Annotated in this window: 53 protein-coding genes (1 of these 53 running past the window's edge); 29 read left to right on the forward strand and 24 right to left on the reverse strand. The window is 32.1% G+C overall.

Going from position 1 to position 57,671, the window contains the following annotated elements; genetic code table 11:
• Nucleotides 1-664 (reverse strand): nucleotidyltransferase family protein (locus tag QMD61_05010; protein ID MDI6723985.1); only part of this gene is annotated, 664 nt, incomplete at its 3' end.
• A gap of 77 nt (nucleotides 665-741) precedes the next feature.
• Here QMD61_05010 and QMD61_05015 point away from each other — a divergent pair.
• Nucleotides 742-1,152 (forward strand): hypothetical protein, encoded by a 411-nt coding sequence (locus QMD61_05015; protein ID MDI6723986.1) that lies wholly within the window; start codon nucleotides 742-744, stop codon nucleotides 1,150-1,152.
• Nucleotides 1,153-1,186: 34 nt separating this feature from the next.
• Here QMD61_05015 and QMD61_05020 read toward each other — a convergent pair whose 3' ends face one another.
• The 7 genes from QMD61_05020 to QMD61_05050 all read right to left on the reverse strand — a co-directional run bounded on the left by QMD61_05020 (nucleotide 1,187) and on the right by QMD61_05050 (nucleotide 7,917).
• Nucleotides 1,187-2,134 (reverse strand): signal peptidase I, encoded by a 948-nt coding sequence (locus QMD61_05020; protein MDI6723987.1) that lies wholly within the window; start codon nucleotides 2,132-2,134, stop codon nucleotides 1,187-1,189.
• A gap of 131 nt (nucleotides 2,135-2,265) precedes the next feature.
• Nucleotides 2,266-2,403, reverse strand: coding sequence for a hypothetical protein (locus QMD61_05025; GenBank protein MDI6723988.1), 138 nt, complete (start codon nucleotides 2,401-2,403; stop codon nucleotides 2,266-2,268).
• Nucleotides 2,404-2,408: 5 nt separating this feature from the next.
• Nucleotides 2,409-3,440 (reverse strand): radical SAM protein, encoded by a 1,032-nt coding sequence (locus QMD61_05030; protein ID MDI6723989.1) that lies wholly within the window; start codon nucleotides 3,438-3,440, stop codon nucleotides 2,409-2,411.
• Nucleotides 3,437-3,730, reverse strand: coding sequence for a PqqD family protein (locus QMD61_05035; protein MDI6723990.1), 294 nt, complete (start codon nucleotides 3,728-3,730; stop codon nucleotides 3,437-3,439). The genes QMD61_05030 and QMD61_05035 overlap by 4 nt, the downstream gene beginning before the upstream one ends.
• Complete coding sequence (locus QMD61_05040) at nucleotides 3,720-4,520, reverse strand: hypothetical protein (protein MDI6723991.1); 801 nt, start codon at nucleotides 4,518-4,520, stop codon at nucleotides 3,720-3,722. Before QMD61_05040 ends, QMD61_05035 begins: the two co-directional genes overlap by 11 nt.
• 1,118 nt (nucleotides 4,521-5,638) lie before the next feature.
• Nucleotides 5,639-5,989 carry a nucleotidyltransferase domain-containing protein gene (locus tag QMD61_05045; GenBank protein ID MDI6723992.1) on the reverse strand — a complete coding sequence of 117 codons (351 nt, stop codon included), beginning with the start codon at nucleotides 5,987-5,989 and terminating at the stop codon, nucleotides 5,639-5,641.
• 122 nt (nucleotides 5,990-6,111) lie between these two features.
• Nucleotides 6,112-7,917: an ABC transporter ATP-binding protein gene (locus QMD61_05050; GenBank protein ID MDI6723993.1), complete on the reverse strand. Its 1,806-nt coding sequence runs from the start codon at nucleotides 7,915-7,917 to the stop codon at nucleotides 6,112-6,114.
• Between the two features lie 584 nt (nucleotides 7,918-8,501).
• Between QMD61_05050 and QMD61_05055 the strand changes: the two genes are divergently transcribed.
• Together QMD61_05055 and QMD61_05060 are read left to right on the forward strand one after the other, a co-directional pair.
• Nucleotides 8,502-14,183 (forward strand): hypothetical protein, encoded by a 5,682-nt coding sequence (locus tag QMD61_05055; GenBank protein MDI6723994.1) that lies wholly within the window; start codon nucleotides 8,502-8,504, stop codon nucleotides 14,181-14,183.
• 71 nt (nucleotides 14,184-14,254) lie between these two features.
• Nucleotides 14,255-14,377: a hypothetical protein gene (locus QMD61_05060; GenBank protein ID MDI6723995.1), complete on the forward strand. Its 123-nt coding sequence runs from the start codon at nucleotides 14,255-14,257 to the stop codon at nucleotides 14,375-14,377.
• Nucleotides 14,378-14,420: 43 nt separating this feature from the next.
• Here QMD61_05060 and QMD61_05065 read toward each other — a convergent pair whose 3' ends face one another.
• The 4 genes from QMD61_05065 to QMD61_05080 form a co-directional block, all read right to left on the reverse strand.
• Nucleotides 14,421-16,337, reverse strand: coding sequence for a lasso peptide isopeptide bond-forming cyclase (locus tag QMD61_05065; protein MDI6723996.1), 1,917 nt, complete (start codon nucleotides 16,335-16,337; stop codon nucleotides 14,421-14,423).
• A gap of 44 nt (nucleotides 16,338-16,381) precedes the next feature.
• Nucleotides 16,382-16,795, reverse strand: a complete 414-nt coding sequence (locus tag QMD61_05070) for a HEPN domain-containing protein (GenBank protein MDI6723997.1) — start codon at nucleotides 16,793-16,795, stop codon at nucleotides 16,382-16,384.
• On the reverse strand, nucleotides 16,788-17,354 hold the full coding sequence (locus QMD61_05075; protein MDI6723998.1) for a nucleotidyltransferase domain-containing protein: 567 nt from the start codon (nucleotides 17,352-17,354) through the stop codon (nucleotides 16,788-16,790). Before QMD61_05075 ends, QMD61_05070 begins: the two co-directional genes overlap by 8 nt.
• Nucleotides 17,355-17,435: 81 nt before the next feature.
• Entirely contained in the window at nucleotides 17,436-18,347 is a 912-nt protein-coding gene (locus tag QMD61_05080; protein ID MDI6723999.1) for a hypothetical protein, read from the reverse strand.
• A 418-nt stretch (nucleotides 18,348-18,765) separates the two neighbouring features.
• Between QMD61_05080 and QMD61_05085 the strand changes: the two genes are divergently transcribed.
• Both QMD61_05085 and QMD61_05090 read left to right on the forward strand, forming a co-directional pair.
• Entirely contained in the window at nucleotides 18,766-19,023 is a 258-nt protein-coding gene (locus QMD61_05085; protein MDI6724000.1) for a hypothetical protein, read from the forward strand.
• A 47-nt stretch (nucleotides 19,024-19,070) separates the two neighbouring features.
• A complete protein-coding gene (locus QMD61_05090) occupies nucleotides 19,071-19,496 on the forward strand; it encodes a hypothetical protein (GenBank protein MDI6724001.1) in 426 nt (141 codons plus the stop codon).
• Nucleotides 19,497-19,807: 311 nt separating this feature from the next.
• Here QMD61_05090 and QMD61_05095 read toward each other — a convergent pair whose 3' ends face one another.
• Nucleotides 19,808-20,224 carry a lasso peptide biosynthesis B2 protein gene (locus QMD61_05095; GenBank protein MDI6724002.1) on the reverse strand — a complete coding sequence of 139 codons (417 nt, stop codon included), beginning with the start codon at nucleotides 20,222-20,224 and terminating at the stop codon, nucleotides 19,808-19,810.
• Nucleotides 20,217-20,504, reverse strand: coding sequence for a PqqD family protein (locus tag QMD61_05100; GenBank protein MDI6724003.1), 288 nt, complete (start codon nucleotides 20,502-20,504; stop codon nucleotides 20,217-20,219). Before QMD61_05100 ends, QMD61_05095 begins: the two co-directional genes overlap by 8 nt.
• 201 nt (nucleotides 20,505-20,705) lie before the next feature.
• Here QMD61_05100 and QMD61_05105 point away from each other — a divergent pair, with 201 nt between their 5' ends.
• From QMD61_05105 to rfbA, 11 genes are all read left to right on the forward strand, one after another.
• Nucleotides 20,706-22,550 carry a DUF1616 domain-containing protein gene (locus QMD61_05105; GenBank protein ID MDI6724004.1) on the forward strand — a complete coding sequence of 615 codons (1,845 nt, stop codon included), beginning with the start codon at nucleotides 20,706-20,708 and terminating at the stop codon, nucleotides 22,548-22,550.
• A gap of 197 nt (nucleotides 22,551-22,747) precedes the next feature.
• Nucleotides 22,748-22,984, forward strand: a complete 237-nt coding sequence (locus QMD61_05110; protein ID MDI6724005.1) for a hypothetical protein — start codon at nucleotides 22,748-22,750, stop codon at nucleotides 22,982-22,984.
• Nucleotides 22,985-22,998: 14 nt separating this feature from the next.
• Nucleotides 22,999-23,667, forward strand: a complete 669-nt coding sequence (locus QMD61_05115; protein MDI6724006.1) for a hypothetical protein — start codon at nucleotides 22,999-23,001, stop codon at nucleotides 23,665-23,667.
• 42 nt (nucleotides 23,668-23,709) lie between these two features.
• Nucleotides 23,710-24,315 carry a hypothetical protein gene (locus tag QMD61_05120; protein ID MDI6724007.1) on the forward strand — a complete coding sequence of 202 codons (606 nt, stop codon included), beginning with the start codon at nucleotides 23,710-23,712 and terminating at the stop codon, nucleotides 24,313-24,315.
• A gap of 42 nt (nucleotides 24,316-24,357) precedes the next feature.
• A complete protein-coding gene (locus QMD61_05125; GenBank protein MDI6724008.1) occupies nucleotides 24,358-25,866 on the forward strand; it encodes a tetratricopeptide repeat protein in 1,509 nt (502 codons plus the stop codon).
• Nucleotides 25,867-26,141: 275 nt separating this feature from the next.
• Entirely contained in the window at nucleotides 26,142-27,128 is a 987-nt protein-coding gene (locus QMD61_05130; protein ID MDI6724009.1) for a glycosyltransferase family 2 protein, read from the forward strand.
• Nucleotides 27,129-27,693: 565 nt separating this feature from the next.
• Nucleotides 27,694-29,946 carry a hypothetical protein gene (locus QMD61_05135; protein MDI6724010.1) on the forward strand — a complete coding sequence of 751 codons (2,253 nt, stop codon included), beginning with the start codon at nucleotides 27,694-27,696 and terminating at the stop codon, nucleotides 29,944-29,946.
• A 184-nt stretch (nucleotides 29,947-30,130) separates the two neighbouring features.
• A complete protein-coding gene (locus tag QMD61_05140) occupies nucleotides 30,131-31,042 on the forward strand; it encodes a DUF166 family protein (GenBank protein MDI6724011.1) in 912 nt (303 codons plus the stop codon).
• A 25-nt stretch (nucleotides 31,043-31,067) separates the two neighbouring features.
• Nucleotides 31,068-31,829: a precorrin-4 C(11)-methyltransferase gene (cobM, locus tag QMD61_05145; protein ID MDI6724012.1), complete on the forward strand. Its 762-nt coding sequence runs from the start codon at nucleotides 31,068-31,070 to the stop codon at nucleotides 31,827-31,829.
• A 5-nt stretch (nucleotides 31,830-31,834) separates the two neighbouring features.
• A complete protein-coding gene (gene rfbD, locus QMD61_05150) occupies nucleotides 31,835-32,683 on the forward strand; it encodes a dTDP-4-dehydrorhamnose reductase (protein ID MDI6724013.1) in 849 nt (282 codons plus the stop codon).
• A complete protein-coding gene (gene rfbA / locus QMD61_05155; GenBank protein ID MDI6724014.1) occupies nucleotides 32,683-33,558 on the forward strand; it encodes a glucose-1-phosphate thymidylyltransferase RfbA in 876 nt (291 codons plus the stop codon). Before rfbD ends, rfbA begins: the two co-directional genes overlap by 1 nt.
• Nucleotides 33,559-33,592: 34 nt before the next feature.
• Here the strand turns inward: rfbA and QMD61_05160 are convergent, their stop codons facing one another.
• Entirely contained in the window at nucleotides 33,593-34,678 is a 1,086-nt protein-coding gene (locus QMD61_05160) for a class I SAM-dependent methyltransferase (protein MDI6724015.1), read from the reverse strand.
• A 298-nt stretch (nucleotides 34,679-34,976) separates the two neighbouring features.
• On the opposite strand from QMD61_05160, the gene rfbC reads away from it, so the two are divergent.
• Together rfbC and rfbB are read left to right on the forward strand one after the other, a co-directional pair.
• Nucleotides 34,977-35,525, forward strand: coding sequence for a dTDP-4-dehydrorhamnose 3,5-epimerase (gene rfbC, locus QMD61_05165; GenBank protein ID MDI6724016.1), 549 nt, complete (start codon nucleotides 34,977-34,979; stop codon nucleotides 35,523-35,525).
• A 22-nt stretch (nucleotides 35,526-35,547) separates the two neighbouring features.
• Complete coding sequence (gene rfbB, locus QMD61_05170) at nucleotides 35,548-36,555, forward strand: dTDP-glucose 4,6-dehydratase (GenBank protein MDI6724017.1); 1,008 nt, start codon at nucleotides 35,548-35,550, stop codon at nucleotides 36,553-36,555.
• Nucleotides 36,556-37,018: 463 nt separating this feature from the next.
• Here rfbB and QMD61_05175 read toward each other — a convergent pair whose 3' ends face one another.
• Nucleotides 37,019-37,564, reverse strand: coding sequence for a hypothetical protein (locus QMD61_05175; protein ID MDI6724018.1), 546 nt, complete (start codon nucleotides 37,562-37,564; stop codon nucleotides 37,019-37,021).
• Nucleotides 37,565-38,020: 456 nt separating this feature from the next.
• Between QMD61_05175 and QMD61_05180 the strand changes: the two genes are divergently transcribed.
• The 8 genes from QMD61_05180 to QMD61_05215 all read left to right on the forward strand — a co-directional run bounded on the left by QMD61_05180 (nucleotide 38,021) and on the right by QMD61_05215 (nucleotide 46,286).
• Nucleotides 38,021-39,253, forward strand: a complete 1,233-nt coding sequence (locus tag QMD61_05180) for a hypothetical protein (GenBank protein ID MDI6724019.1) — start codon at nucleotides 38,021-38,023, stop codon at nucleotides 39,251-39,253.
• 443 nt (nucleotides 39,254-39,696) lie between these two features.
• Nucleotides 39,697-40,536, forward strand: a complete 840-nt coding sequence (gene rfbF, locus QMD61_05185) for a glucose-1-phosphate cytidylyltransferase (GenBank protein ID MDI6724020.1) — start codon at nucleotides 39,697-39,699, stop codon at nucleotides 40,534-40,536.
• On the forward strand, nucleotides 40,497-41,525 hold the full coding sequence (locus QMD61_05190; protein MDI6724021.1) for a GDP-mannose 4,6-dehydratase: 1,029 nt from the start codon (nucleotides 40,497-40,499) through the stop codon (nucleotides 41,523-41,525). The genes rfbF and QMD61_05190 overlap by 40 nt, the downstream gene beginning before the upstream one ends.
• A 10-nt stretch (nucleotides 41,526-41,535) precedes the next feature.
• Nucleotides 41,536-42,285 (forward strand): ribonuclease Z, encoded by a 750-nt coding sequence (locus tag QMD61_05195; protein ID MDI6724022.1) that lies wholly within the window; start codon nucleotides 41,536-41,538, stop codon nucleotides 42,283-42,285.
• A gap of 13 nt (nucleotides 42,286-42,298) precedes the next feature.
• A complete protein-coding gene (rfbH, locus tag QMD61_05200) occupies nucleotides 42,299-43,654 on the forward strand; it encodes a lipopolysaccharide biosynthesis protein RfbH (GenBank protein ID MDI6724023.1) in 1,356 nt (451 codons plus the stop codon).
• Nucleotides 43,655-43,688: 34 nt separating this feature from the next.
• Nucleotides 43,689-44,165: a dTDP-4-dehydrorhamnose 3,5-epimerase family protein gene (locus QMD61_05205; protein MDI6724024.1), complete on the forward strand. Its 477-nt coding sequence runs from the start codon at nucleotides 43,689-43,691 to the stop codon at nucleotides 44,163-44,165.
• Between the two features lie 42 nt (nucleotides 44,166-44,207).
• On the forward strand, nucleotides 44,208-45,539 hold the full coding sequence (locus QMD61_05210) for a flippase (protein ID MDI6724025.1): 1,332 nt from the start codon (nucleotides 44,208-44,210) through the stop codon (nucleotides 45,537-45,539).
• 216 nt (nucleotides 45,540-45,755) lie between these two features.
• Nucleotides 45,756-46,286 carry a hypothetical protein gene (locus QMD61_05215; GenBank protein ID MDI6724026.1) on the forward strand — a complete coding sequence of 177 codons (531 nt, stop codon included), beginning with the start codon at nucleotides 45,756-45,758 and terminating at the stop codon, nucleotides 46,284-46,286.
• Between the two features lie 172 nt (nucleotides 46,287-46,458).
• Here the strand turns inward: QMD61_05215 and QMD61_05220 are convergent, their stop codons facing one another.
• The 5 genes from QMD61_05220 to QMD61_05240 form a co-directional block, all read right to left on the reverse strand.
• A complete protein-coding gene (locus QMD61_05220) occupies nucleotides 46,459-48,798 on the reverse strand; it encodes a DUF2206 domain-containing protein (GenBank protein MDI6724027.1) in 2,340 nt (779 codons plus the stop codon).
• Nucleotides 48,799-48,822: 24 nt separating this feature from the next.
• Complete coding sequence (locus tag QMD61_05225; GenBank protein ID MDI6724028.1) at nucleotides 48,823-49,860, reverse strand: glycosyltransferase family 4 protein; 1,038 nt, start codon at nucleotides 49,858-49,860, stop codon at nucleotides 48,823-48,825.
• A 51-nt stretch (nucleotides 49,861-49,911) separates the two neighbouring features.
• Nucleotides 49,912-51,150, reverse strand: coding sequence for a glycosyltransferase family 4 protein (locus QMD61_05230; protein ID MDI6724029.1), 1,239 nt, complete (start codon nucleotides 51,148-51,150; stop codon nucleotides 49,912-49,914).
• Between the two features lie 153 nt (nucleotides 51,151-51,303).
• Nucleotides 51,304-51,795, reverse strand: a complete 492-nt coding sequence (locus QMD61_05235) for a metal-dependent hydrolase (GenBank protein MDI6724030.1) — start codon at nucleotides 51,793-51,795, stop codon at nucleotides 51,304-51,306.
• Nucleotides 51,796-52,257, reverse strand: coding sequence for a hypothetical protein (locus tag QMD61_05240; GenBank protein MDI6724031.1), 462 nt, complete (start codon nucleotides 52,255-52,257; stop codon nucleotides 51,796-51,798).
• A 342-nt stretch (nucleotides 52,258-52,599) separates the two neighbouring features.
• On the opposite strand from QMD61_05240, the gene QMD61_05245 reads away from it, so the two are divergent.
• A complete protein-coding gene (locus QMD61_05245; protein MDI6724032.1) occupies nucleotides 52,600-52,830 on the forward strand; it encodes a hypothetical protein in 231 nt (76 codons plus the stop codon).
• Nucleotides 52,831-52,888: 58 nt separating this feature from the next.
• On the opposite strand, the gene QMD61_05250 is transcribed toward QMD61_05245, so the two are convergent.
• Both QMD61_05250 and QMD61_05255 read right to left on the reverse strand, forming a co-directional pair.
• Nucleotides 52,889-54,091 (reverse strand): glycosyltransferase family 4 protein, encoded by a 1,203-nt coding sequence (locus QMD61_05250; GenBank protein MDI6724033.1) that lies wholly within the window; start codon nucleotides 54,089-54,091, stop codon nucleotides 52,889-52,891.
• 127 nt (nucleotides 54,092-54,218) lie between these two features.
• Nucleotides 54,219-55,046: a DUF3473 domain-containing protein gene (locus tag QMD61_05255; protein ID MDI6724034.1), complete on the reverse strand. Its 828-nt coding sequence runs from the start codon at nucleotides 55,044-55,046 to the stop codon at nucleotides 54,219-54,221.
• Nucleotides 55,047-55,658: 612 nt separating this feature from the next.
• Between QMD61_05255 and QMD61_05260 the strand changes: the two genes are divergently transcribed.
• Nucleotides 55,659-56,594 carry a glycosyltransferase family 2 protein gene (locus QMD61_05260; protein MDI6724035.1) on the forward strand — a complete coding sequence of 312 codons (936 nt, stop codon included), beginning with the start codon at nucleotides 55,659-55,661 and terminating at the stop codon, nucleotides 56,592-56,594.
• Nucleotides 56,595-56,656: 62 nt separating this feature from the next.
• On the opposite strand, the gene QMD61_05265 is transcribed toward QMD61_05260, so the two are convergent.
• Nucleotides 56,657-57,040: a CopG family ribbon-helix-helix protein gene (locus QMD61_05265; GenBank protein ID MDI6724036.1), complete on the reverse strand. Its 384-nt coding sequence runs from the start codon at nucleotides 57,038-57,040 to the stop codon at nucleotides 56,657-56,659.
• A gap of 121 nt (nucleotides 57,041-57,161) precedes the next feature.
• Here QMD61_05265 and QMD61_05270 point away from each other — a divergent pair, with 121 nt between their 5' ends.
• A protein-coding gene (locus QMD61_05270) for a zinc ABC transporter substrate-binding protein (GenBank protein MDI6724037.1) crosses the window boundary here: on the forward strand, nucleotides 57,162-57,671 show its 5' portion. It continues 384 nt past the right edge of the window; 510 of the gene's 894 nt are visible here — the first part of the coding sequence; its start codon is at nucleotides 57,162-57,164; its stop codon lies off the right edge, out of view.

A 57,671-nucleotide genomic window follows, 5' to 3' on the forward strand; every position in this document is an offset into this window, starting at 1 on the left:
TGTTTAAATTGTCACACAATACTGATTCAGGGCTAGATTGGAAAGAAAAAAAGTTACTGGAAAATTTCCATTGGAAATCAATGGAATAATCTGAATTTTCGCTTATGAAAATGAATCCTTTTTGTGATCTAAAATAGTTATTCATTGATTTTTCATTAATATGAAAATAGGGGATATATTCTTCACTATTCAAAATTTCAATAATTTTAATAGAATCATCCTTATTAATGAATATATCAAGATCATTAAATTCCCTTAAAGAAATATTTCCATATATTAAATCAGCCAAAACAGGTCCTTTATACGGCACTGCATCAATACCTTCAGCTTTCAACAGTTCAAGTATTTTAATCAATTCACCTGTCAGTAAAAGGTTTTTACGAACATTACCATTAAAATAATCCTTAAGTTCCCCTAAAATATCGTCAGGAACCATTTCAGGGCAAACTGAATTTAGATTATGGTATAAAAGAGGTTTTAACCGGTGCCTTGATGCCATTTTTATTAAATAATCCCAATCTAAATTTTTCCCAGCTAAATCACGAATTTTGTCTTTAATTTCAGGATTCACTTTTGTCCGGGCACAGCAGAGAAGCAGTTCTTCTTCAGGCCTTAATTTGAAATCATCTTTTATCAGTTTGATCTCCTCATTTTTTAATATCAAGTATTTTATATAATATAAGACTACACTAGTTATAATTAAATATTTAGCTGTAATAAAAATCATTCAGATGATTAAAAATGCATAAAAAAATCTTAATTGTACTCATAATTTTGTTCGTAGCAGGGATCTCCGGCTGCACCGTAAAAGAGGCGGGAAATGGTACATTTGGAGAGAAAACCATTTCATTAGAATCCATAAAAGTTTTAAACAACACAACAACAGATTACTATGAATATAACGGAACAAATTACTCTTATATAATAGGTACGGTGCAAAATCATAATAAATATGATGCATTTAAGGTTAAAATGAAGGCAATAGCTTACGATGAGAATGGGGAAATAGTTGCAACCAATAATACTGTTTATCTGGAACCAAAAAGCATTCCTGCAAGCGGACAGTCCTTATTCTATTTTGAATTTGTTGATCAAAATAAAACAATAGTAAAATACGACATAAAAGTGATTGATGCTAAAGCGATGCCTTAAAATAGAATTTTTTAATTTAATTAAACTACAATTCTTATTTGATTTTATAACTTAATATTAGACTCCTTGAAGATTTTGGCGATATTTCTAAATAGTAATCATTTATTTTTTCTTCTATTTCAGGCAATTCTGCATCCTTAAAACCAATTTTTTTAAAGAGATTTAAAGAAGCTTTATTATCTTCAAAAACGTTGACCAAAACTTTATCAATCTCCCTAATTTTTAATTCTGATATTGCACCTAAAACCATTTCTTCACCTATTCCCATACCTTTATACTGATTTAAAACCGTTAAACTCATTATCCACCAGTTATCATCAGATAAATTTTCTCTCCAGGGGCTTCCTACAAATAAAGAGCCGATTAACTTCCCTTTATGCTCTGCAATATAGTAAAATGAACCATCAGTAGTTGGAGATAAATCAGCACCATAAAATTTAGAAAGTAAAGGAAAATCATCAGGAGAAGAAGCATAATATATTGTATCTGGTTTAAAATGTTTTTTTAGCTTTCTAATTCGTTTAAAACTGTTTAAACATGAGTTAATATGTATCAATGCTTTAGGGATAAAATTCAAACAACTATTAAAAAATCTTAAAAGAGGATTTATTATCCAGTGAAATTCAACAATAAAAACTCCAAATTTTTTATTTAGAGATGTATCAAGATTTATGATTTTCCCATTTCTTTCTATACTAGTTAATTTACCTAAAATTTCATTAGAATTAACTGCAGGGTCGCGTATAGGCATATTATCGCCTTTGGTGATGAATTTCCCCTTAAATTTCTCTTCTTTTATTATACGGTGCAGGATTAATGAATCATTTTTTTCAAAAAAAATAATATCTCCAGTCGATAGATCATAAGGATTAACAGGTTTAATAGTTACTAAGTCCCCATTTTTTATTAGAGGAAACATACTGCTACCTAATGCTTTAAAACGGAATTTATTTTTTTTTAAAGATTTTTTTATAAGTTTAATTTCATTAATATTATCTAAAATAAAATCACATTCCCTTATTCCAACTAAAAATTATGAGAATAGCCACTATCATTAACTAAGAGTTAAATTATTTAGTAATTGAAATTTGGGCCAAATTATTACTTATTATATTAAGAAGTGGAACCTCTACCTGCACCACATGTACCTGGACCTGATCCTGGTGGCAGTTTTCCGCATGCTAACACTGTCTTTTCAAACATTTTTTCGGTTTTTATAGCTGGTTTTTGGTATTTTTTTCTATTTTTCATATTTTTTACCTCTTTAAACAACTTAATAATTTAGCTTCTTTACAACACCTACTTGAAGGCTCCATAAGATCATTTTCTTCAAGAATACTGAGTCCGGGGCAATAACGGCAGTAATCAACAATTTCACACTTAGAACAAGCAGGTAAATTAGACATTCTCAAGTTACTGGCCTCTAACATCCCTGATGAATGATACCATATTTCATTTAAAGATTCTTCTTTTAAATTCCCGCAGAATAATGGGAATTGACTACAGGGAAAAACATCAGCATAAGGGGAAATGTAACAGAAATTATGCGCTGCACTGCAAGGTAAATCGTTATAAATACTATTAAAATGATTTCCTACCTCTTCTTCACTTAAATTCTCATTTAATAAAGGATCTACCAAAATTCTGCATAGATCATTATCATTTATTTGGTAATCAAGAGGTTTCATGTTTCCATCAGTTTTCGGAGTAATATGAGGATCAACCTGGAATTCTGCATCTAATTTTTCAGCAAACTTATAAATGTTGAAGTATTCATTGATATTTTGCTTCATGATAATGTTAGTTACTCTAAGATACATATTCCTATTTTTAAGCATTTTAGCAGCTTTAATTGTTTTTTCAAGAGATCCAGGTACTCCTGTTATTTTATCATGGATTTTAGGGTCCATGCTATAGACACTAAAGCTTATTCTATTAGGATTTAGGCGAGATAGTTTATCGGCTATTTCATTATTGATCAATGTTCCATTTGTGGAAATATTCAAAGCAAAATGCAGTTCTCGAGCATATTCTGCAATTTCAAAGAAATCTTCCCTTGTAAATATTTCCCCTCCACTTAAGCCAAGATAGAGAGTTCCTAAATCGGCCAATTGATCAAGAATATCCATTATATCCGATTTTTTCATCTCTTGTCGATTTTCTTTAGATACATAACAATGTATACAATCTAAATTGCAATTATAGGTAAGATCCAGCTGACATGAAAGAAGTATCCTTTTTTCTGCCGTTTTTTGATTCATATAACTTCTTAAATCTTCTTTTATCATTTAAAATCACCGGTATCTGGTGATAAAGTGACAATTTTTTCATCCTTGAGTTTAGAAATGAAATCAATACAGTCTTTTTTAGCAGTTCCATAATCAACATCAAATTCTTCTGATATCATTTCAATTATTTCTTTTACTTGAGTTTGGCCATCAATATGTTCCAGTATAAATGTAGCCACTGGATTTAAAACGTTTAATTTACTTTCTTTAAGATCTACAATTACTGCCTCTCCATCAATGATTCTATAAGCTATTTTATCATTATTTAGGGCTATGTATTCATTTAGCATTTATAACACTCCAAAATGATGGATCGGGCAAAAAATGTAGTTCATATGCAGGAATAACATTTACAAAATCATGGCAAATGTTAAAAAGCTGCATATTAAACTCATTATCACTTAAAAAGAATAAAACATTAGGAATCAGGTGTTCTAGAGTCTTAACAGATTTAGCAGGTGTTATATAGTTTTCTTGATCTTTTTTAGGTAAAAAAACACTTTTTAAAGGAGCTTGAGTATTTTCTCCGGCTATGGCTAATTCTCCCCAAAAAGGAGTTCCAAAAATATTGTATTCACCATCTACCTTTTTGACTAATGATACCTCGTCTGATAAAAGTATAGAATCATTACTTAAACGGGATATAGTGGTTTTACCTGTTCCAGACTTCCCTGGAAAGAGATATCCAATACCATTTCTTATTAAACTCGCAGCATGAACTAAAAATCCTTGTTCCTCTAATAAAACAAGCGAATAAATGATACGTAGATAATTATTGAGATCTAACTGACTTCTACACCTTAATTTACCCTTCATACTATGAATATCAAATTCTCCAGAAAAGCTGTTCCAAAAGATTTTATATAATTCTTCGCTCTCTAATGTTAATTTAGGAACTTCTAATAATATATTATGTCCAGATTCATCTTCTAAGACTTCAATTTCTAAATTTATGGTTGGATCAATATCATCAACAATGAAGTTAGAGTATTTCTCTAAAATTTCATTTAGAAATAACTCATCATCTAATGTAATTTTAACAGGAATTCCACCAATGGATATTGACACTGAATTTTTCATTATAATCTCCTATTTATCATCTAGAAGGTTTATTATAGTTTCAGGCTGTATTAACATTACATAATAATCCAAAAATCTTTTTTTAAGCTGTTTCTGTGCTTCATTTGACTTCATATTCTCATCATTAGGTTATATGTGAAATTAATCACGATATTTTAGAGTAATTGCTATTAAGTTAGTAAATTTTACTATTTAATTCTATTTATTTATTTCTACATGCGCTAAAAGCCCGTGACATTAATCACAGATTTTTTAAAATAATTATTTAGTTAATATCATTTAATAGTATTATAATATATTTTAAGGTCAGGATCCCCTTAATGAGAATATATTAAAAAAATTCGATTCTTCAATTAATTTTAAATTAAAATAAACCAATATTGAGCCTCATAAAGCACCCTAAAAGGCCCGTTTTCATTTATGAGCACATTCCATGCCCCTGTTTCAACAAGATTTCTATTTTCAATTAAATAAATAAGATCAGTATTTCGAATGGTTGACAAACGATGAGATATAATCAATATGGTTAGATTTCCATGGAATCCAGAATATTCTTTTCATTTTTTGAGTCCAGATATCAAAGTATGATAAAAAGGTAATTCTTATTTTTTTTATTTAATCAGCTTAAACGAACTTCTAATCTATTTTTCATTAAGGCTTTTATTATTTTAACTGATTTAAATAAATAGAAATTGGTTATTTCAGTCCTTTTACCTTCAAATACCATTTATTTCGATAACTGCCTTATTTATCCTATTTAAAAACTCTTTTGCGTCTTCAAGAAGTGATTTTGATTCATCTCGTGAAGGAACATAAAATACGTCGTAATCTGCTTTTTCACGCTTTGTTTCAGCTTTTGCTAAACTTTTGGCATAAAAATCCTCAATTAATCCTTCAGTAACAAAATTTAATCCAAATTATGACACAAGACCCGCATTTGTTCTGGTATATACATTTTTTAAAGCTAGTAGTGCCTTTGCTGCATTCAAAAATCTATGATTTTTGAGGCGCAAAAAATAAAGATTTTTTGCAGCATGATACATGGAGTAATAAGACTCACTGATGGAATCTGAGAGCATATTGTTATCAAATAGTATATGGGCTGATTTAACTTCTCTTCAGCTCTTTCCAGATGCTTTTCCCACTCTTTCATATAGAATAACACCGTCATTTAAGACATTATTGATAAAAGAATAACCTTCTTTAGCTTGCTTTTTAAAGCTAGATTTTTTCATATCTTTTGCTGATATAAGTTTACCATATTTAAGTAAAAGTGGAAATGATACATCTACAAGTTCATCCAGATTAACATCTCCCACCACTAAAATATCAATATCAGATTCTTCACCAGCTTCTCCTCTGGCAACAGATCCAAATAAAATTATGGTTTCCACCCTGTTTTTATATCTATGGAGGATTTCTTTTACAAATTCATACACTTCCTCAGGATATTTTTCAGGAGTTTTCATAATTATTATGTATGATACTGTTTTATAAAAATTTTATGATAAAATTCAATTGATGATATACATTATTACAGCATTACACATAATTACTAGAATTTTTCATTTTCAATTGAAGAAATGTTTCATTAGCCATTAATCCCTTGTGTATAAGCAAGAGAATGGAATTTACCTTGTGTTTTAATGAGTTCATCCCAAGCTCCGGACTCAACAATATTCCCTCCCTCAACCAGGTAGATAACATCAGCATTTCGTATTGTAGATAACCTATGGGCAATAATTAATATGGTTAGATTTCCATGGATTCTTTCCATGGAATCAAGTATGTTCCTCTCATTTTTTGAGTCCAGATTGCTTGTGGCCTCATCCAGTATTAAAAGTGATGGTCTGCGCAGTAATGCCCTTGCCAGGGCTAAACGCTGCTTCTCCCCACCGGATAATCTAACTCCACGATCCCCAATCAACGTGTCAAGTCCTTCAGGGAGATTTAATACAAATTCATCTGCCGATGCCAATTTTAATGCTAATAAGATATCTTCATCACTGGCTTCAGGGTCTGCTAAAAGCAAATTGTTTCGTATAGTGTCATTGAACAGAAATGTGTCCTGTGCAACGTATCCTATTTGATTACGCCAGCTAAGGAGATTTTCCTGATTTAAAGACACACCATCAACCAGTATATTGCCATTATCTGGCCTTATAAGGCCCATGACCATATCTGCAATAGTACTTTTACCTGCCCCTGATAATCCGGCGATTGCAGTTGTTTTCCCTGCTTCAATGGTTAAATTCAGATTTTCAATGCCGAAGGATCCATTTTTCCCACCATAGGAAAATGAAACATTCTCAAATTCAATTTTCTTATTTAGTTTCATCCCATTTCCAGTCAATCGTGGCTCTGCGGCTTCCCTGCATTCATTTTCAAGCCCAGTAACTGTCCCAAAAGCAGGTAACATGTTTATGAAATACTGATAGCTTAACTGGATCATTGAAAATCGCGGAATCATTCTAACAAACAAAAATAAGAGGATCAGTAATTCAGCAGTTGGAATGGCCATAACTTCAATCAATATAAATACTATAATGCTTAAAATCACCACAGATCCCACATCAAACAGGAATTTAACATCAGAATAGCTTCTTATAGCATCCATGTAACTATTTGTTACATTATCTGCTTCATTAGAAAATATTTCAACATTTTTCTCTTCCATATTGAAGCTTTTTATTGTCTTCATCCCTTCCATCTGCTTAAGGGTCGATGAATAGATTTCCTTACTTGTATTTGATAGTCTTTCACCGCTTTTACTTGCTGCTTGCGTCCTTTTTTTAAGTAAAAGGAGTAATGCAATGCCTATTACAAAAATAAGTCCGGTGATGACTCCTGAAATTTTTAAGGCAAATACAATATAAACTGATAAAACAATTGAACTGGCGACTAAAGAGATGAAAAAACTGGTTCCAGTGGTTATCCTTTCTATTTCATAGGTTAGTGCATGGGCAAAATCAGAAGATTTTTTACCTGTAAAAAAGAGCCAGTTAGAATTTGTGATTGCTGCAAACAGGCCTTTTCTTATATGGGCTGCAAATTCATATTCAATTTCAGAAGTTTTCAGTCTCTGTAATCTATAAAACAGTGCATTTAAGCTTATAATTGCCACATATATTATAAGCACCATGGCTAATGAAGGTTTAATTCCAATATATGAAAAAATCGATGCAATAGAGCCAGCGATTTGACCTAATGCACCCTGCTGAACGTCTAAACCAACAAGTTGGAGTAGAGGAACAAGCAAAAGAAGACCAATACCCTCAGTTAAACTGATGAAAACCATCAAAGCCAGTGCCAGAGCAAGATTTTTAGATCTAAAACCAAGTAATGCTTTGATGTATTCTGTGAAATTTTCATTTGAATTGATCATTCTGGAGAACATAAAAATCTACTTTGTGACATTAATCACAAATCCCTTTTTTATAATTATTCTACTCACATCTCTATTATTTTGATTATTTTAGACATTTAAATTTGTTTAAATAATAATTTTGCCAGAAAAAATATGCTGAAATCTGATAATTATAAATAACCCCTCAAAATAGATAAAATTAAATTTTAGAATATAAATTATTAAAATTTGGTTGTCAATAATATTTTTAACGATTTAAATGCTTCAATATTGATTATAAATACTTTTTTGGTTTTTTAAAAACTTAAACAGATTATTATCATTTTATAGATTAATATTAATGAATTAAGATACCAGTAAAGGTTAAATAATAGATTTTAATAGAATATTAATCACTTTAAAATATTAATCCATATATAAAGCTGTGAAAATATTCACATTAAAATATAAGTGTCATTTAAAATGTATTCACAAATATTTGGATTATTTATTTCGTGAATTTCTTCACAATAATTTAATATATATTTTTGAATATGAATAATTGAGAAATAAGATTCTAAGGCATAATGGGCGAATAAAATGAATAAAAATATGAATTAGGGGGTGAAAGAAGAATGATTAAATATAAAAACAATAATATATTCCTGATTTTACTTATTTTAATAATTATGGCAACTGTATTCAGCATTGATGATGTTTCAGCCGCTCCTAATCAAATTTATGTAAACAATGACACAGGAAATGACACCTGGGACGGAGAAAGTCCAACATGGAACGGTACAAGCGGACCCAAATTAAGTATTAAAAACGCTACAGGAACAGTATCCACTAATGGAGTAGTAAACGTCGCTAATGGTATTTATACTGGGACGAATAACCAAAATATTACCATAAACAGGAATATGACAATACAAGGCCAAAGCTCAACAGGAACTATAATAGATGCTGAAGGCCTAAATAGAATTTTTATAGTTAACAGCGGAATAAACTTTATCTTAAATGATCTAACTATCCGGAATGGAACAGCAACAAACAGTAACGGTGGTGCAATCCAAAATAATGGAGGCACATTAACCGTAAATAGATGTGTTTTCACAAATAACAAGGCTATCAGGACAACGGGCAATACTGATGTATTTGGTGGTGCTATTTATAGCACAGGAACTTTAACCGTGACAAACAGCATATTCACAAGCAATACTGCAGTATCTGGCTCAAATAATGAAGGGTATGGTGGAGCTATTTACAATACAGGTTCTTCAACCATAACCGGAAGTAATTTCACAAATAACAGTGTTAATAGTGCTAGTGGAACTCGAACTGATGATGGTGGTGCTATTTACGTTACAAATACTTTAAATGTAACTAACTGTACATTTACAGGTAATAATGCACGTGATGGAGGAGCTATTTGGAGCAGCAGAACCTTGAATATCACAGGTAGTAATTTTGTTACAAATACTGCAATACGTAATGGAGGAGCTATTTGGAGTGGAAGCTCTTTAAGTGGTGTTACTTTAAATGTTACAGGCAGTAATTTTTTATCTAACACTGCAACTACTAATGGAGGAGCCATTCATAATAATGCTGGTAATGCGGAAATCCACTTTAACAGAATAATTGGAAATTCACCCAGTGGTAATCAAATACGCCGTAGTGGTGGAAATGTAAACATCATAAATAACTGGTGGGGAGATAATGCAGGTTCAACTGGAAAAACATCAGGCACTGTTACTGCCACCACATGGCTAGTTTTAACTATAACCTCTTCACAATCATGGATTCCAACATCCGGTACTTCTACAATCACTGCAGATTTAAATCATTTAAATAATGGAAATCTAGCTACTGGAGGTTCTGTCCCTAATGGAATACCCGTAACATTCACCTGTACTCTGGGTTCAGTTAACCCGTTTGATGCATATACAATTAATGGAATAGCAACAACAACATTTACAGGTTTTAATTCCGGTATTGCAACAGTGAATGCCACAGTCGATGGCGTAAATGTAAGTACTAATATCACCGTTGGAACCGATATTTACGTTTCACCAACCGGTAACGACACCACAGGTGATGGAAGCCAGGGCAATCCATACAAAACCATTGCAAAAGGTATTTCAATGGTTTCTCCAGGAGGCACAGTTCACGTTGCAAATGGAACATATACAGGAACCGGTAATGTTAATTTAACCATTAACAAAAACGTTACTATCAATGGGGAGAGCAGAGATTCCGCTATTATCGATCGCCAAAATCTTAACAGGATATTCATCATTTCAAGCGGATATAATATTACTTTAACAAATTTAACACTCAGAAACGGACTTGCAAGTAACAGTAACGGTGGTGCAATTCAGAATAATGGGGGCACATTAACAATAAATAACTGTGCACTCACAAACAACAGAGCAAGTAGAACTGCTGATAGTACTGCTGTTTATGGTGGCGCTATTTACAATACAGGTACCTTGACAATAAATAACAGCATTTTCACAGGTAACACTGTAACATCTGGTTCATTAAATGATGCTTTTGGTGGCGCTATTTACAGTACTGGTAGCATAACAATAACTGGCAGCACATTTTCAGGTAACAACGCAACCAGTTCCAGTGGAACTGCAAACGATGACGGTGGTGCTATCTACACCAATGGTAATTTGAATATAGATAATAGCTCTTTTACAAACAATACAGCAGGTCAAGATGGTGGAGCAATTTACAGCAACAGTAATTTAAGCATAAATAACAGCTCTTTTACAAGTAATGCTGGAGGTATGACCAATAATGGTGCTGGTGGTGCTATATGTATTGGAGACGGCAGCATTCTTGGAATGAACCTTACCATAACTAATTCTACATTTACAGGCAACAGCGGACAGCACGGGGGTGCATTATGGACCAATGCAGGTAGTTCTAGTAATCCTGCAGTTATCACCAATACAACTTTTACAGGCAACACCGGAACATATGGAGGAGCCATCCGTAACTGGGGTATTTTAAATATAACCAAATCAAGTTTCACCGGTAACAGCGGTACTGAAGGCGGAGCCATTAATAATTATAACAGCGGTAGGGCTGTTTTAACAGTGACAGAATCTAATTTAATAGATAACACCGCAACTACAGGTGGTGCTCTTTATAATGATGGTGGTACTGCTGAAATTCACTTCAACAGAATAATTGGAAATACAGGGACTGACGTGTACAGATCTGCAGGAACATTAAACGCGCAAAACAACTGGTGGGGTAACAATTACCAGGGAAGCAGCCCGCTTGCAGCTGGAAGGGTAAACAGCGGTGCAAATGCTGCAACATGGCTTGTTTTAAGCATTGCAGCTTCACCTAATACAATTCTTGTTGGCGGAACTTCAACCGTTACAGCTGATTTAACTCATGATCAAAATGGGAATTATTATAATCCAGCTTCTGGTCAAGTGCCTGATAGCATTCCAATAAACTTTGGAGGTACTTTAGGATCCTTAAATCCTGCAAGCAGCACCATAATAAACGGTATTTCAACCAGTACTTTCACTGCCGGAATTGTCCCTGGTACTGCAACTGTTAGTGCCACTGTTGACAGCCAAACCGTAAATACTCAAATCATAATCAGCCCTAAAGCTGTTTTAACAATAACTAACACAGCAAACAATAGCAACATGAATGTTGGTCAAACTGGTATTTTTACAGTAACTGTAATCAATAATGGACCTAATACAGCTACAAACATTAAAATAAACGATATACTCCCCGATGGATTTACAGCAGATACACATGGAACAGGAAGTTATGATGGAAATGTCTGGACTATCCCTAGCTTAGCTAGTGGATCATCAGCTATTTTAACCTTTACAGGCGTATTAACACCTGCAATGGCAGGGACAACCATAACCAATCATGCAACTGCCACATGGAATGAATATCCATCAACAGTAACTATACCTGACTCATCCATTTACGTAAAAAAAGCTGCGACAAGCATCACAATCACCCCTAGCAACGCAACACCAAACGTGGGGCAGCAGTTCTATTACACCATTACTGTAACTAACAATGGTGACGACGATGCCACTGATGTGAATGTATCTAACAATTTACCTGCCGGTTTAACCTTGAATGGTTATACAGCCAGTCAAGGAACATTTATGAATGGAGAATGGAATGTTGGAACACTCACTAAAGGAAGCAGTGCCACTTTAATTGTCTATGTAACACCACAAAGCAGTATTGCAGGTCAAGATATGATATTAACCGCGACAAAAACACAAAATGAATATCCTCAAACCACAACTGTTTCATCCACTATACATGTAAAAAAAGCTGATGTTGCTTTAAGCCAGACTGGGAATTATTCAGGAAATAAAGTGACTTTTGTAGTTACTGCTAATAATAACGGTCCTGATAATGCTACAGGATTAGTTATAACCAATCCAATACCTGTAGTCTTAACTGGAGTCACTGTGACACCTTCCATAGGTGATTATGACCCATTAACAGGTATCTGGACAATAGGAACATTAAATAACGGAGAAAGTGCAACTTTAACCATAACTGGAAATGCAACACTTCAATCAACTATTAACAATACCGCTACACGAACTGCACAAGATGAATACAACAGCCAAAATATTACAAGTAAATTTAGCATCTATGTACCATGTGTGGATATTTCTGTTTATAACACTCCTTGGTACTACCTTTCACTTGAGAAAAAATATCAAGACACATATGTTTATGGTAATGTACCAGTTTTCATGTTAACTGCATGGAATTCAGCATCATATGATGAAGCTACAGGAGTTATTTTACAATATATTATTCCAAATGGATTCCAATACGTTACATCTAATACTGGAGGATTAGGTTCAATTTCCTATACTTACGATAGCTTAAATCAGCAAGGTATTTTAACATGGAACATCGGATACATGCCAAAAGGAGGCATAGCAACCGCCTATATATATTTAAAGGTTGTAGCAGTAGGAAACAAAACAGCAAACCTTACAACAACAGCAAACCTTTTACATGTAGATCAAACCGATATAAAATCAAGCAACGACCAAAATGTAAAATATGCAATAATCACACCAGCATCAGCAGATATCCAAGTAAACCAAACCTACACAACATATACAGAAAACAACAAGCAATATGTGACCTATACAATAACCGTGACTAATAATGGGCCAAGTAACGCTACAGGAGTGCAAATAACTGATAAACTACCTTCAGGAGTACAATGGGTTTCAGATAATTCAGCAGGATCATATAATCATAATACCACAGGTACTGGAGCTGGAATATGGACCATAGGCAACTTAAGCTCCGAAGAAAGTAAAACACTTATAATTACAGCAGAAATCACAGGAACAGGAACAATAATCAACACAGCAACAAAAACAACCCAAGCAGAAAATGACTGGAACTACAACAACAACGCACAAACAACATACCTCACTATCTCAGGAAATTACAATAAATCTGTGGATATTTCTGTTTATAACACTCCTTGGTACTACCTTTCACTTGAGAAAAAATATCAAGACACATATGTTTATGGTAATGTACCAGTTTTCATGTTAACTGCATGGAATTCAGCATCATATGATGAAGCTACAGGAGTTATTTTACAATATATTATTCCAAATGGATTCCAATACGTTACATCTAATACTGGAGGATTAGGTTCAATTTCCTATACTTACGATAGCTTAAATCAGCAAGGTATTTTAACATGGAACATCGGATACATGCCAAAAGGAGGCATAGCAACCGCCTATATATATTTAAAGGTTGTAGCAGTAGGAAACAAAACAGCAAACCTTACAACAACAGCAAACCTTTTACATGTAGATCAAACCGATATAAAATCAAGCAACGACCAAAATGTAAAATATGCAATAATCACACCAGCATCAGCAGATATCCAAGTAAACCAAACCTACACAACATATACAGAAAACAACAAGCAATATGTGACCTATACAATAACCGTGACTAATAATGGGCCAAGTAACGCTACAGGAGTGCAAATAACTGATAAACTACCTTCAGGAGTACAATGGGTTTCAGATAATTCAGCAGGATCATATAATCATAATACCACAGGTACTGGAGCTGGAATATGGACCATAGGCAACTTAAGCTCCGAAGAAAGTAAAACACTTATAATTACAGCAGAAATCACAGGAACAGGAACAATAATCAACACAGCAACAAAAACAACCCAAGCAGAAAATGACTGGAACTACAACAACAACGCACAAACAACATACCTCATTCGAGAGGTTATTTAACTTCTTTTTTCAAATAGTAAATCTTTTATATAACAGAAAATTAACTAACATAAACAAAAAGAGGTGTAATAATGGAAGATAAACAGAAACAGTTATATAAAAAACCAAAAATTGAAATTTATGGTAATTTAAAAAAAATTACAAATAAAACTGAGGGACCACCAGATGGTTACAACACATTTGGAACATCTTAATTAAATTATTGATTTTATATTTTTACTAATATTAAAAATAGAATTAGCTCTTAATCTGATTATAATTACATTTTAGCCATAAATACAAAAAAGCAACCAACCAAATATTATATGTTATCTGCCAAATATCTTTTAAGCTCTTTTCTTCAGTTGTAGAACTATATTTGTAATATTGATCTTTAATAATATCTAAATTAACATAATCATTTATAACCTCATTATTCTCATAAAAAATTTCAACTAATAGATCTTTTTCAAATAATAAGTTTCTTTCAAGTACTGGACCAAAAAGTTTTTTTGATGGACGCCACTGGATCTTACGAGGCAAAATATCATTTAAAGCTATTCTCTGGATATATCTATCCCATCCATATCTATACTTCATATTATTTGGTATTGAATAACAAAATTCGACTAATCTTTTATCAAAAAAAGGATATCTTGGTTCTATTTGGTAAGCTGAAGCTATTCGATCTTGCATCTCCATAGTATATTGGTGAGATATTCTATTAATTACAAAGTAATGATATTGTCTAGCAGTTTTAGTTTTTGATAAAATTAAACTTGCTTTAAAACTTTTTAAATAATCAATACCTCCTAATTTATTTTCAAAATCTATATTTAAAATACTATTTTCATTAGATTTTACTTTAAATATTGAATTCAATTTTTTTCCAAAATTCTTTATTTTATAGGGTATTAAAAATAAAAATACTTCATAATAAAATAATTTAGAAATGCTTTTTTTACTATGTTCTGAGGAACCTCTAATTTCCCTCATTAATTTTTTTAATTGTAAACTAAGTGCAAGCTCTCGAATATAATTATTTCCATGAGAAACAATTTCATCACCACCACTTCCTCCTAAAAGGACACGTATTTTATTTTTTTCCATTTTTTTGTACATATCCCATAAAATAGCTATATTAGGAGTAAAAAATGGCTGATCTTGATGCCATAATATAGTCTCGAAATTCTCAAAAGGATTTATTTTATCGCCTGAAGTAAAGTTATTATTAATATTTCCAATATTTAAAACTTCTTTAATATAATCGCGTTCATCAACTTGAGGAAAGTCATCGAAAACCATTGAAAATGTGTTTATCCTGGTAAAACCATAATCATTTTCGGTTAAAATTTTTTTAGCCATACATACAACTGAAGAAGAGTCTAACCCCCCACTTAATTCAAATCCAAGAGGATATGCACTTCTCATGCGGCATTTTATTGCATCAGTGAATATCTTTTGGAAAGCTTTTATATATTCATCATCTGATTCCATAAATATTTTAGAATCAAAATTAAGCTCCCAATAATTTTTCTTTTTGTCAGAATCCGGGTTTATAATTAATGAATTAGCAGCTGTTAAACTGTATATTCCATCATAAAAAGTAAATTTTTTATCTGTTATGACTGTCATTAAATGAAAAGCCACTTTCAAGTCATTAACTTGATTAGGAACCCCTTGAACACAAAATAACGCCTTAATCTCCGTCCCAAAAACAAACATCTCATCATCTAAATAATAATAAAATGGCTTCACACCCATATGATCCCGGGCACAAAACAACTTCTCCTTATTTTTATCCCAGATTGCAAAGGCAAAATCTCCCAGTAAATGTTCAGGGCATTTCTCACCCCACTTCTCATATGATTTCAAAATGAAATAACTATCAGAAACATCTTCCTTATCTTCAATATCTAATTCTTTTGATAGCTCCTTACGGTTATCTATTCTTGCATCTGCTGTTATAACCAGTCCAGATTCTTCAAAGGGTAATTTCTCATGCAGAGATTCAGGGGTTGTCCACAGCATCTGATGACCCAAAGCAACTGATCCTTCACACCATGTGTCAGATCCATCAGGTCCACGATGAGATAACCGATCATTCATTTTTTTAATGAGTTCCGGGTCTACTTTTCGCCCATCTCTGTAAAAAATCCCTGTTATTGCACTCATTGTATCACTTAAGAACTGATTTCAGATAGTATAAAATTCGTTGATTATTCTCTAATTAATTTTTTGACTTTGTTTATTATAATCTCTGCCCTTGAAATCGCATTTTGAGCTTCTGTTTTTGAAATGGTTCCCGCAGTATCATAAACTGCTTGATGTCGTTTTCTACGCATTCTATCAAAATAAAGAACATCAGCTTCATCCAGAAATATTTCAGCAAAACTTATTGTTGCTAAATGAGAATTTCTACTTGAAGGTCGGTAGCCTTTTTTATAAATTAAAGCTCGAATACTTTGTAAAATAGAATTATATGCTATATTAAATGTCCAGTCATAATCATTATCTAAAACTGTTTTTGCAACTTCAAGATCCCTCTCTGCAAGTTTAATAGAGTCTTCAACCTGCTTGGGCGAACTTTTCAATTTCTTGATAAATCCTTCAGCTTCCAGCTTTCTAAGCATTTAAATCTCCAGTTATCTTTATTTTTGGTTCTTTTAAAACGTTTAAAACGAATGGATCTTCTTTATTTATCCTTTCTTTGAATTCATCCTCGCTGAATAAAACATAATTTATTTCTCTTGATAATTTTTTTTCAAGTTTTAACATTTCCTTTATTATTTTATCCTCATCAACTTCTCCAACCAAAAAAACATCAATATCGCTTTCTGCATCTGCCTTTCCTGAAGCAAAAGAGCCATATATAAAAGCCAATCTTATATTCCCTATTTTGCTTAAATCTTTGTTTATAACCTTTGCTGCACCTTCAGTTTTTAGTATAATACTTTTTAATTCTTCATATATGTGAAAATCTCTATTTACAGAATAATATTTCATATTTCCTTCTTTTTTACTTTTTAAAAGCCCAATTTGTTCCAGGTTTGATAATTCTCTTCTAACTGCATTGATATTTTCGTTTATACTCCTTGAAATTTCTCTTACAAACATCTCTTTTTGGGGATTTATCATGAAAAGAGTTAAAATTTTAACCCTCGTTTTTGAAGTGAATATCCTCTCCAACATGAATAAAAATTGTATTCAATTGTATAAATATTTTATTCAATTAATCATACTCGTAAGCACTTCAATTTTATTTACTTCAAGCTATTGAATTATTCCTAACTTTAAATCATCTTCAATAAGGTTTACCATGTCTGGGAGATCTTTAAATGAATGCGCTATTTCTAAACGGCTAATAATGGTATTTTTAATTAAATTGGCACATTGAATTAAATTTTTTGCCTGATCTTTATGATCCTGCATAACTCTGTTGGCAGTTGAATGCCTGATTAAGTTAATTACACTCTCTTGTGACTTAAAATTAGATATTCTGGTTTTTTCACCTTCTTCAAGGATATAAATCCTTTTTAATTCAACAGGCTCTGGGGAAAACCCCTTAGAAGCATCACAAAAAATTTTCCCTGCATAAGTTCTGATAGGTGTTAAAATATTTGTATCGTCCTTTATATGTATATAAGAATCATCTGATAACCGTACATGAGGATAACCAGGGTGTATAATTGGTAATCCTTCTCTATCAAATCCAACAGCCAGAATATCATCAGTTATCAGAGGATAACCTTTTTTATATAAATTTATGGCAGTTGTTGACTTTCCAAGTCCTCTATACCCCAGAAAAGCAATTGCACTGTTATTTACCTTAATTGAACTTCCGTGGAGCACTAAAAAACCCCTCTGATAAAGTAAAATAGACATTACAGGTCCCAACAAAAATGGGATTATGCTGGTTTCTTTAGTATAATCAAAATTAGATGATGTATCGACAATTATTTGGTTTCCATCACTTATCTTAACCTTCCCAATTCCATCCCACCAGAGATATACATTTTTTCCATCTACAAAATAGTTGGGACTATCTATATCTTTAAATGGAAGTACATCAACTTTATTTAAACCAATCTGAACATGAAATTTATTTTCACTGTCTTTTTCAATCATTCCTGGAAGTTCAATCTCTGAGGAAATATTTAATCCAAATGCACTGTAATGAAACATATATCATCCTCTTATTTGATATAATTAATTTCTATAATGGTTTTTATTAATTGGTTCTAATTTATAAAATATTTTTTTTATTTTAAATATTTAACAAAACAAGATATCACTAGACAAATATAATCCTGTATGAAATTCAATAATTCATCATTTTTATTAGATTTTGATTAACTTTTAATTCTATTTGTAAAAAAATCCATGTAATTGCACTCATTGTATCACTGAAATGAAATGATTTCATTAAATGAAATTATAAACTTATTTTAAAGTTAAATATTTTAACACGATAATTGTCTTCAATTGTATAAAATAATTTATTCAATCCATTTTCAGCAGTTCTATCGATATTAATTTTTGATAGTTAGTGATGGCATTTATACCCTGCCGTTTATATATATGATGTGATTTATAATATAACATGAAGAATGAAAATAGACGAACTGTAAAAATTGGCAGTTGTATCATTCATTATCGGCAAGCACCAAGAGGATGGGCCATTTTAGTATTGCCAGAACAGTTTAAAGTTGATAATTATTATCACGGGGTCCACATACATCCAGACAGAAAAGAAAATCCAATTAGCGACCCTGAAATCATCTTTAACATCATATTCAATCATATAACCAGAGAAGGAAGGTTAATTGAAGAAAAAATTAGGAAAGAATTGGGATTGTGATGTCAAAATTTATTAATTTGATTAAAATTTTATAAGGAGCCATTGTCATGATATTAAAACTTATTAAAGAAAGAAAAGGGAGTGAATTTGTTAAAGAAATGGAAGAGACCTATAGATCAATTGAAGATCTTAATAGATTAATCCAAAAACATCCAAAAAATGTTTTATATCCCCTTGATTTAGATGACTGGATGTACTATTTAGAGCATCCAGATGATATTATAAAGACCACAGATGTCATATTCCTTAAGGATCTTGATCTTAAAATGTCAGATCTCAAATTATTAGATATAATTAAAAAAGAGAATCCATCTTCAATAAGGAACCTCTCCAGCTTGGTAAAAAAGGATATAAAAACAGTTCAACCGAAAGTTAAAAGATTGGCAGAAGAAGGATTGGTTAAATTTGAGCACGGTCCTAAAAATGCTAAAAAACCGGTAGTCAATTTTAATAAAATAGAAATAGAAATATGAAATCATTTTGGCGGAGAATAATATGAAACAAAATCATTAAACCAAAAAAATATTGAAATTTCTTCATAATATAATTGTAAAAATTGAAATTAATTCTGTGAAAGCGGGGGAAATATATGAATTTAGAAGACTATAATCGGAGTTTATCTAAGGAAAAAAATAAGAGGAAACTCTTAAAAGAGGTCGATAAATTAAGAAAGAAAATGAAGTAAGTATATCCTCAGCTTATTAGATGAATAGAAATAATTACAAAAGCTGAATAAAAAATGTATTCAATTGCATAAATGAATTTATTCAGTTCTCTTATACTTTTATCCCATATCCATTATTGGTGTATATTGGGTTTCTGATTCACCAAGAATTATTCCACCATCTTTCTCCAACCATGCATGAGCTTCAAATTCCTCATCATTTTTAGAAACACCTATCTTAATACTTGATGAATAATTATACCTTGCAAGCAGAATCTGCGCTGCAATGGCACGAGTGAGGCATGTTGCCCCTGGAGTATAGATACTCATCACCCTGATTGCCCAGGTCAGCTTTTCTATGGAAATTTCTGACATCATATCCTCAGAAACATCAGTTAATCTACGGGTGATTTTCTGTATAAATGAAAAAGGAAGTATCCAGAGCATTATCCTTACAGTTAAAAGTAGGAAAAATGCTTTGATTAAAATGAATTTTTCTGTAGAGTTTAATTTCAAAAAAGTTTTAATTTTACTCATCACTTACCTCTATTAATCCCTTATCCAATAGTTCAGAAAGCAAATCCATTAAATCTGCTTCACATTCTTCTCTACCCACATCAAATTCGCCCATTATTAAATCACAGATTTCATCAACTCTCTTCGGCTTCTGAATCTGATTCCAGATAAAAGCCCCAACAGGATTCAATCCATAGTAAACCCCATCCTTCATGCTTAAAATTACTACTTCGTCTTCCACATCGCAGTGAACCGCTTCTTTAGTTACTGAAATCATCGAAGAGCCTGATAATTCTCCCATAATTAGTATCTCCATTGAATAATTATATTTCTAATATATTTAGATTCTATTGTATTTAAATCTAAATTAAACTATTCAGATATAGAATTTTAGTATTAATCAATTATATATAGATTATAAACAAATTAATTAAAATATCTTTTACTATATTTTTCATAGAATATCAATGAAAAAATGCAAATGATTTCTTGAGGCCCAATAATGAAGCAGTTACAAAATAGAGATATCATACTGATAATTTTGCTGGCGGTTATTTCTCTAACATGCATTTTGATTTCACCCCTAAACACATTTCCCCTAAGAATTATCCCATGCGTCTTAATTCTGTTTATTTTACCCGGATATTCATTATTAACTGCTTTATACCCTACTAAAGAGAATTTCACATTTAAAAAACGCTTATTAGTAAGTATAATTTTAAGTATGGTTATTACTTTACTATTTAGCCTGATAACTGTTTATTTCGGATTTAAAATGCCATATACTTCATTTTTATCATTATTGGTAGCTGTAACTTTTCTAGTGTTAATTATTGCCTATAGAAGGAGAAAAAATATTGATAAAAAAGAATTTGAGAGATATGTGATCTGTGAAAAATGTCACGGTTACTACAGACTTAAAAGAGACGAATTTCCAGAAGATTTTGAACATTGCCAGTGTGGCGGTGATTTAAAATACAGTGAATCCAGCTATATTAAACCAGAAAAAATAGAAAAAAATTTAAAAACTTCTGGTTTGGGTAAATCCAGTCGATTAAAACAATTTAAAATTAAATCTCCTGAATCTGAATATAAAGATGTTCTGCTTGTGATAATTCTCACAGCTTTAAGTATGATTGCTGTAAGCAGCTCATCCCTGGATAATTCAATTATAAGATTGACTCTTGTGGCTGTATTGGCCTTTTTCTTACCTGGCTATTCATTATCTGTGATTATATTTCCTTTAAGTAGAAATATTAATAGAATCAAACGCTTTTTTTATAGCATAATCTTCAGTTTACTTATTATTATTCCATTTTGTAGTTTAAGCCTTAAAACAGAACCAGTTGTCTCTATTATGGCTTTATCCATTATCACCGTTTCAATGATAATGTTTTCATTCATATACAGGTTCAGATCATCTAAAGAATTAAATAAGGTTTTTGAAGATGATCCTGGATTATCCTACAAATTTGATTCTAAAAAACTCTCTAAAAAAGTTTTTTTACAAGAAGATCTGTTATTCATATTTTTAGCAACAATTTTATGTGTGATATTTGTAACAATACCAAAATTAAATGAGACTCCCATAAGGATCATTCTCGGTCTTCTTTTTATACTATTTTTGCCGGGTTATTCTTTGATAGCTGCATTATTCCCAAGAAAGGATGATTTAGATGGAATTGAGCGTTTAGCTTTGAGTTTTGGGCTTAGTATTGCGGTTACCCCATTAATCGGTTTATTATTGAATTATACCCCATTTGGAATTAGATTGACGCCCATCCTCCTATCCTTATCCATCTTTACAGTTGCAATGATTACAATCGCATTCATGAGAAGGTTAAGGATTGTTGAGGAGGAAAGATTCTCAGTTAAGTTTAAAAATCATTTGAATAGGATATATAAAGAATTTAATAAGGAATCAGGCAGGGATAGAGTTCTATCAATCATACTGGTTCTTTCTATAGTTTTAGCAATCTCAATGACCATTTATGTCATTGTAACACCCAAACAGGGTGAAAAATTCACTGAATTTTATATTCTCGGCCCTAAGGGTAAGGCCAGTGATTATCCAACTAATTTAACTGTTGGTCAGACTGGAACTGTTAATATAGGGATTGTTAATCATGAATATGCCAAAGTAGACTACAAGTTAGTGGTCAAACTTAACAATCAAACAATAAATGAGAAGAATATTACTCTATCTAACAATGGTAAATGGGAGAATCAGTATAATTTCACTGCCACAAGATCAGGGGAAAAACAGAAACTGGAATTTTTATTATACAAGCTCCCTGATAAAGAAAAAGTTTATAGATCCCTTCATTTATGGTTAAATATTGGATAAAACCCAGAATATATTGTGATTAATTAAAATAATATTAATATTGAATATAAAAACAATTTGAAATCAGTTATTACAAATATAATAAAGTAACATGCTTAGTTACACCCATAAACGTGAAATCAGTCACATATCAAAGAGTAAATAACAAAATTTATATATCTTAAGCAGAATAACATAGCTTTGGAGGAATTTAATATATGATCTCAACTGTAACAACTACTACAACAACAGTGACTACTACTCAAGTTATGGCATACAGTATTATAGCAGTTATCTCATTAATAGCATTTTTAGCCATCAAAGAGATTTTGAGTTCAGAAGCAGACAAAAGTGAACGAATGAAATCATTTGTTAGGGGTTCCAATATCGCAATAGTGCCATTATTGCTTGTATTTACAGCCATTGTGGCTTATAAAGTGATAACAGTAATTTAGGGAGAGTATTAGTAATGCAACAGAATATGATTATAGGGGCTATTGTTCTTATAGCTGTAATAGTTATGGGTGTCTTTGCCCTGATAACATTTGATAATACTCAAGTTCAGGTTACTGCTGCAGGAGATCAGGCCACTAAGCTTGCTCTCTATAATAATGGAACCACATGGCTACATATGGATTTGGTAATGGAGAATGTAACCCTTAAAAATGGAACTGTAAAGACGTTCTATTCAGAACTTTACTTAAAACCTGAAAATGGAACAGTGACAATTGACTTAAGCCAGCTTGCTGGATATGGAAACGAAAAACTTCCAGCAGGAACCACCATACGAATATTAGCATGGAAAGGACTTTTAAGCACAACTCCTGGAGGTACTGGTGACCTGAACCTTGAAATGCAGGGCTGGTCCAACACACAGTTACCAGGAGCAGACGATGCTAAACTGCAGATATTCTTTGCAGGAATACCAATAAAACAATTACCAAAAAATATAACTGATAACCTGATATTCACTGCAGATGACATAAATAAAGTCCATCAGCTACAGGGATTCATCGATGATGAAGAAAACGAACCTATCTTCGAAGAAGAAATTCTAACAGTCGACCAGAACGGAAAAGTAACATTAACAATAGTAACAGCTCCAGAACTATGCCAGAGAATAGCGCACTTAATTTGAGTATAAATATCCTCACTTCTTTCTTTTTTTTGGTGATAATTAATGGAAAATAAGATCATAATACCGATAATAGCCGCATTTATTCTAATTTCAGCATTTACAGTTTACGAGATGGCACAGGGAAATGTAGAAGAGATCGTATTTGATAAATTAACCTACAATTACACTTCACATATATGGATACCCCCAAACTCTGCAAAAGGAGGTTCTTTAGGTGGTTATTATAAGATACATGGTGTGGGACCTGATTTTAAATTCCAGATTAAACTTCCTGGCGCTGAAAATGCAGAGAGCCCCCTTGATTATACAAGTGATGGATTGAATGGTACTGGAAGATTGACAAGTATAGAAGTTACCCCAAATACAATTAAGGCGCTTATATCAGGTGATTTAAGGAAAGCAATGTTTGAAACAAAGTATTCAGGTAATTTTAATATGACATGCGCCGCCTGGACAGGAAAGGGTGCTTTTTCCAGTGAAAATGGCACAATTCCCGGTACATTCAAAATAGATGGCCCTATGACTGACTGGGAAGGAACATTCAATTTAATAAATAAAGATAGAATTATTTTAACGATGGATTACATTTATTATCCAAATGGCCAAAAGAACAAAGCTAAAAAATTAAACGATACCATATACATGTAAAAAAAATTGAGACCAATTATGGTCTTGAAGGTGTAAATATCCATGGATAAAACAGGAACTCAAATATCTGAATCCCAAAAGCAGTATTCAACTGATATTTCCAGGCGAAATGGTGATGACCTGCTTGAAATTGGGAATAACTATCTTGAATCAGATAAGGTTATTGATGCAGCCAGATATTATGAAAATGCTTTAAAAATATATAATATAGATAAAGACTTAATTGGGGAAGGTTACGCATTATTAGGACTTGCCATTATCCATGAAAAACTTGGCATACATGAAAAAGCAGTTGAATATTATAAACTATCTCTCAAAAAATTCAGGGTATCTAAAGATAGTGAAAAAGCAAAAAAAGTGTCTAAACTTCTTGCAAATCTTCTATTAATTATAGGTGATGGAAAAGCAGAGGCAGATGATTATGATAAAGCAAGAAAATACTATAAAGAATCAGTTAAGTACTATGAAAGATCTGGTGACTTTTTAGGGGAAGGTTATGCTCTTACAGGGCTTGGAACAATTTATGAAAAGTTTAATGACTTTGCTGAATCAAGGACGCATTATGAAAAAGCCCTGAATAAATTCAAAAAAGCTAAAGACTATGAAAGAGCAGGGATCGTTTCAAAACTTATTGCCAGTACTTATGAAGCCCATGAAGCCCTGGAAGATGCTTTAATTGATTATAGTAGATCCCTCGAATTATTCAAAAAAATTAGAGATATTGACAGGGAAACAGAAATACAAAAATCCATCAGTTCCATTAAAGATAAGCGATCCATTGTAAGAATAAATAAGAAACAGATAGTGTTTCTATCTTTTTATTTAATTCTAATCTGCATTGCTGAACTTGTTACAACATATAACAGCATGGAAGCGGGTCTCATTATTCATGTGTCAGTACTTGTAATGCTTTTAATCCATGGAGCACTGGAAATGGAAAGATCTTATAATTTTTCTTATTTATTATTATCAATGATGGCTGTGCCCATGATCAGGATAGTTGGACTAACAATACCCATTATGCATACCCCGGCTCTCTACTGGTTCCCCATAATTTCAATTCCCCTTTTTGCAGCTACATTTACCATAGCAAGGATTCAAAAAATAAGCAGACGGAATCTGGGTTTAACATTTGGTAATATTCCCGTCCAGCTGGGTATTGCGCTTAGTGGGCTATTTCTTGGGTTTATAGAATACCAGATCTTGCAACCAAAACCACTTATATCCGTTTTCAGTATTGAATCCGTTTTGGTTGCAGGTTTTATATTGTTAATTTCAACAGGGTTAGCAGAGGAACTATTATTCAGGGGAATAATCCAGAAGAATGCCGAAAATGTTTTTGGTAATTTATTTGGATTATTATACTCGTCATTGTTGTTTACATTCATGCACATTGGCTGGAATTCTGTTTATGACTGGATATTTGTATTCTGTGTCGCTATGTTCTATGGATATGTATTCCAGAGGACAAGGAGTTTATTTGGAGTAACCCTATCTCACGGAATTTCCAATTCTGTATTGTTTCTTATAATGCCCTTTTTCGTGTTTTAATCAATATCATAAATAAAAGAGCATCAAATAAGAAATAAAACTACTTAAACCATTAATGTGAAGATTTACTGTTTAATTATGTATATACATTCAGTTTATCTAAAAAAAATTTGAATTATTTAACAGAGATTTGCAAATAAACATCTATCTTGAATATTAAATAGATAAAAAACAAAAATGTTTATAAACTAGTCTATTAAACAAAAATTAGGTATAAAAATAGATGAATCATAATTATAAATCCTCAATTAATAAAAAATCAATCTGGTAATACAATGACCACAATAACAGCCATACTGCCTGCATATAATGAAGAATTAAGTATCGGTAGCATGGTAATTGCTTGTAAAAAATATGTAGACAGAGTACTGGTTATTGATGACGGAAGTATTGATAATACTGTTGAAATAGCTCAACTTGCAGGAGCTGAGGTAATAGTCCAGGAGACTAATAAAGGTAAAGGTGCAGCATTAAAAACTGGCTTTAAATCTGCTAAAGACTCAGATATAATAGTAACACTGGATTCTGATGGTCAGCATAATCCCGGAGATATACCAAAAATTGTAGCTCCCATTATCAATGGAGAAGCAGACATTGTAAATGGAAGCCGTTATATAAATGGAAACGGCAAAAACACACCTACATATAGACGTGTGGGTCAAAAAGTGCTTGACAAAGCAACAAACTTAAACAGCAATCTTAACATCACAGACAGCCAGAGTGGATTCCGGGCATTTGCGAGACATACTTTTCCTGTTTTCAGGTTCAAATCCACTGATTTCAGTATTGAAAGTGAAATGCTGGTTGATGCCGCAAATGCAGGTTTAAATATAAAAGAAGTGGAAATAGGAGTTCGTTATGATGTTGATGGCTCCACAAAAAACCCAATAACCCACGGCCTTGGAGTTTTAATGAAAATATTAAACGATATTGAATATAGAAGACCTTTATTTTATTTTACTATACCTGGAGCCGTGATTTGTGTAATGGGGATCACTTTAGGACTTATGTTCTTTGGAGATTATATATATGGCGGAAGTACAACACTTATACCTACGGTTCTTGCAATACTACTTACTTTAGGCGGTAGCTTTTTGGCTTTAACAGGTATGATTTTACATTCCATGTCTCGAATGATTAACAATTTTATCCCCAATTATAACCGGTCCTCTGATATTCATACTCCTAAAGCCGACGAACATTATATTAAACCCGAAAGCGTGCAAGATTCACTAAAAGCTAAAGAAAATAAACCTTTTTAGCAGAGAAATAATCTTATTCTATTTCATTATTCTAATGATATCTTAAACCCTTTAGATAAATCTTAACAGCATTAACTTTTAAATTAATTATGGCCTTTAAAGTATAATTATTTAATAAAAACTATGCTTAACCTCAAAATCTTAGATAATTGTTTTTAAATTTAATTAATTCATCACAATAAAAAGATCATACCTGTTTTAGATAAAAGCTAATTTTAATTATTTAGTTATTTAATTCATTATAATAAGTTTATTCAAATTTCACACATAAATAATAGCGTTTATTCTATTATATATTTCTATTATTTAATTATAAGTCTATTTGTTCACAATAAAAATTTTAAATATTGAAAAAACATTGATTTATTTCTTTAAGGAATGAATTTAGATTATTAATATTTTAATTGTTATTATTTAATCTTAAATATATCATAATTGTATATTTCTGTGAATAACGTCACAAATTTCACCACAAAGTTAATATGACTCCTTAATCAACTAGTATGTAGAAACTAACGTTTCAAAAAAAATTTTGTATATAAAAACTGTAAAGGGAGGTGAAAAAGTGCAAAAAAATATACAAAAAAAGTTACTGATGATTATAGCAATTCTCATTTTATCATTAGCAATTAGCGGAGCTGTTTCAGCAGAAGATGGAACCGAAAACAATCTAACAGAAAATGATACCCTGAACCAAACATTACCTGATCCTCGTATTGAACATAATGGAGTTATTGGGCCAACAGTTTATGCAACTATCCAGGATGCAATCAATGCTGCCCAGTCGGGCGATACCATATGGTTAGAAGACGGTGCAACATTTACTACTGGTCAAGTTTGGAGACCAGCTATAGTTCATGTAACTAAAAACTTATCCTTTAGAGTATTTAATGATGGTACGGCCACCATCAGTGGTACTAACACACGGCGTGCAATATATGTTGATTCAGGAGTTACAGCAAACTTTTATAACATAACCATAACTCAAGGACGCAGCTTAAATCCTTTACTTTATGATGGTGCTGGTATCTTCAATAATGGAGGTACAGTTAATCTTTATAATTGTATTTTAGACAATAATGATGGTTTATGGAGGGGTGGAGGTATATACAACAACCATGGAACTGTTAGAATTGAAAATACTATAATAAGAAATAACAATGTACCAGTTAGTGGTGGTGCCATATACAACAACCAGGGAACTGTAAATATTGTTAGTTCTACAATTACTGGTAATTCTGCCAGAAATGGTGGAGGTATCTACAATAATGATGGAACTGTCACCATTGAGAACTCAAATTTAAACAGCAATTCGGTTTCTGGAACAGGAACCAACAATGGCGGAGCCGTATACAATGATAACGGAGATCTTTTTATATACGGAAGCAACATCTTGAATAATGCTGCAAGCAATGAAGGAGGAGCAGTTTACGCTACAACAGGGACAACTAACACAATCCAATATAACAGAATTATTGGAAACAGTGATAGAGTACTGTATCGAGAAGGATTATCTAATATAGACGCCCGATTCAACTGGTGGGGTTCTAATACAGGCCCTACTAGTGGCATGTACCGTAATGCAAATGTTAGCCCTTATATAAGACTCACCATTAACCCTGTAGGACCAACTAACCTAATAAACACAGGAACCTACCTGATAACAGCAGAACTGTTCCGTGACTCTTCAGGAGGAGATCATAGTGGTGCTGCTTATCATGTGCCGGATGGACCGATAAGCTTTTCAATACTTCCTACAGTCTGGGGATCACTATCAAATGTGGATACAGTAATGACTAATGCCCATGCATATGCTACATTTAATGCTAACAGCGGGGCAAGACCTACCAATCCAGTAGTAGTACAGGCTTTAGTTGATAATGTTGCTGTAACTACAGCTTTTAACATACTTCCAGCAGCAGATATAGCCATAGCTAAAGAATTCAGGACCGATTACCAGAATTCCACAAGCACCACAACTACAGCCAATTACCATACTCCAATATGGGTTATGATTCATGTGACCAATAATGGTCCAGATTCAGTTGCAGATCTTCAGATAACCGATATTCTTCCAGCAGGTCTAACCTACCAGAATGTATATCATATCTCACACGATAATGGAACAACCTGGACTGGGACAGATATTTTCAATTCAGGTATTTGGACTATAGGTGACATGTCTAATGGAGCTGATTACTGGCTTGCTATACTTGCACAGGTCGATGGGCATAATGAGACCATTGAAAATGTTGCCAATAAAACACAGACTACATTTGACCATAATAGTACAAATGATGAGGGAAGAGCAACCTTAAATATTCCTCCAGCAGCAGATGTGTTTGTTAATACTACTCCAAGTAAAACCAAACTCACTGTTGGCGAAACAATGGTTGTAAGAGTTAAAGTTGGTAACAATGGACCTGATTCAGCTCAAAATGTAGTAGTAACCTACAAGATACCAGCAGGTATGGAGTTTGTCAGTTTAACTCATGAAGCAGGCTATCCTGCACCTACATATGACTCTGCAACCCGTACTGTAACCTGGAACCTCGGTGACCTTGGAGTTATCGATCCTTGGATGGATATTACACTAAGAGCTGTTGGTGCTGGTACTACAAGCAGTGATGCAAGTGTAATTTCAGATACTTATGATCCGGTTCCCTCAAACAATGTAGAAGCTGTTACCATAACTGTAGAACAGGCAAAAGCTAACGCTGCAACTGTGCCAATGCAACCAACAGGAATACCATTAGCAGGACTTGTATTAGCTGTACTTATGTTATCCGCAGGATTGTTTATGCAAAAAAGAAAATAATTTGGGATTAAAAATCCCCTTCTTTTGATTTTTAAATCAGCTTATTTTATAATATAAAAATAGATATTTTCAGTTTAACGATAATTTTTATTATTAATAGAATTAAAGACCGTTGAACGGGAAAAGTTAAATAAAATATTAAACAAGTAATTTTATTCTATTTAAAACCAGGCAGGTATAAAATATGGACTTTCGAATATTTATTCTAAGCTCGGGGAAATACAGCTCTCGAATCATAAATAATATGGCTAAAATGGGTTTTGGAGAGAATATTGTAGGAATACATGAAGTGGATGAAGATCTGCCTGAATTCATAGATAATATTGAAGAACACATACCTGAAAATCTTCCTGAGGCAGATTTAATAATCTCAATAGGACTATATGGGGATATTAATATGATAATTCCTGCTGTTGCAAGAAAAACAGGAGTAAAGTCAATTATTGTCCCTATTCATGACCCTAAACAGATCCCATATGGTCTGCAAAGGGAAATTGAAGAGGAAGTAGGAGACAAAAAGATTATCTTTCCCAAACCATTCTGCACCCTTAAACCAGTGGATGATAAGTATATTGATGCCTTTGCAGAGGTACTGGGAAAACCTGAAGTTGAAATTGAATCTGATAACCTTATTAAAAGCATTGAAGTTAAAAGAAGCGCCCCATGCGGTTCAACTTTTTTTGTAGCTGAAAAACTGATAAATACACCTGTAGATGGAGCTGAATTTGATGCTGGAATTCTTTATCATAATTATCCCTGTTTAGCCTCCATGGGTGTTGATAATCAAATAGGCGATACTTTGATGCATATTGCGGGTTATAAAATTAAAGAGGCTGTTAAAAAAGAGCTTGGTTTTGCTGCAAAATCTGCAGTGGTAGATGAGGAAATCTGTCAGGGTGGGGAAAACTGTGATTATATATGCAGGGATGTTTGTCCCACACTTAAAATAGGTGATAAAACCATAATCATAAAAGAAACAGGGAAAGTAAAAATCAATCCAGAAACCTGCGGATACTGTGAAATATGTGTCCAGAAATGTCCATTTAAAGCTATTGAGATTAAGGATAATATTAAATTAAACTATGATAATAAATAAGTAATATGGCAACAAAGTGAATAAAATGAAAGGAAAAGTGGTATTTATAGGGGCAGGGCCCGGCGACCCTGAACTTCTAACAATTAAAGGTCAAAAAGCAATAAAAAACGCTGATATAATTATTTATGCAGGTTCACTTGTAAACAAAGAAATATTAAACTATGCAAAAGAGAATGCAGAAATATATAACAGCGCATCCATGGATCTGAATCAGATATTAGAATTAATGAATAAAGGAACAGCGAAAGGCAAAATGATTGCCAGGGTTCATACTGGAGATCCATCTATATACGGAGCAATAGGAGAGCAGATCGAATTTCTAAGAAAAAAGGAAATAAAATTTGAAATAATTCCAGGTGTGAGCTCCCTGTTTGGAGCTGCAGCAGCACTTGAATCTGAATTAACACTTCCTGAAGTATCACAAACAGTGATAATAACAAGACCAGAGGGAAGAACTCCCAAACCCCAAAAGGAAGCTATAAGTGCACTTGCAGAACATAATGCCACAATGTGCATCTTTTTAGGTATTCAGATGATAGATAAAGTAGTAGCAGATCTTTTAAGCCATTACAAGCCTGAAACTCCTGTTGCTGTTGTGAAGAAAGCTTCATGGAATGACCAGAAGATTATCAGAGGTTCACTGGAAAACATTGCAGCCAGAGTTAAAGAAGCAGAGATAGAAAAAACAGCCCTTATTATTGTGGGTAAAGTGCTTGATCCCGGAATTATTACTCCCTCAAAGCTTTATGACCCTGAATTTACTCATGAATACAGAAAAAAGGAGTAAAGAAGATGAAAGTTCTAGTTATTGGTGCAGAAGGAATGCTTGGCCACGATTTAGTGGATATTTTAGGTGTTGAAAATGAAATCAGTACCACAACAATTTACACTCTTGATATAACTGACATAGATAAAACTGTTAAAACAGTGAAGGAAATCAATCCTGATGTTGTAGTGCACGCAGCAGCTTTTACAGATGTAAATGGCAGCGAATCAAAACAGGATATGGCATATAAGGTTAATGTCCTCGGAACCAGAAATGTGGCTGTTGCATGCAGTAAAGCAGACAGCGCCCTGGTCTATATATGTACTGACTATGTTTTTGACGGTGAAAAGGGCAGTCCCTACTATGAATATGACCAGCCAAATCCATTGAGTGTTTATGGAAAAACCAAGTATTTAGGAGAAGTTTACATCCGTGATATCTTAAACAAATTTTATATCGTTAGAACATCATGGTTATATGGATTTCACGGCCCCAACTTCGTCACAACCATGCTTAATTTAGCTAAAACTAATGATATAATATCTGTTGTGAATGATCAGATCGGATCACCCACATATACAGTAGATCTGGCCAAAGCTATTGCAGAACTCATAAAAAAGCCAAAATATGGTATTTATCATATAACTAACAGCGATTTTTGCTCATGGTATGAATATGCAAAGGAAATTTTCGATATGGCCGGAATCCAGATAGAAGTAAAGCCTGTTACCACAGAAGAGTATCCTCAACCTGCACCCAGACCAAAATATTCAGTCCTTGAAAATTATAACTGGAAAATGGAAGGATTTAAAGAAATACGAAGCTATAAAGAGGCTTTAAGAGATTATATAAAATTATTGAAGGAGAAGGAATGATGAAAGGAATAGTACTTGCAGGAGGGTCTGGTACAAGACTCTATCCAATCACAAAAGCTGTTTCAAAGCAGTTGCTTCCAATTTATGATAAACCCATGATTTATTATCCCTTATCAGTCCTTATGCTTGCAGGCATCAGAGAAATACTCATAATTTCAACTCCAAGGGACTTACCCATGTATGAGGAACTTTTGGGAGACGGCAGTGATCTGGGTGTTTCTTTTTCTTATGCAGTGCAGGATAAACCGAGAGGGCTGGCAGATGCATTCATTGTTGGAGAGGAGTTCATTAGTGATGATAATGTGGCTTTGGTACTTGGAGATAACATATTTCACGGCCACAGGTTCAGTGAAATACTGAAAAGAGCCGCTTCACTTAAAAATGGTGCAGTAATTTTTGGATACTTTGTTAAAGATCCAAAGGCCTTCGGAGTGGTTGAATTCGATGCGAATGGAAATGTTCTTTCCCTTGAAGAAAAACCAGAACATCCGAAATCCAATTATGTTATTCCAGGACTTTATTTCTATGATAACCAGGTCGTTGAGATAGCTAAAAATGTAAAACCATCAGATCGAGGAGAACTTGAAATCACATCAGTAAATGAAGCATATCTAAAGAAAAAAGAATTAAAGGTAGAACTACTGGGTAGAGGGATGGCATGGCTCGATACAGGAACACATATCGGGCTTTTAGAGGCAAGTAATTTTGTTGAGGCCATACAGAAAAGACAGGGATTTTATATAGCCTGTCTGGAAGAAATCGCATATAACAACGGCTGGATAGATGCTGAAACCGTCCTTAAATTGGCTAAAACCCTGGAAAAAACTGAATACAGTGACTATCTTAGAGATCTGGTTAAAAATAATGAATTTTAGATAAAAGCCATTTTTGAAGAGTCTGGAAATATCTCTATTCATTTCCCATTATAACTGCAAATGGAGGATCCTTTTTTCGTTTTTCTATTACCAAAACAGCATCGTAATAATGTATGGAATGGGTTGACAGGGTAAATTCATTTACACTCAATTTTTTCCTGGAAAGCCATGAATTCTCTTCTTTGGAGTACCATGCATTTAAATAATCTATTAAATTCTTGCTGTATTCAATAAATGTATTTTTTCTCCTGTAACCTCCACCATACTCCCCTATATAAGAAGTCATCAGATCTTCACATAGATACACCCCATCAGGAGATATAAATGGATACAATTCTTCAAAGGCAACGATTTGCTGGTTCATATGATGACCACCATCATCGATCACTATATCAATTTTAGGAATTTTCTCTTTCAAGGAGCGTAAAAATTTTCTATCTTCAGCATCTCCAATAAATATCTCTATTTGCTCTCCTTCAAGATTCTTACATTTAGGGTCAATATCAACTCCATATATTTTAGATTTACTTCCAAAATAGTGCCGCCAGAGTTCAAGCGACCCTCCTTTAGATACCCCTATCTCTAAAACACTCACATCTTTTCCTATAAACTTCGAAAAATGTCTTTCATATATTTCAAAATAATGCAGGAACTTATGAATGATCTTTCCTCTGTTATTGTAAAAGTACTGCTCTAATCTGTTCATGGAATCAAAATCTAAATTTTTCCTCAATTCATAGGTATTTGGCTTCTCTTCCATAAAAAAATCTTTTTTATACTTGAGGGTGCCGGAATTATATTTTGTAAAGCCCTTTAATCTTAGATTGAAAGTACCAACATCAAAATTATACCAGATTTTTTCGTCTTCTACACCCTGATTTATTAATTGTTTCTTAAATTCCCTGAATTCTGAAATATTCTCTGTTGCGATAAAAATAAGATCATATTCCAGCCCTTTAATATCCTTAATAAGAATTTTATCCTTATCCTCAAACCATTTATTGTCCATCTCTTCTTCATTAGTTATAAAAATAAGTGAACCTATTAAATCCCTATCAATTTTTGCAAATGTACGTTTACAATCACTTAAATTCCCTATAATAACGATATTTTTTTTCATTAATATTCTCCATTATCCGTCCCATATCTAATCTAAACATCAAGTGAAAATAAATATTTTTCGAAGAATGAATTCTGAATGTATATCATACTTGCAGTAAAATCAGTTAAACAGCAGTTATAAAGAGTAATGAATAATATTAATATGTAAAATTAGCGATTAAGTTTAAAGCATATAAACACAGAATTAGTTTAAATATCTGGTTATTCACAATTTAAACAATTAAACCTGTTAAATTATAAATTCTATTACTGATAAAAGTTTAATTTAATCTAAAATAAAATTATGGAGTGAATGAATGTCTAAATTTAAATTCAAGAAAACATCCATTGAAGGGGTTTATATCATAGAACCAACTGTTTTTGGAGACGAAAGAGGGTACTTCATGGAAACATATCATGCCGGTGAATTTAAAGAAGCTGGACTTGATGTTACATTTGTCCAGGATAATCAATCCAAATCCAAAAAAGGAGTTTTAAGAGGGCTTCATTTCCAGTACACAAAGCCCCAGGGCAAACTGGTCCGTGTTATAAAGGGGGAAGTTTTTGATGTGGCTGTTGATTTAAGAAAGAATTCCCCCACCTATGGAAAGTGGGAGGGAGTGATACTCTCAGAAGAGAACAAAAAACAGTTTTATGTCCCTGAAGGATTTGCCCACGGCTTTCTGGTTCTCTCAGAAGAGGCTGAATTCACCTATAAATGCACCAACTTTTATGATGCTGAAGATGAAGGCGGAATCATCTGGAATGATGAAGATATAAACATTGAATGGCCTGCTGATGAAGTTATCTTGTCAGATAAGGATAAGCAGTGGAAAACATTGAAGGAAACGGTTACCAATTTCTAATAAAATTAAATAGGGGAGATAAATAATGAAAATACTGATTACTGGTGGTGCGGGATTTATAGGAAGTAATTTTGTAAGATATATGCTTGATAAATATTCAGATTATAAAATTGTAAATCTAGATGCACTCACCTACTGTGGAAACCTGGAAAATTTAACAGAAATAGAAGATAACCCTAATTACACTTTTATTAAAGGAGATATATCCAATAAAGAATTAATTAATGAAATTATGGTTGATATAGATTACATTGTAAATTTTGCTGCTGAATCCCATGTTGACCGTAGTATTGAAGATCCAGAAATATTCATTAAATCCAATATCCTTGGAACTCAGGTTCTCTTAGATGCAGCCAAAAAATATGGCATTAAAAAGTTTTTACAGATATCTACAGACGAAGTTTATGGTTCCCTCAACAAAACAGGGTATTTTACAGAGGATACTTGTTTAGCACCTAATAGTCCTTATTCTGCAAGTAAAGCTGGTGCTGATTTAATGGTGAGAGCATATAATGAAACATTTAATTTACCCATGAATATTACCCGCTGTTCCAATAATTATGGCCCATATCAGTTCCCAGAAAAATTAATACCTTTGATGATATCTAACGCCCTCGAAGATGAGCCACTTCCAGTATATGGTGACGGATTAAATGTAAGAGACTGGCTACATGTTTATGATCACTGCACAGCGATAGATCTGGTTCTTCATAAGGGAAAGAGTGGGGAAATTTATAATATCGGCGGGAACAATGAAAAGAAGAATATTGAGATTGTAAAATTAATTCTTGAAAATTTAGGGAAGAGCGAATCTCTTATTAAATATGTTAAAGATCGTCCCGGTCATGATAGAAGATATGCCATAGATTCTACTAAAATACAAAAAGAGTTGGGCTGGAAGCCTAAATATACATTTGAAACTGGAATATCTGAAACTATTAAATGGTATTTAGAAAATGAAGAATGGTGGAAAAGGATAAAAAGCGGAGAATACATGGCATATTATGAGAAAATGTATGGAAACAGATGAATCGGTTATTTATTTATTATTTTTTTCCTATTACATATTTCCATTAAAAATATTTCTTCAAGTAAACGTTTTTGTATTTTGTAGCTTGCCAATAACAATTAGATGTATATAGGATTATTTATTGATACTCTGTATTGACATTCCATTCTTATAGAAAATTGTTTATATCATTTGAACTTTATAAACAAACCTTTTAACATCCCATTGAGTTCAATGATTATCAGGATAGAAAATTTCTCCTTTAAGTTTAAGATGTACAAACTCTAATGTATCTTTCTTTTTTACTTGGAACAATCTGCCGCTGCTCCTGCTAGCTGAAAACCAACAAAAACCGTAAATGGTAATGGTGAATGCTGTTAATTTTTTTATTAACTTTTCACCTGCAATAATCCTTTTAAACTCATAAAGTGGATGAAAATAATTAAATACCAAGAAATAAAAAAAGATTAAAGTATAGTTATTTTTATCTTGTGATCAATGGAGTTACTGATGGATTTCTCCAATCTTTTCTATCTTTGAATGCCCAGTAGTATCCCACAGCATCATATTTAGTAAATACTGTTTTGTTTGTATTGCTTGTAAGATTTCCTGTGGAATTATAGGTTACTGTATTAATTTTAAGCTGGAATCTGTTTTGTTTATCTAAAGTTTTTATTGTTGACTGATTAACAGCCCAACTCCAGGATTCAACAGGTTTTCGTCTCCATGATTTTACTGATGAGGCACGAGCTTTATTAAACAGTTGCATGTATATTTTAACTTGATTGTTGCTATTTTTCCAACCATATCTCCATTTATAGGTTTTATAGGTTAATTTTTGGTCATCCCAAGGATTTTTCCAATTGTTAATGAAGTATTTACTGCCCTGATCAAATGTTTTCCATTGCCAGGAAGGTGTTGGTGCAAATGGTTTTGGAACAGTATTGTCTGCTGCAGAAACTGCACCAGCAATAGTAAAACCAACAAGAGCCATAACTAATAGAGTAATGGCTGCCATTTTCCTACTCATATTATTTCCCTCCAATATTTTTTTTTAACTCATCATAGATGAGAATTAATTATTTAAACTATAGACATGTATTAAGTACAAGTAATTATTTATTACTAATTATATTTATTTTTTACTAAAAACTAACGAAAATGTATTTAAAACCAATAAAAAATGAGTTAAAACTTCCAAATAAAAGATAAATAAAATAATTGATTCACCATCCATCTAACTAAAGGGATTCCCAATTAAATATATGTACCATAACATTTCCCATGACATATCTGACATATTCAGGGACAGATAATTTGCCATTAATTGTATTTAAACCATTTTGATTATAAAAACAGGCGATATTCATCGAAAATAATCCTTAATTGAAATTCAGTAATAAAAAAATACATTTAATACTTTAAACATATATCATCATACATCTTGTTGAAAAATTGATTGTATAAACGTTTTTAAGTGGTATCATTGGACATGAAAAGATGGTGGAATAATTTAAGCGACATCGACAGGGCTGTATTTGGACTCAGTTCATTTTGCGGAATTGCATTATTATATCTTATTTTATCCGGAATAATGATTCCAGATATTACCTTTTTATCCCTTCAAACTGATAACGTCCAGATAAATGATAAACCCTGCCAATTAGAGATAAGAGGAATAACAGAGCCCAGTTCTAAGGTATATATAGAAAGTGAAGATCTAAATTTGAACAGGGTCCCGGTAAATGTTAATAAAAATGGTAGTTTTGAGTACAGACTTAATATTCCAGCAGAAATCGTCGATACTAGTGTTTCTGTAATTTCAAAATCAGGGAGGAAGTATGAAGTAAACCATGATATTCAGATAAAGAGACCTCTAACATTCCTTTCACTAAAACCAATGCAGAAGATTAGTTACAATAATAATAAAATTACTGTCGAAGGTCAAAGCGATCCAAATGCTTCAATTACCATATTATCAAATATGACACTTAGAGATAATCTGGATTTCGAAATTTACATTAGAACTGCCTTAGATGACCCTGTAATTGAAAAAATTACCATTAAAGCAGATTCTAATGGAAATTTTAAGCACAGCTTCATGATTCCTTCTAATTCTAAATCTGTTTACTTCAATGTGACTGCTAAATCTTCAGGTAAAAGAAGCACCACTCAACTTCAAAATATTACCCGTGAATTTACAATTTTTCCTCCAATAAGCTCTATTTTTGAATGGGAAGATTCTTCAAATGGAGTTAAAATGAAGCAATATGATGGAAAAGGTTTCACCCTGTATTATCCAGAATACTGGGATAGAAAATCCTATAAAGATGCTGGTAAAGAATCAAGACTCTATTTAAAATATGGAAAAAATGTTGAATGCATTGTATGGCATGCTAAACTTGGTAAAAATTTTGAAAATTCCATTAAAGAATATAAACAGAGCCAGGATACTTATTTAGATAAGTGGTGGGGGGGAATTCAAGTGTATGAACAAAAAATTAACCGTAATGGAGTTAAGGGAATCAGAACCGTTTATAAGTGCCAGCAAAATCCCTTATTTTCCAGCGATGTAACTGCACCTTTTTATTTAGACCAGACAACACTGACAGATGATAATCTAAATGTTTATGAACTCCAGATTATGGCATCTGAAGATTACTATGAAAAAAATGATTATCTCATCGAGAAAACTGTGCAGAGCTTTAAGCTAAATTAATTTGTTTAAAAATATTAAATTTACTGTTTGGATGATTTATTTTGTATTATTAATTTTATTAAGTTTTATAGACTAATTTTAAATAATATTAATGTATATAACATTTTAAAATTCGTTTTTATTTATTAATAGTGTCTAATTGAGAAAAATAAAGATGAAATTTTCTTATTTACATTTAAATTTGTTTTAAATAATTAGTTAATACTTAGATAATTATATATATTATTAATAACTTAATAATGTTATATAATAATTAATTTGGTGGATATGTAGTACCCAGATGTAAATGAGGTGGAAAAAATAGATTATTACCAATTTAATAGCTCTAATAACTATTTAAACCTTATTTATAAATTAAAAAAAGGGATAAAGCTGCAATTATAATTTAAAAACCAATAATTAGGCATAAAAGAGGGAAAAAATAAGAATAAAGGGAGAAAATTATGAAAGTAGTAATACTATGTGGAGGATTAGGAACACGTCTCAGGGAAGAAACCGAATTCAGACCCAAACCTATGGTCAAAATAGGAGAAAAACCAATATTGTGGCACATAATGAAAATATATGCACACAATGGGTTTAAAGACTTCATAATATGTCTTGGATACAAAGGTGAAATGATCAAAGAATATTTCCTGAACTACAAAATAATGAACAACGATTTTACCATGCAACTTGGTAATCGGGAAGACATTCAATTTTTAAACAACGACACAGAATACGACTGGAAAATAAGCCTTATAAACACAGGGGCACTGACACAGACAGGAGCCAGGGTAAAAAAGATCGAAGAATATATAGACGGCGACTACTTCATGCTCACCTACGGAGACGGAGTTGCCAATGTAAATATAAAAGAACTTGTAAAATTCCATAAATCCCACGGAAAAATAGGAACTATGACAGGGGTACATCCTTCCTCTAGATTCGGTGAATTTGCACTGGCAGGAAACCAGGTTTTAGAATTCAATGAAAAACCTCAAACCAAAGACGGTCTAATAAATGGAGGCTATTTTGTATTTAAAAAAGAATTCTTTGAATACCTTGACGAGGAAGAAACCTGCGTCTTAGAAAAATCACCATTGGTGGATTTAGCAGCAGATGGCGAATTAATGCTTTACCCACATAACGGTTTCTGGCAATGTGTAGATACATATAGAGAACTAGAAATCTTAAATGAAATGTGGAATAAAGGTGATACTCCATGGAAAGTATGGGATCAACCATCAATGGAGGTTAAAGATTGGAAAATAACTTCTGGAAAGAAAGAAACGTCCTTGTGACTGGGTGCACCGGTTTACTTGGATCTTGGCTTACCAAATTTCTGGTTGAAGGAGGGGCAAATGTAGTTGGCTTAATCAGAGATTTGGTACCAAGATCAAATCTCAACGGAACCGGATTTAAAGACAAAATAAACACTGTGCGGGGAGAAATTGAGGACTATTTCCTCTTAGAACGTGTATTAAACGAATATGAAATTGATACTGTTTTTCATCTTGCTGCACAGACCATAGTAACCATAGCTAACCGCAATCCAATTTCAACCTTCCAAACAAATATCAAAGGAACATGGAATATACTTGAAGCATGCAGAAGATCACCACTTGTTGATAGAATTGTTTGTGCATCAAGTGATAAAGCATACGGAGAACAGGAGGTTCTTCCATACAATGAAAAAACACCATTAGAAGGTAGGCATCCATACGATGTTTCTAAAAGCTGTTCAGATCTCCTGTGCAGCGCCTATTATGAAACATACGATCTACCGGTTTGTGTTACCCGATGTGGAAATTTCTACGGAGGAGGAGACCTTAATTTCAATAGAATCGTTCCTGGAACTATTAAATCCATCCTGCATGATGAAAGACCAGTTATAAGAAGTGACGGATCTATGGTGAGGGATTATTTCTATATTGAAGACGGAGCTGCTGCATATATGTTGCTTGCAGAAAAAATGGAAAATCCAGAGATTCATGGCCAGGCATTTAATTTCAGCAATGAAAATCCCTGCAGCGTATTGGAAATTGTTAACAAAATTTTGAAGGTAACAAAAAGCGATCTGGAACCAGTTATATTGAATGAAGCTTCAAATGAAATTAAAAACCAGTATTTATCATCCAAAAAAGCTGCAAAAATGCTTGAATGGGAGCCTATGTATACATTTGAAGAAGGCCTTCTGAAAACAGTTGAATGGTATAGAGAATTTTTCCATAGAAATCAAATAGAGGCAGAAATCCCAGTAACGGAATTGATAAAGGATAAATTATTTTGAGAGCTTTAAAATGAAGTTAACATTTTTAGGCACCAATGGATGGTACGATACATCAACTGGTAACACGCCATGCATCCTCGTTGAAACAGAAAACTCTTATATTATCCTTGATGCTGGAAATGGGTTTTATAAACTGGATAATTATATTAATGGATCTGGTGAAAAGCCCATATATCTATTTTTAAGTCATTTCCACCTTGACCATATAGCAGGACTCCATATACTCAATAAATTCAGTTTCAAACAGAGTATTAGGATCTATGGACAATCAGGGACGAAAGATATCTTAAATAATATTATTAATTATCCATACACAGTTCCCTTTGATGAATTACCATTTAATGTGGAAATAAATGAATTAAAGGAAGGTAGAACTAATGATCCATTCACTATTCAGTGCGGATTCCTTAATCATTCTTCAAGATGTTTAGGGTACCGTTTTGAAGTTGATAATAAAGTTATAGCTTACTGCACAGATACGGGTATTCATGAAAACATCGTTAAGCTTGGAAAAGACGCCGACCTCCTCATTACAGAATGTTCCTTTAAAATTGGACAATTTAACCCGGATTGGCCTCATTTAAACCCAGAAGAAGCTCTTCTAATGGCCAGAAAATCTGGTGCAAAAAAACTCGCCCTGACACATTTTGATGCCAATATATACAGGTCAAAGGCTGAAAGAGATGAAATAACCTCTCAAATTGACACTGAATCCCCAGAAATTATTGTTGCTCATGATAACATGGAAATAACTATTTAATCGTGTGATTTATATGAGAAATGAAAAAGAAATAAAGAACCAGATTTTTAAAAAAGTTAAGGAATTATACAACCTTAAAAAAGATAAATATGAGTTTATTCCGGGTGAATCACCTGTTAACTATGCGGGGAGAGTATTTGATGAGAATGAAGTTATAAGACTCGTTGATTCCTCCCTTGATTTCTGGCTTACTGCTGGAAAATATGCAAATCAGTTTGAAGAGGAACTTGCAAAGTTTATAGGGGCAAAATACTGTTTAATTACAAATTCCGGTTCTTCAGCTAATTTACTGGCTATTTCAGCATTAACTTCCCCTAAATTAGGTGAAAAAAGACTTAAAACCGGTGATGAAGTTATCACCACTGCATGTGGATTTCCAACCACCCTAAACCCTATTATTCAAAACAATCTTAAACCTGTTTTTATCGATGTTGAAAAGGGAAGCTATAATATACGGGCAGATAAAATTGAGGATGCATTATCCCAAAAAACCAGGGCGATTTTTGTTCCGCATACCCTTGGAAACCCTGCAGATATTGATAGAATTATGGAAATTGCAGAAGAAAATAATCTCTGGTTTGTTGAAGATAACTGCGATGCCCTTGGTTCAAGGTATAACGGTAAATACACTGGTTCTTATGGTCATATTTCTACTTTCAGTTTCTATCCTGCCCACCATATAACCATGGGGGAAGGAGGTGCTTTAGTAACAAATGATCATCTTTTAAAAGATATTATTGCTTCTTTTAGAGATTGGGGTAGGGACTGCTGGTGCGAACCTGGATGTGATAACAGTTGCGGTAGAAGATTCAACTGGCAGTTAGGCCATTTGCCCCCTGGATACGATCATAAATACGTTTATTCCCATATAGGTTATAACCTTAAAGTTACCGATATGCAGGCAGCTGTTGGCGTTGAACAGCTGAAAAAATTACCTGAATTCATTGAAGCAAGGAAAAAGAATTTCATTATTCTTTATAATTCTCTAAAACCCTACCACAAATATTTTATACTTCCAGAATGGAATCATAAATCTGAACCAAGCTGGTTCGGATTCCCCATATTAGTTAGGGATAAGGCTCCTTTTACAAGGGACGAAATGGTAAATTATCTTGAAAAAAACAAAATAGCTACAAGAATGCTTTTCGGTGGCAACCTTATAAGACAGCCCGCTTATTTAGATATTGAATACAGGTCTCCAGAATACCTTAAAAACACTGATTTAGTGATGAATAATCTTTTCTGGATTGGTGTCTATCCTGGAATAGATGATAAAAAAATGAATTATGTCAGGGAAGTTATTGGAACATTTCTGAATTCATATAATGACATTAAGACATCGCAAAAGGGTAAAATAATCTCTAAATAGTGTGAATATCATGATTTATGAAAATAAGAGTTTAATGGAAGTTCAAGGAGTTAAAGGAAATCCGATAAGTGGTGTGAAAATTAAGAAGCTAAAAAAAATCCCTGATGAACGTGGGAGCATCTACCATATGTTACGATCTGATGAAGAGATTTTCAGTGATTTTGGTGAAATCTACTTCTCCAAGATTTATCCTGACACTGTGAAAGGCTGGCATATTCACAAAGAGATGATATTGAACTATGCTGTTATACTGGGAATGATAAAACTGGTATTATATGATGATCGGGAAGATTCAGACACAAAGGGCAATTTAATGGAGATTTTCATGGGTGATGATAACTACATCCTTGTAAAGGTACCTAGACTAGTTTGGAATGGTTTTAAAGGCATAGGGAATGGAACTGCAATTGTAGCAAATTGTGCTTCCATCCCACACCATCCCGATGAAATATCAAGAAAAGATCCCTTTACAAAGGATATAGATTATGACTGGGAAATAAAATTTGAGTAATCATTTTAATAGGTAATTTCAAGTTCCAGAGATGATAAAAAAATGAATATTAAAGGCGTTGTTAAAGGTATTCTATTAAACAAGGATTATAAAACAATAATAAGCAATTTTGTTTCATTATCCGGTTTAACAGCTGCCAGTTATATTTTACCCCTGATTACTTTTCCATACTTAACAAGAGTGCTCGGACCTGAAAAATTCGGTTTAATAGCATTTGCAACTGCATTTATCACTTACTTTGTTTTTTTAACTGATTATGGATTCTATTTTTCAGCCACAAAAGAAGTATCAATCCATCAGAAGAATCGAGAAAAAATTTCGGAGATATTTACTTCAGTTATGATTACGAAGGGTCTGCTGTTTATTTTAAGCCTTGCATTATTTACAGGGATTATTTTTGGTTTCAGCCAGTTTAGAGATGAATGGCTGGTTTATTATCTTACTTTTGGAACGGTTATAGGCAATATACTTTTCCCGATATGGTTTTTCCAGGGTATGGAAAGGATGAAATATATTACAATGCTATTCCTGCTTTCTAAAATCATATTCACCGTTGCTATATTTATTTTTATCAGGAATCCTTCAGATTATATCTATGTTCCTCTGATAAATTCACTGGGCATTATTATTGCTGGAGGTATAGGTTTTTACATTGCTATTGACCATTTTAACCTGGAAATTAAAAGACCTTCAAAGGAAAGCATTAAATACCAGATTTATGAGGGATGGCATGTATTTATTTCAACAATGTCCCTCGGATTATATAGATCGACAAACACCTTCATTTTAGGTCTGTTTACCAATAACGTTATTGTAGGATATTATGCAGTTGCTGAACAAATCATAATAGCTGCAGCAGGGCTCCTATATCCAATATCGCAGTCTATTTATCCATATATCAGTAAAACTATTGATAAATCTCAGGAAGAGGGAATTAAATTCATAAAAAAAATGATCCTTATTATGGGAGGATTCTCAGGATTTATATCCATAGTAATTTTTATTTTAGCAGGTTTAATTATCAATCTACTTGCAGGACCCCAGTATGAAGAATCAATCGCCGTATTAAGAATACTTGCCTTCCTACCTTTACTTATCGCCCTGAGTACTGTTTTCGGTGTCCAGACCATGCTAACACTGAACTATAAAAAGGCATATTCAAATATATTACTCTTTGCAGGCATTCTAAATGTTGTTCTTGCATTCATACTGGCTCCGTTATTCCAGCAGATAGGAGTTTCTGTAGCCTTTTTAATAACAGAAATGTTTGTTACTCTTAATACATTCCTATTTCTCCAGAAAAAGGGAATTAAATTACTTGACTATAAAACAGGATTTTCAGGAATATTCAATTTAAAAAATTCCGGTAAATAACCTTATTAAGACTTTAAAATGTACTGTTACCTTTTTCATAATCCATGAATCAATTTAAAAATATTAAATATAATTATTCCTGTTATTAGTCCATAATAGATAGCTCCGTTAAAACCATTGAGATTATAGGTTTCTTAAGGTTTTAAGTATTAATATTAATGGATAGAGGATTAATTGCATAAATAATATATACTTTAAAAAAGATATTATTATGATATGGGTACCTTAGATTTAATAAAAAGTGATCTATCAAAATGGCCAAGATATGAACAGCGTAAATCATCCCTGATGAGATTTTTGATTGGATTTTATTATTTTATATTTCATGGAGGAACCAGATCCATTATATTTTACAGAATTTACCGTCCGCTCTATAAAAAAAATAGTTTCCTTTTTTATCTGGTTCGTTCCATCAGCATGATTGTCTGCCCCATTGAAATTTCAGAAACAACCAGTATTGGTGAAGGATTTTTTATTCCACACCCCCAATGCATAATTATAGGTGGCGGAGTATTAGGTAAAAACGTTACAGTATTCCAGGGAGTTACCATAGGCTTAAAAAAGCTGGGCAATGAATATCCTGTTATTGGAGATAATGTAAAGATTGGATCAGGTGCTAAAGTTCTTGGAAACGTAAAAATTGGCCCTAATTCCCGTGTAGGAGCTAATTCTGTTGTGATTAATTTGGAAGTTCCTTCATATTCTATAGCTGTAGGTATTCCTGCAGTCGTAAAACAATTAAACTAAAAAAAACTACTATATTTTTTTATTATACACACATTATTGGCTTCATCCTCTGCAAATAAAAAAAAATATTTTAAATATTATGAAACCACCCTGTAATATTCTTTAAAGACATGCCATATTACCTAAAAAAGTCATAAACATATGCATATGCTGCATATTTATATTTTTATGTTTATTTAAAAAGATATATAGGATCTGAAGATCTGTAAATCTCTGAATTGCTGTCATAGATCTTATTCATCTTTTTAGTAAAATTACCGCTTTCAACAGGATAATATGGATTATTGCTACGCGTTTTCAGGGTTTCCACATCCCCATAACGCACATAGATATAATCGTTGGGATATATTACGGTCCAGTTAAAAAGTTCCTTAGTGTCAAATGTGGTATCGTTTATCCCACCCCATGCTGTCCTATCGGATTTAGTGTAACCAAAGGTTACAAAGGAAATGAGACTAAAATAATCAGCATATATCTGTCCAGAAGAGTGCTTTTCAAGCCACTGGGCAGATGCTACATCCTGATCATGCTGGAAGAAAAATACCCAATCATCTTTATCAAATGCCATTGATTTTGAATAATCATTGGTAAATTCTATGGCAATTCCTGAACTAAACAATAGAAAAATGGTTAAAAACGCTGCTAAGGGTTTTAGTGAATGCTCAAAACTTCTATTTTGAAGTGATTTAACTTTATCTATAAAGAATTTAAAGAAAACTATAGTCCCTATAATGAAGAAAGGAGCCAGGAAGAACAGGGACAGCTGGTAAAATCTGGAAGTATTAAACGATCCTGCTAAATTTGGAAGCACTATAGAGGCAAATAAAACAATTAAATTAAAAAGTGAAAATGCAAGATATGAATCTTCAAATTCACTCCTGTATTTTTTAAAAAGAACACTTAAAAAACCAACTATAATTAGAGATTGAGTTATTAAATAAAGATATTTCTCTATCATACGTGCTGGAGAATTGTATTCTGCTAAAATAAGCTCCAGACTTTGTGAAGAATATGGATTTAAAAGCTCTGAAAGCTTAAATAGAGCACTTTTAAACACATCGATTAAATTAATGAATGTAAAAGAATCTGCACTGTATATGTACCATGATAAAGATACTACAAAGAATAATATCACCAGATATATATTGATACGTGTGTTTTTTAGATAAGAAAACTTATCAAGGAAATATTCAACTTTAGACCTTAAAGCTATTTCATCCATCACATCATTTATTTTTAAATTATCATTTGAGTTTTCAGGGATATTATTCACTGAATAGGCATTCTTTGGCTTTAAAATAATGAAATATAAAAGACTATACGACATTTTATTTATGATATTCCATGTTTTTGAATTCCTGTAGATACCAAGTAAGACCCATACTCCAAGGAAAATAAACATGTACATAAAAGAAATTGAATAATGGGATACTGCTATTCCTAAAATAAAAATAATGTATAAAACCTGCTTTTTCTCCCTGAAAAAGATTAAAATAAATAAAAGAACTAAAAAAAGCTCTGCTATTTCCTGACGTGCATTGGATACCATTTCAAGGAAAAATGATGCAATTGACATAAAAAGGAAAACTGACAAAAAAGACACCCGGGTATCTTTGGTCTGCTCCTCATATATTAGATATATACCTACAGGAACAAGAGAATAAATAAAAGGATAAATAACTTTAAAGACTGATGCCAAACTTAAATCTGATATAATGCTGTAAATAGGGGCCAGTATTACCACACTTAGAACGCTGTTATATTCTTTAAACAAAGAAGGATCCCAGAATAAATTTTTAAGGACTAAATCTGCATAATGATATTCCTGGACTATGTCATAACCTGCAATGAACTTGGAAATAAGCGATGCATGAAAGAGAAGAGAAAGTGCTATTGTAAAAATTCCTAAAGGATAATATCTGTGAGGTATTTTATCAAAAGCAATTAAAACTGGTATTAAACATGTTATAAACAGCGTAAACATTAAAAGAGAAGTTATATCGTAATAGTTAACCAGATATGTGCCTGTTATTACTGAGAAGGGGAGAATAACCAAAAATAAAGACCATGGTGAAAAAAGATCATTAGTATCAATGAATTCCTCTTTTTTAAATCCATCATCGATTTTATAGCTGATTAAGGATAATATTAAGACAAATGCACTGATGGTAATGGTTAATGGAGTCAATGAAATTGGATTTTCTATCCCCATTGCAGGATAAATCAGATTCATTAAAAATCCAATAAACATGAGGCTGGCAATACTTACTCCTGAGGAATACAATATTATTTTAATGGTTTTTAACTCATGCATCTTTAAAATTCTTAAAATTAAATAACCCGGAATGAATGTAAGATAAACGAAAGCTGTTATCTGTCTTAACACGGGAATTTGAATTCCAGCATATTCAAGTATGATAAAAGCAAAAAGAGTTATTTGAATTAATAAAATTACCTTCAAAAACTTTTTTATGTCCCAATTATTCATTTTAAATATATTTATAACCTTCATGTTAAATAACCTGATAGAATCATTTTAATTAAAATTTTTTATGGTTTTAAGGATTTTCTCTTCATTTACTTCTTTACTGTAGTAATATTCAATAAAATTCCTTGCATTCGCACTTATTTTAGCCAGTAAGTTTTCATCAAAAATATTTCCGTTAATTTCTTTGATTATCTCTTCTTCTTTAACAATCAGAATATTATCAAGGTGTTTAACGCCATCTATACCATATGTACCCTCAGGTGTGGTTAAAACTGGTGTAGAGCACATCATTGCCTCTAAAATCTTATTAAGCGGTCCTGATGTGGAAATTTTTGACGGTATCAGAACAAGATCCATGGAATTTATTTTTGATAAATATTCAGAATAAGATTCAATATAACCTGTGTATCTAATTTTAGAACTATTTATTCTGTAATCACAGGACCCTATAACATGAAAAATAATATCTTCATTGAATTTATCTATATTTTTATAAACAAAATCCAGGTAATACCTGTTCGCAGGCATGTCAAATGGACCTATTAATCCTATAGATTTGTACCCCTTCTCCTTATTGTCCCCTATCCTGTATTTAATGGATTCATCAATAAATACAGGTACCAATGCAATATTCTTATTGTATCTACTGTAGAATTCATAGATGTTTTTAGATAATGCAATTACATAATCAGATTTGCTTATAGCAAATTTTTCAATAAACTGAGTGGTTTTAATTATTATTTTATTTCTATTTTTGTTAATATTCTCCTCTGAAAGGGTTCCATGGGCTTCAAATATAATATTAAATCCTAATAACTTAGATAAAAAATAAATACTGAAAAATCCAAGGAAATCTGAGGAAACATAAACTGCATCAAGCTTATTTTTTGGAATTAAATATAAAAGCCTTAAATTCCAGAATAAATTTTCCATAAATATTGAAAAAATGTTTTTAAAATTTTTCTGATTGGAATAAAGAATTATTACGTCATGTTCCTCTTTAAGCACCTTATAAATCCGCTTAGCCCTTATTGAAATCCCGTTATCCTCAGAAATATCCGATCCTGATATTATAGCTATTTTCATAAGATATCCTCATTTCTATTTATAATAAAATTTAAGCACAATTTGCAGAAATCATGCCACAGGACGATTATAGAATGTTTTTAGAATGTGTTTCTTCCGACCTTCATGCATGCTTTCCATAGAATTCTTTTCCATTGTTTCCAGGCCTTTATATGCAATTTCATTTAACAGTTGCTTGTTTTTGTATAATTTTTCAACTGCATCTGCAAAACAGGCGGGATTTTGAGGATCACATAGAATACCGTTTGAATAATTAGAAATAATAGAAAAGCTTCTTAAATCAGCACCTATTACCACTGTGCCGTTCGCCATCGCATCATAAATTATTCTGGGTTCTTCTCCACTCAAATTTGGAACTAAAATTACATCATGTTCTCTTAATGCTTCATAAAAAGGATCTCCATAGGGAAGTATACCCCAGAATTTCACAGTATCCTCAAGATCATATTTACTGACAAGTTCTTCTAATTCCTCTTCAAGTGTCTCTTCTCTTCCTCTGTATGGCACCGGAAGGATGTTTAATTTACAAGGTATTCCTCTTTCCTTTAAAATCTTAGCAGCTTCAATTGCACATGCCGGATTTTTTTTAGGGATTAATGAAGCTACAAAACATAGATTAACAAACTCTTCAGATCTATTTTCCAGTTTTTGCTTCAACTGTTGTTTAGAAATAATATCTCTTTTTTTAACCCATGAAGTGTTGTATTTGATGACATTTCCTTCGTCTTTATATCTTTCAAGAAGATTTTCCCCACCTACAAATGTTAATGGTGTTTTCCTGATGGAAAATTTAAAAATTGGTGAATAAAAATATTTTAATAGTAGATAGAAGGATTTTGAAAATATATTATTTGAAGATTCCATGTACAGATCAAGATCAGCTATAAAATCGGCGTCATATATAAGGAGTCTATTTTTATAGCCCCTGAGCATGCAGACGTAATTTACAATGTGTCCTATAGGAGGTATTGCTGTGGCCTTATTGTGAATTATATCATCTTTCTCAATAAAATTACTGATTGTTGATACTATTCTGGGAAGTTTAATCATGAATTGAAGAGGATTTTCAAAATAAGGTAGTGCATGGAATTTAATTTCATCTTCAGAAAATACGTTGGTCAGATCATCATTATCTGGTATAATTTCTTTTTTCATAGGGGCAAAAACGTGCAGATCTTTAAAATGCTCTGAATGGGTCTTTAGTTCCCAGTACCAGCCGTCAATATCTACTTTAAATCTGTCTTTTTCAGTTAATGAAAAAGGTAACCATGTTATAAGGACATATCTCATCTAATTCACCTTTTTATTTTTACAAATTAAAATTTACCACATAATATATTATGATAATAAGTTATTAATATATTTAGTGCTCTTATATACTCCCTTCAAATTACTATAACTTAAAACATCAACAAAGGTTTTAAAAAAGAAATTAAGTCATATTTATGCTTTGTTACTTTTTATTAATCCTGTTTTTTTAAGTTTAAATGATAATACATATACAATTAGAGCTAAAAGTATAGAAGCAATAGTTACATTGATATCAAAATTTGATATTAAACCGAACTGCCATAAACTCCATGAAAATGGATAAAAAAAGTATACTCCGCTGTTCATATCTAGAAGAAGCAAATCCAGCATATAATGAGTACTTAAACCCAAAATAAATAAAATTAATGCCATCCTTTTATCTTTAAAGAATAATGATAATACGGATGCCGTAACTAAAGATCCTGCAGGAGTGTGTAATGCTGCAAGCCAGTAATAGCTGTATATATCGAAATAAAGAAGTGGTATTGATATTTTTACAATATCTGGAATCAATGCTCCAACCATACACAGGACAGTGTTTTCGGAGTTAAACTGCCTAAATTTAACTCCGAGCAAAGTACATATGGACCATGCCACTAAAATATGTGTTATCCAGTCAGGCATTTATTTCTCCTTCCTTCTAATAAATTCCAGATGTCTAAAATCGAATTTCCAGTATCTCCAGAAAATAATTACAATTACAACCAGTCCAATTATAGATCTTAAAAATATCGTTTCATAGCCTAATTTATTTATTTTAACAACCTTTACCCCTTTAAAATAGTTTGTAATAAAGAAAGCCCCCATTACCTCTACTTCAGATCCAATTTCAGGTCTTGCTGCGGATTCCACCTTAATCATGTTGTTATCCTCATCCAGAAGATCGAAACCATACTCCTGATGTCTGATTACTTCCCCAAAAATTGTGAATTCATTAGATTCCTGTTCTCCTGTTATATTTAATTGAGATGGTGAAAATTCTAAATGGGGTTCATAATTTTCATAATAGTTAACACAGAGAATTAATAGAATAGAAATAAGGGTAATAAAAATCAAAATTTTTTCAGAGACCCTATCCTTTTTCATAGCTTATTTTATGATAATAATGATATAAAATATTAACTATTATTATTATATGCTTTTAAAGCAATATTAATATTTTTAACAAAATAAAGATAATTTAAACCTATTTTTAATAATATGAACCCTGTAATGATATTTTTTTTATGTCATTAAAGTATAATATTTTAAATAAAACACTGCTTATGACTTTAAATTGCTCTATACTATTATTAATCCCACTTTTTTTAATTATATAATCTTTTTTGCCATCTTTTTAATTAATGAGCATATAAGTAAATCATAAAATTTATAAAATAGTAATACTAAATTAATATAATATATTATTATCAAACTGGTGATAAAACAATGATGCTTAACATAATATTACTTAATAATATAAATAAATGGCCGTTAATGGATTACAGTTATTTAATAACAATTGCCCTCATATTCTTTTTAATAATAAAAAGCCTATCTAATGATGATACTCCAAATAAATATACTAATTTACTGAATAAAGTATCTGGAGTTGCAATATATCCACTTTTACTACTATTTATCATCATGATCGCTTCTAAAGCGTTGGATGTAGCTTAAAATCTAAAATTATATATTCATGGAACTGTATGGGGTTGTAAAACATAAAAAATAAAGTTTATGCAATTGCTTTTTCGTAAGAATTTTTTACTTTATTTGCAACATTTTTCCAGTCAAAATTTTTCTCCACATCTTTCCTGGCTTTTTTACCTATTTTTTTCCTGTTGCTATCATTATTAACCAGTTTGATTATACTATCTGCAATAGCATCAACATCCCTCCTTGGAATTAACAGACCGTTTTTACCATTTTTTATAATTTCAGGGACTCCGCCAACTTCAGTTGAAATTGTAGCAATACCGCTGGACATGGATTCGAGAACACTCATTGGAAAGTTTTCATATAACGATGATAAGATAAATATATCCGAAGAAGCGTACAGGTAAGGCATCTTAAGATAATCAACATATCCAACGTAAGAGAAACTATCTTCAGGGATATCAAACCCGATTTTACCTGTACCTGCAAATAAAAAGTGAGCATCAACCTCATCTAATATTTTGGGAATTGCTTTTAATAAAAATGAGGCACCTTTGGCACCAATTAACCTGGAAGTAGACAGAACAACTGGAACATCAATATCTTCAAGTTTTGGGAATATATCATGGGAATTTTTTCCATTTTTTGGGCAGAAATTATCGGTATTAACTCCATTGTGTATCACTTCAATGGAGGATGGATCTATATTATAACTGTCCACAACCTGATTTTTTGTCCACTGGGAAACAGCTATGTAGTTCCTTTTTTTCTGGTGATAAATATATTCTAAAGAAACTAAAAGAGGATAAAGAAGATAAGTGGCTTTTTCAGAAAATTCTAGCTGTGAAAACCTTAGCCCAGAATCACTTGAAGCTTTTCTTTGTCCCTTTATAGTGGTATGTAATGTAGTTACAACAGGAATGTCTATGTTTCTAAATTGAAGCAATATATCAGGCATCTGCGCTGTATGGGTATGTATAAGGTCTATTTTTTCTCTTTTTATTAATTTGGGGAGACACTTAAAACATGCGTACTGGAACTTAGCATTATACATGAACGTATCATACGCTTCACTTATAAAATGAATCTGCACATTATCTGGAAAAATGGTTTCCAGATTATAATCATCTGTAGATAAGGCCTCGTTTTTAAAACCAAATCTTTGAGGAGCTACAATATGTATATTAACATCTTTTGGTAAGTTTCTTGATAATTCAACTACATAACTTCCAACTCCTCCCCATATTGGAAGAAATTCAGGGGCAAGCAACAATACATTCATTATTGAACCCCCTTATAAATGATAAAAACATATTTATTAATTTCATACATTTTGATGCATATATTCTTATTATTTGCTGTTTTTAATCCCATACAATGGTCTATCATAGAAGTATACCCTCTTTTAATCATTTTGCATTTCCCCAATAGGCCTGATTTGACAGACTTATGAGTTCACTATCTGAAAAATATTCAATTAATTTCCTCAGATTATTCAACGTTTTAGAACCGGAATTTCTAAAAACATGAAATGAAATATCATCAAATTCAGGGTTTTTATCGCTTATTTCCCATGGATGAATATAAACAACCCCATAGCCTGTCTTTTTTAGGGAGTACTTAAGCACAGTTTTTGTCCATAAAAGACCAAAATTACGTAAAAACCATCCCCCACCCCCCGGCAATCTTAAAAAAGGCAAAACTGACAATGGAAATTCTAAAATTTTTTTTCCATTATTTAAGGGCATATTAAAAGGTTGTATTGGGGCATCCTGATTACCATACCATCCAGGAATTTTCAGGCATGGAACAATAGAAGAATCATATTTAAAACCCTCTTTTAATAATGTTTCCAATTTTTCCATTGAATAATCAAAATTAGGAAATCTAAATCCCTTTAAGTCCGATATTATTTCATCCTTATACTTTTGAATGTCTTTTTTGAATTCTATTGCATTTTTGTATTTTTTATTATGATAAAATCCATGACATGCAATTTCGTTAGGGCTGCTTTTTAACATTTCAATTATTTCAGGATAGTTTTCTGCAGTTTCTCCTAAAACAAAAAAGGTACCACTAACTCCATAATCATCAAATAATGTAATTAGTTGTTCTGTTTTTTTTAATACGTCAGTTTTAGGAGTTTTTCCGTTGTAATTTTCAATAATTATCTTTTCAGCATCAAACCAGTTGGAATGAAACCATTCTTCTACATCCACAGTAATTGAAAGTTGCATGTTATCTACACCAATTTATTAATAATTTATATTATTATTTTAATATATTATTAATGTAATACTAATTTAAATAATTTTCGTATCATATTTATTACAAGAAAAGGATATTAAGTATAGAAAAAAAAATCAGAAGCTTATTGCAATGTTTTGGGACATCTATTGTAATAAAAATGAATTCAATGACCATATTGATATTATTATTTCATTTAAACTCCACGTATCCATAATACGTTGAATTAAAAATAAATTTGAGTTATATATGCTAAAAAACAAAAATTAAGAATTAAATTATTTTTTAAGATTAAATTAATATTAATATATTTTTTAATCAAAAACAGGATGAAATAAACATAATTTCGGATATAGTTATTTTAATAAAGCTATATGTGATTTTGATAAAAATTTATAGGGATATTGAATTTAAAAATTCATATTATATTACTTTTGAGGGTGCAAACTTAGAAATTAGTTTTAAATAATGAAATTATCACTGTAAATAGCAATTTTAATGATAATCAGCAATAGATAATTATATAAATAGTTAATAACTTAATATTATAATATAAAATTTTAAATAATTATTACTTAAATTGGCATAGTGGAGAAAAGAAGATGAAAAAAATTGTTGCCATTCTACCAGCATATAATGAAGAGGTTTCAATCGGTAGCATAGTATTAAACACAAAAAACTACGTGGACCGAGTTATAGTTATTGATGACGGTAGTGTAGATCGTACAGCCCAGATAGCAGAAATGGCAGGAGCAAGGGTTATAAAACACCCCTTAAACAAAGGTAAAGGTGCAGCCTTGAAAACAGGGTTTAGATCTATCGATGGATTCGATGTTATAGTAACTATGGATTCAGATGGACAGCATAATCCTGAAGAGATACCAAATCTATTAGAACCAATTCTAAAAGGGGAAGCTGATATCGTCAATGGCAGCAGATATTTGAACGGACATGATAAGGATACGCCTTCGTATAGACGCATTGGACAAACGGTTCTTGATAAAGCCACCAATTTAAACAGTGGTCTTAACATTACAGATAGTCAAAGCGGATTCCGTGCATTTGCAAGACATACTATCCCTATTTTTAGATTTAACAATGATGATTTCAGTATTGAAAGTGAAATGCTTGTTGATGCCGCAAATGCAGGTTTAAATATAAAAGAAGTGGAAATAGGAGTTCGTTATGATGTTGATGGCTCCACAAAAAATCCAGTAAGTCATGGATTAGGAGTTTTAATGAAAATAATAAATGATCTGGAATTTCAAAGACCATTGTTCTATTTCACAGTTCCTGGAACAATAATAATTACTGTTGGAATCACATTGGGTTTAATTTTCTTCGGTGATTATATAAACAACCTGAGTACAAGTCTGCTTCCCACATTCTTCGCAATATTACTTACCTTAGGAGGAGTATTTTTAGCATTCACAGGCATAATAATCGATTCAATAAGCAGGATGATAAATAGAAATGCAAAGAACTCTAACTATAATATCGAACTGGAAAATGATTATGAATGGGTTAAGGCAAAATAATTTCAACAGAGTCTTTAAAATTAATTTAGGAATTAATATTTGTCAAATACACTTATCTCTGTTTAAACAACAATTAATTTAACATAATCTATTTTACGGCTTTTCTGAAACATTTTTGATAATTCTTTAATTCTATCGGCCGATCCATCCAGAATAAAAATTTCCATACATTTATTTTCCTTTAAATGACTGTGTATTTGTGTATTGATAATATCCTCAAAATCATGCTTGATTTCTGTTACTCTATCTTCTACTTCCTGATTGTGGATCAGGACAAGTATAGAATTTATTTCGCCGCTTAATTCTTCTTTTTCTTTGTTATCAGCAATTAACATCCTTGCACTTGCCCTTATAACTTCTGATCTTCCTGAAAATCCGATTTCATCCTTAATTTTATCGATTTCTTCCAGTAATTTCTCATTTAAAGATATGCTGATTATTGGCATGATAATTATTATTTAATAACTTACTATAAATAATTTGATAAATTTTATTAACATAATATTTAAATATTAATAACTACTTAATATAATCGGAATAGATTAAAAATAACCTCCGGTGACCTTAATGGAAACAAGAAGGATATTAATCATATTATTGCTTCTTACTGCCACTATAATTGCTGTTTCATTTATTTATTCTGCCTCAATTAGTAAATTAGATACAAATAACGATAAAATCGGCGTAATAGTAAGTATACCCCCACAGGCAGAATTCGTTGAAAAAATTGGCGGCGATAAAGTTAAAGTAACGGTTATGGTTCCTCCAGGCGCTAATCCCCATACATATGAGCCATTACCAGATCAGCTTAATGATGTGAGTCAGGCAGAACTCTATGCAGAAGTTGGATCTGGAATTGAATTTGAAAATGTCTGGATGGACAAAATAAGCAGTGCTAATAAAAAAATGGTTATTTTAAACTGTTCTGAGGGAATAAATTTCATACCAAATACCGAAAATGAGGGAGATAATGAATATGATACACATGTTTGGGTTTCCCCGCAAAATGCAAAGATAATGGTTGAAAATATTTATCGGGGCCTAATTCAGGTAGATCCCGCAAATAGAGATTATTAT

The sequence above is a fragment of the Methanobacterium sp. genome (assembly GCA_030017655.1).
Taxonomy (GTDB): Archaea; Methanobacteriota; Methanobacteria; order Methanobacteriales; family Methanobacteriaceae; genus Methanobacterium_D.

Coding starts and splice junctions, on each gene's coding strand:
- QMD61_05015 (MDI6723986.1), top strand. CDS start 742: ATGCATAAAAAAATCTTAATTGTACTCATAATTTTGTTCGTAGCAGGG.
- QMD61_05025 (MDI6723988.1), bottom strand. CDS start 2,403: ATGAAAAATAGAAAAAAATACCAAAAACCAGCTATAAAAACCGAAAAA.
- QMD61_05030 (MDI6723989.1), bottom strand. CDS start 3,440: ATGATAAAAGAAGATTTAAGAAGTTATATGAATCAAAAAACGGCAGAA.
- QMD61_05035 (MDI6723990.1), bottom strand. CDS start 3,730: ATGCTAAATGAATACATAGCCCTAAATAATGATAAAATAGCTTATAGA.
- QMD61_05040 (MDI6723991.1), bottom strand. CDS start 4,520: ATGAAAAATTCAGTGTCAATATCCATTGGTGGAATTCCTGTTAAAATT.
- QMD61_05045 (MDI6723992.1), bottom strand. CDS start 5,989: ATGAAAACTCCTGAAAAATATCCTGAGGAAGTGTATGAATTTGTAAAA.
- QMD61_05050 (MDI6723993.1), bottom strand. CDS start 7,917: ATGTTCTCCAGAATGATCAATTCAAATGAAAATTTCACAGAATACATC.
- QMD61_05055 (MDI6723994.1), top strand. CDS start 8,502: ATGATTAAATATAAAAACAATAATATATTCCTGATTTTACTTATTTTA.
- QMD61_05060 (MDI6723995.1), top strand. CDS start 14,255: ATGGAAGATAAACAGAAACAGTTATATAAAAAACCAAAAATTGAAATT.
- QMD61_05065 (MDI6723996.1), bottom strand. CDS start 16,337: ATGAGTGCAATAACAGGGATTTTTTACAGAGATGGGCGAAAAGTAGAC.
- QMD61_05070 (MDI6723997.1), bottom strand. CDS start 16,795: ATGCTTAGAAAGCTGGAAGCTGAAGGATTTATCAAGAAATTGAAAAGT.
- QMD61_05075 (MDI6723998.1), bottom strand. CDS start 17,354: ATGTTGGAGAGGATATTCACTTCAAAAACGAGGGTTAAAATTTTAACT.
- QMD61_05080 (MDI6723999.1), bottom strand. CDS start 18,347: ATGTTTCATTACAGTGCATTTGGATTAAATATTTCCTCAGAGATTGAA.
- QMD61_05085 (MDI6724000.1), top strand. CDS start 18,766: ATGAAGAATGAAAATAGACGAACTGTAAAAATTGGCAGTTGTATCATT.
- QMD61_05090 (MDI6724001.1), top strand. CDS start 19,071: ATGATATTAAAACTTATTAAAGAAAGAAAAGGGAGTGAATTTGTTAAA.
- QMD61_05095 (MDI6724002.1), bottom strand. CDS start 20,224: ATGAGTAAAATTAAAACTTTTTTGAAATTAAACTCTACAGAAAAATTC.
- QMD61_05100 (MDI6724003.1), bottom strand. CDS start 20,504: ATGGGAGAATTATCAGGCTCTTCGATGATTTCAGTAACTAAAGAAGCG.
- QMD61_05105 (MDI6724004.1), top strand. CDS start 20,706: ATGAAGCAGTTACAAAATAGAGATATCATACTGATAATTTTGCTGGCG.
- QMD61_05110 (MDI6724005.1), top strand. CDS start 22,748: ATGATCTCAACTGTAACAACTACTACAACAACAGTGACTACTACTCAA.
- QMD61_05115 (MDI6724006.1), top strand. CDS start 22,999: ATGCAACAGAATATGATTATAGGGGCTATTGTTCTTATAGCTGTAATA.
- QMD61_05120 (MDI6724007.1), top strand. CDS start 23,710: ATGGAAAATAAGATCATAATACCGATAATAGCCGCATTTATTCTAATT.
- QMD61_05125 (MDI6724008.1), top strand. CDS start 24,358: ATGGATAAAACAGGAACTCAAATATCTGAATCCCAAAAGCAGTATTCA.
- QMD61_05130 (MDI6724009.1), top strand. CDS start 26,142: ATGACCACAATAACAGCCATACTGCCTGCATATAATGAAGAATTAAGT.
- QMD61_05140 (MDI6724011.1), top strand. CDS start 30,131: ATGGACTTTCGAATATTTATTCTAAGCTCGGGGAAATACAGCTCTCGA.
- cobM (MDI6724012.1), top strand. CDS start 31,068: ATGAAAGGAAAAGTGGTATTTATAGGGGCAGGGCCCGGCGACCCTGAA.
- rfbD (MDI6724013.1), top strand. CDS start 31,835: ATGAAAGTTCTAGTTATTGGTGCAGAAGGAATGCTTGGCCACGATTTA.
- rfbA (MDI6724014.1), top strand. CDS start 32,683: ATGAAAGGAATAGTACTTGCAGGAGGGTCTGGTACAAGACTCTATCCA.
- QMD61_05160 (MDI6724015.1), bottom strand. CDS start 34,678: ATGAAAAAAAATATCGTTATTATAGGGAATTTAAGTGATTGTAAACGT.
- rfbC (MDI6724016.1), top strand. CDS start 34,977: ATGTCTAAATTTAAATTCAAGAAAACATCCATTGAAGGGGTTTATATC.
- QMD61_05175 (MDI6724018.1), bottom strand. CDS start 37,564: ATGAGTAGGAAAATGGCAGCCATTACTCTATTAGTTATGGCTCTTGTT.
- rfbF (MDI6724020.1), top strand. CDS start 39,697: ATGAAAGTAGTAATACTATGTGGAGGATTAGGAACACGTCTCAGGGAA.
- QMD61_05195 (MDI6724022.1), top strand. CDS start 41,536: ATGAAGTTAACATTTTTAGGCACCAATGGATGGTACGATACATCAACT.
- rfbH (MDI6724023.1), top strand. CDS start 42,299: ATGAGAAATGAAAAAGAAATAAAGAACCAGATTTTTAAAAAAGTTAAG.
- QMD61_05205 (MDI6724024.1), top strand. CDS start 43,689: ATGGAAGTTCAAGGAGTTAAAGGAAATCCGATAAGTGGTGTGAAAATT.
- QMD61_05210 (MDI6724025.1), top strand. CDS start 44,208: ATGAATATTAAAGGCGTTGTTAAAGGTATTCTATTAAACAAGGATTAT.
- QMD61_05215 (MDI6724026.1), top strand. CDS start 45,756: ATGGGTACCTTAGATTTAATAAAAAGTGATCTATCAAAATGGCCAAGA.
- QMD61_05220 (MDI6724027.1), bottom strand. CDS start 48,798: ATGAAGGTTATAAATATATTTAAAATGAATAATTGGGACATAAAAAAG.
- QMD61_05225 (MDI6724028.1), bottom strand. CDS start 49,860: ATGAAAATAGCTATAATATCAGGATCGGATATTTCTGAGGATAACGGG.
- QMD61_05230 (MDI6724029.1), bottom strand. CDS start 51,150: ATGAGATATGTCCTTATAACATGGTTACCTTTTTCATTAACTGAAAAA.
- QMD61_05235 (MDI6724030.1), bottom strand. CDS start 51,795: ATGCCTGACTGGATAACACATATTTTAGTGGCATGGTCCATATGTACT.
- QMD61_05240 (MDI6724031.1), bottom strand. CDS start 52,257: ATGAAAAAGGATAGGGTCTCTGAAAAAATTTTGATTTTTATTACCCTT.
- QMD61_05245 (MDI6724032.1), top strand. CDS start 52,600: ATGATGCTTAACATAATATTACTTAATAATATAAATAAATGGCCGTTA.
- QMD61_05250 (MDI6724033.1), bottom strand. CDS start 54,091: ATGAATGTATTGTTGCTTGCCCCTGAATTTCTTCCAATATGGGGAGGA.
- QMD61_05255 (MDI6724034.1), bottom strand. CDS start 55,046: ATGCAACTTTCAATTACTGTGGATGTAGAAGAATGGTTTCATTCCAAC.
- QMD61_05260 (MDI6724035.1), top strand. CDS start 55,659: ATGAAAAAAATTGTTGCCATTCTACCAGCATATAATGAAGAGGTTTCA.
- QMD61_05265 (MDI6724036.1), bottom strand. CDS start 57,040: ATGCCAATAATCAGCATATCTTTAAATGAGAAATTACTGGAAGAAATC.